Below are 54,452 nucleotides of genomic sequence, written 5' to 3'. Positions count from 1 at the left end.
CATGGTGCTGCAGACCGCCGGCGCCTCGGTGCTGTCGGTGCCATCGAACGAAATCTACACCGCGATGCAGACCGGCGCCTGCGATGCCGGCATCACCTCGTCGACCAGCCTGATCTCGTTCCGCCTGGAGGAAGTGTCGAAGGCCCTGACCTCCGGCGCCAAGGCGTCGTACTGGTTCATGCTCGAGCCGCTGATGATGTCCAAGGCCTCGTTCGACAAGTTGCCGAAGAACCAGCAGGACATCCTCCTCGCGGTCGGCGCGGAGATGGAGGCGTTCGGGCGCAAGGGCGCGCAGGACGACGACATCGAAGTTGCCAAGGTCTACGAAAAGGCGGGCGCGAAGGTTGTGGAGCTCGATGTCCAGACCGTCAACAAATGGCGCGACATTGCCCGTGACACGGCCTGGAAGGACTATGGCGGCAAGTCTGCGAACTGCGCCAAGCTCCTCAAGCTCGCTTCCGACGTCGCGGCCTGATTGATGCACGCGCCCGTTATCGATACCGAGGCCACGACAGCCATCGGCGCCAGCGGTCCGCTGGCGCCGCTCCAGCGTGTTGTCTCGCTGCTCAATCGCATCATCGTGGTTCTGGCCGCGTTCGCACTGGTCGCGGCCTGCCTCATCCTGAGCTACAGCGTGGCGGGCCGTGCACTGTTCAAGGCCGCCAACTACTGGCAGGACGAAGCCGCCGTGTTCTTGCTCGTCGGCGCCACCTTCATGACTGCGGCCTATGTGCAGGAGCATCGCGGCCACGTCAGCATCGAAGCCTTCGTTGGGCTGATGTCGCCGCTCGCCAACAAGATCAGGCTCTGGCTGGTCGACGTCGCGAGCTTTTTGTTTTGTGCCTTCTTCACTTGGAAATCCTGGACCCTGACACATGAGGCCTGGGTCGATGGTCAGGTCTCGAATTCGATGTGGTCGCCGCCGCTGGCGATTCCTTACGGCCTGATGGCCGCCGGGATGACCCTGCTGTGCCTGCAGATGCTGCTGCAGATCGTGGCTCCGATGACCGGAGCGCGTCGATGAGCGTGTTCGGAATTGGGGTTGCCTACGGACTCTCGACCCTGTTTGCGATGTTCGCGGGCATGCCGATCGCGTTCGCGCTCGGCGCCGTGGCCGTCGTGTTCATGGCCATCTACATGCCTGCCGCGTCGCTCGATACGGTCACGCAGAACGTCTACGAGGAAATGGCGTCGATCACGCTGCTATCGATCCCGCTGTTCATCCTCAAGGGCGCGGCGATCGGCCGCTCCCGCGCAGGCCAGGACCTCTACTCGGCGCTGCATGCGTGGCTGCATCGCGTGCCCGGCGGATTGGGCGTCGCCAACGTGTTCGCCTGCGCGCTGTTCGCGGCGATGGCGGGGTCATCCCCCGCGACCTGCTCGGCGATCGGCTCGGCCGGAATTCCCGAGATGCGCAAGCGCGGCTATTCCGGCGGCTTCGCCGCCGGCATCATCGCGGCCGGCGGCACGCTCGGCATTCTGCTGCCGCCCTCGATTACGATGATCCTGTTCGCGATCGCAGCGGAGAAATCGCTGGGACGGCTGTTCCTGGCCGGTATCGGCCCCGGGCTGCTGCTGGTGACCCTGTTCGGCGTCTATTCGGTGGTGCGCTTCCGGCAGGAATATGCGCGCGCGAAAGCCGTCTATGAGAAATCGGGCGCGTGGTCGGACATCCTGACCAAGGACGATTTTACGATGGCGCAGCGCTTCTCCGTGCTGCCACGCGTGATTCCGTTCGTGCTGCTGCTGACCGGCGTCATGGTCGCGCTCTATGGCGGCCTCGCCACGCCATCGGAAACAGCCGGTCTCGGTGGCATCCTCGCGCTCGTGCTGATCGCGATCATCTACCGCGTCTGGAGCCCGGCCGATCTCGCGCCCATCATGAAGGCGACGCTGCGCGAATCGACCATGCTGATGCTGATCATCGGCATGTCGCTGCTGTACTCCTACGTGATGAGCTACCTGCACATCTCGCAGTCGGTTGCGGAGTCCATCGTGGCGATGCACCTGCCGCGCTGGGAACTGTTGTTCGCGATCCTGCTGATGGTGGTCGTGCTCGGCTTCTTCCTGCCGCCGGTATCGATCATCCTGATGACTGCCCCGATCATCCTCCCGCCTCTGCGGGCAGCAAACTTCGACATCATCTGGTTCGGCGTGGTGATGACGATCGTGATGGAGATGGGCCTGATTCACCCGCCGGTGGGTCTGAACATCTTCGTCATCAGGAACGTCGCGCCGGACATCCCGCTGCGCGAGGTGATCTGGGGCACGCTGCCGTTCGTCCTGCTGATGATGGCCGCCGTGCTGCTGCTCTGCTTCGTGCCGCAGATCTCGACGGCGCTGCCGGATCTCGTGATGGGGCCGGATCTCAGCCGCTGACACGCGGCGAATGGCGAATAGGGAGTGGCGAATAGGGAATACGGCGAGTCTGCCTTTCCCTACTCGCTATTCGCCCCTTCAGCCATTTGCTGCTCGCATGTTCTTCGCGTTCAGCGCCGCTGCAACACGGCTCACGGGTGGCCGACCGAGCAGCCGGCTCATGTCGTTGGTGGCGGCCAGCAGTTTCGTCATGTCGACGCCGGTGCCGATGCCCATGCCTTCGAGCATGTAGACGACGTCCTCGGTCGCGACGTTGCCAGTCGCGCCCGGCGCGAACGGGCAGCCGCCGAGGCCGCCGGCCGCGGCATCGATGACGCGGACGCCCTCCTCCATGCCCGCATAGAGATTGGCCAGCGCCTGGCCGTAGGTGTCGTGGAAATGCATCGCCAGATGCGTCACCGGCACGTCGTCGCAGACGGCGCGCAGCATCTGCTTTGCCTTGAGCGGCGTCCCGACACCGATCGTGTCACCCAGCGAGACCTCGTAGCAGCCCAGATCCCACAGCGCCTTGGCCACGCCGGCTACGGCCTGCGGCTTGATCTCGCCCTCATACGGGCAGCCCAGCGCGCAGGAGACGTAGCCGCGCACCCTGATGCCGTCGGTCCTGGCGTGGGCGATCACCGGCTTGAAGCGCTCCAGCGACTCCGCGATCGAACAGTTGATGTTGGCGCGGGAGAAGCTCTCGGAGGCCGCAGTGAACACGGAAATCACCTTGGCGCCGGCGGCGCGCGCGGCCTCATAGCCCTTCACGTTGGGCACCAGCACATGGAATTCGCCGGGTAGCGCAGCCACGCTGCGCATGACCTCGTCCGAGCCCACCATCTGCGGGATCGCCTTGGGCGAGACGAAGGCGCCGACCTCGACCGTGGTCAGGCCCGCCGCGACCAGCGCGCGGATGAAGGCGATGCGATCGGCGACGCTGATCGACATCTTCTCGTTCTGCAGGCCGTCCCGCGGGCCCATTTCGATGATGCGCACGCTCTCGCTCATGCCGACCTCTTCGGTTCGAGGATCAGGCGGACGGTTCGAGGTCCGCCAGTTCGACGCCTTCCTGCACGATGTCGCCGACCTTGCACTTGATCGCCTTGAGCCGGCCTGCGAACGGCGCTCGCAGGGTCTGCTCCATCTTCATGACTTCGAGCGTCAGGATCGCCGCACCCTTCTCCAGGACGGCGCCTTCCTGCGCAAGCAGCGCCACGACGGTCCCCGGCAACGGCGCCACGATCTTGTCCTCGCCGGCCTGCTCCTCGTCGTCACCGCCGAACGGATCGATCCAATGTAGATCGAAACGGCCGTTGCGGGTCCGCAGGTACAGCTCATGGCCCTCGATGACGGCCACCACATGGGATTTGACGCCGTCGCACACAAGGTCGAAGCCGCCGTCATCAGTCGGAAGTGCCGAGAACGAGGTCTCACGGCCCTCGATCGACAGGCGCTGCACGCTGGGACCATAGGCCAGCGTGGCGGTCCGCGGTTCATTCCCAGCGCTTTGGCGGAACGAGAACACGCGCTGCCGCAGCCCCACCGGCATCCAACCGGATGCGCGCCACGGCGAGCCTTGCTCCTTGGCCGCGGTCTGCTCGCCGATGAGAATGGCCGCGACGGCTGCACTGAGCTCGAGGTCGCCGGCCACCGCCCCCGACGGGGTCAGATGTGTCAGATGGCGCTCGATGAAACCGGTGTCGATCGCGTTCGCCACGACGTCGGGATGCGTTAGCAGCGACGACAGGAACGGGATGTTGCTGACGATACCTCGGACGTCGGTGTCCTCAAGGCCGCGGTTGAGCCGCTCGATCGCGACCTCGCGGGTCGGCGCCCAGGCGATCATCTTGGCGAGCATCGCGTCGTAATAGGGCGAGACCACATCGCTCTCGCGATAGCCGGCATCGATGCGCAGGCCGCCGGTTTCAGCGGGAAACCGCCAGGTCTTGATCGTTCCGACTGAGGGCATGAAATTCTTGGCGGGATTCTCCGCGTACACGCGTGCCTCGATGGCATGGCCATGCAAGCGGATCTGGTCCTGCGTCAGCGGCAGCGCGTCGCCGAAGGCGACGCGCAACTGCCATTCGACGAGATCGACGCCGGTGATCAACTCGGTGACGGGATGCTCGACCTGCAGGCGCGTGTTCATCTCTATGAAGAACACGTCGCGGCCGTCGGAGACGAACTCGATGGTGCCCGCCCCGACATAGTTGACCGCGCCGGCCGCGCGACGCGCCGCGGCGCAGACCGTCTCCCGCTGCTCCGGCGTCAGCGTCGGCGACGGCGCCTCCTCGATCACCTTCTGGTGCCGACGCTGCAAGGTGCATTCGCGCTCGAACAGCGACACCAGATTGCCGTGGCTGTCGCCGATGATCTGCACCTCGATGTGGCGCGGGTTCTGGACGAATTTCTCGATCAGCACACGATCGTCGCCGAACGCCGCCTTGGCCTCGCGCTTGGCGCTGGTGACGGCATCAGCGAGATCGCCGGCTGCATTGACCACGCGCATGCCGCGGCCGCCGCCACCGGCGGAGGCCTTGATCAGAACGGGAAAGCCGATCCGCGCGGCTTCATTGGCGAGCGTCGCCTCGTCCTGCGCCTCGCCGTGATAGCCGGGCACCAGCGGCACGCCGGCCTGCTCCATCAGGAATTTGGAGCCGGACTTGGAACCCATCGCGGTGATCATCGCGGCCGTCGGCCCGACGAACACCAGGCCCGCGTCGAGACAGGTCTGCGCGAATTCGGCGCTCTCGGACAGGAAGCCATAGCCGGGATGAACCGCCTCGGCGCCTGTCTGCCTCGCAGCCTCGATCAAGCGCTCGATGTTGAGATAGGAATCGCGGGCGCGTGCGGGGCCGAGCAGCACCGCCTCGTCGGCGAGCGCGACATGCAGCGCGTTTCGATCCGCCTCGGAGTAGACCGCGACGGTCTTCAATCCCATCGCGCGTGCCGTGCGGATGACGCGCACGGCGATCTCGCCGCGGTTGGCGATCAGGAGCTTGCGAAAACGACGATACAATCCGGGACGAGCCATGATCACATCCTGAACAGGCCGAATTTGGTCGGCTCGACCGGGGCATTGGCGGCGGCAGACAATCCGAGCCCGAGCACAAGGCGGGTATCGGCGGGATCGATCACGCCGTCGTCCCACAGCCGCGCCGTCGCGTAGTAGGGATTGCCCTGGGCCTCGTATTGCGCACGGATGGGGCTGCGGAATTTCTCTTCCTCTTCCGCAGGCCAGCTCTCGCCCTTGGCCTCGATGCCGTCGCGGCGGACCTGGCTCAGCACCATCGCGGCCTGCTCGCCGCCCATCACCGAGATGCGCGCGTTCGGCCACATCCAGAGGAAACGCGGCGCATAGGCGCGGCCGCACATGCCGTAATTGCCGGCGCCGTAGGAGCCGCCGATCACCACGGTGAACTTGGGAACCGACGCGGTCGCGACCGCAGTCACCAGCTTGGCGCCGTCGCGGGCGATGCCGCCGGCCTCGTATTTCTTGCCGACCATGAAGCCGGTGATGTTCTGCAGGAACACCAGCGGAATGTTGCGCTGGCAGCACAGTTCGATGAAATGCGCACCCTTCAGCGAGCTCTCGCTGAACAGGATGCCGTTGTTGGCGATGATGCCGACCGGATGGCCCCAGATGTGGGCGAAGCCGCACACCAGCGTCTGGCCGTAGAGCTTCTTGAACTCGTCGAACTCCGAGCCGTCGACCACCCGCGCGATGATGTCGCGCACGTCGAACGGCTTGCGGCCGTCGACCGGCACGACGCCGTAGATCTCTTCCGCCGCATAGCGCGGCTCGCGCACCTCGCGCATGTTCAGCGCGCTGCGCGCGCCCGGCGGCTTCAGCGTGCCGACGATGCGACGCGCGATGCCGATCGCATGGGCGTCGTTCTGTGCGTAGTGATCGGTGACGCCCGACTGGCGTGAATGCACGTCGGCGCCGCCCAGTTCCTCGGCGGTGACCACCTCGCCGGTCGCCGCCTTCACCAGCGGCGGGCCGCCAAGAAAAATCGTGCCCTGATTGCGCACGATGATGCTCTCGTCCGACATCGCCGGCACATAGGCGCCGCCGGCGGTGCACGAGCCCATCACGATCGCGATCTGCGGGATGCCTTGCGCCGACATCTGCGCCTGATTGTAGAAGATGCGGCCGAAATGCCGCTCGTCCGGGAAGATCTCGTCCTGCAGCGGCAGGAACGCGCCCCCGGAATCGACCATGTAGACGCAGGGAAGGTTGTTCTGCCGCGCGATGTCCTGGGCGCGCAGGTGCTTCTTCACCGTCATCGGGTAGTAGGTGCCGCCCTTGATGGTGGCGTCGTTGGCGACGACGACGCATTCGCGGCCGGCAATGCGGCCGATGCCGGTGACGATGCTCGCCGAATGGACGTCGCCGCCATAGAGCCCGTGCGCGGCCAATGGCGACAGCTCCAGGAACGCCGTTCCAGGGTCGAGCAGCAGGTCCACACGCTGACGCGCCAGCATCTTGCCGCGCGACAGGTGCCGCTTGCGCGAGGCCTCGCCGCCGCCCTCGGCGACCTGCCCCAGCTTCGTCCTGAGGTCGGCGACCAGCGCGCGCATGGCGTCGGCATTGCGGGCGAAATCGGAGGACGATGGATCGATCGTGGAGTGAAGCGTCATGACCGGCGTCTTCGTTGCGAGGCTGGAGGGGGAAGCCGTGGGAGCACGCGTCAGAGCGGTCGCGGCCGTTCAGGCCGCTGAGAGCCTGGGTGTACCATCTTTGCCCGCATGCTGTCCTCCCTGCCCGTCGTCGGCGGCCCGGTCTGCGGCCGTCCGTCCTTCTCGAATTAAACGATCATACGTTTTTAAATTCTATTCTCAAGCGGATTGTTGTAGGGTCCGGGGTGAGCAGCATTTGCTTGAGACCACGGAATTTTCAGACTTCACTACGGGGCCCCTCCCGAGGCGGATCCGCCGCGATCGGCACCGGGACGGTCCAGCGAGGACGAGATGGCGCGCACGATCGGGTCACATGGTCCGACGACGATGGAGGCGATCCGCAAGGCCGGCCTGCGGCTGATCTTCCAGCACGGCTATGAGGCCATGAGCCTCCGCCAGCTCGCCGCCGAGGTCGGCATCCAGCCAGGCTCGCTCTACAATCACATCAGCACCAAGCAGGAGCTGCTGGCGGAGCTGATCCAGGACCACATCAACAATCTCCTGCGCGAGCTCGACCAAGCGCTGCGCGACACCCATGGCCCCGTCGAACGCCTGAGGGCGTTCGTCGCCTTCCACGTCAGCTATCACATGACCCGGAAGCGCGAGGTCTTCATCGCCAATTCGGAGCTGCGCAGCCTCGATCCCCGCAACTATGAGGCGGTGGTGGCGCTGCGCGGCGCCTATGAGCGCCGGCTGGCCGACATCCTCGGCGACGGTGTGGCGCAAGGCGTGTTCGACGTCGACGACATCCAGGTCGCGACCTTTGCCATCATCGCGCTCCTGACCGGGCTGTGCAGCTGGTACCGTCCTGGCGGCCGGCTCACCAGGGAGGCGATCATCGCGGCCCACGAGAAGCTCGTGCTCTCGGGCGTCATGCCGCGCATCACCGGGCCTGATCAGGCCGGCGGTGGCCGGCCTGATCACCCGACCGGCTGAACGGGCCGCGCCGATGGCTGGCAGCCCGGAGCTTGACGCGATCGATCGCAGGATCCTGGCGGAGCTCCAGGCCGATGGCCGGATCCGCATCAACGAGCTCGCCGATCGGGTGGGGATCTCGCATCCGAACTGCCTGCGCCGGGTGCGGACGCTGCGCAGCAGCGGCGTGATCAAGTCCATCCGCGCCAGCATCGATGAACGGTCGCTGGGCTATGAGGTGGTCGCGTTCGTGTCGATTCAGCTCGACAGCCAGCACCAGACGGCGCTGGAATCGTTCGAGGCCGCGATCGTGACGTTGCCCTGGGTCCAGCAATGCTGGCGGCTGTCGGGAGATGCGGATTTTCTGCTGAAATGCGTGTCGACCGGGGTCGAAGGCATGAGCCGCCAGCTCCGCCAGTTCGCCGCCCTGCCCGGCGTCCGGGCCATCAGGAGCTTCCCGGTGCTCGGCCTGTCCAAGGACGCTCCACTGCCCATCCCCGGCGGGCCGCCTCAAACAGGGTGAACGGATGACGGCCGGGCCGGCCCCTCAATGCGTCCAGGGCTCGCCGCGGCGGAACGAGAAATTGTCGGCATAGGCGATCTGCCGCTTCACCGGCTCCTTCGGCTCGATCACCTGATAGGGAATGCCCTTGCGCTCGCAATAGGCGATCGCCTCGTCCTTGGTGTCGAAGCGCAAGGTGACCTGCTGCTTCATGTCCGAGGAGGACGTCCAGCCCATCAGCGGCTCGACCGAACGCGGCAGCTCCGGCTCATAATCCAACTGCCAGTCCCGGGTCTTGGCCTTGCCCGATTGCATCGCGTTCTTGGCGGGCTTGAAAATGCGTGCGGTCATGGCTGGAAGAGCCCCTGGAAGCTGCGTCGTCATGCGTTTGGCGGAAACGGCCGGGATGGGGTACAGGCAAGCGTCGGCACGGAACGGTGATTCCCATCCTGGACATGACCGTCTATCGTGCCCCGTATAGTCATTCTGCCGTCCCGTGACAATCTCGGTCGACTGCCACGGCGCCTCTGCTCCCCGAACGCTTTCCATTCAAAACAGTGCGTTGAAGCGGCCATGAAAATCAATGCCACGCTGCCCGAGCGAGGGCGCGACCTTCGGCTCGACCTGTTTCGCGGAATCGCCAACTGGGCGATCTTTCTCGATCACATCCCGGACAACGTGGTGAACTGGATCACCACGCGGAATTACGGCTTCAGCGACGCCGCCGACCTGTTCGTGTTCATCTCCGGCTATACCGCCTCGTTCGTCTATGCGCGCATGATGATCGACCGCGGCTTCATCGTCGGCGCCACCCGGCTGTTCAAGCGGGTGTGGCAGCTCTACGTCGCCCACATCGTGCTGTTCGTGATTTATATTGTGGCCATCAGCTATCTGGCGACGCGGTTCGGCGTCTCCGAGATCATCGACGAGTTCAACGTCGCAGGCCTGGTCGACCACGCCAGCGATACGCTGGCCCAGGGACTGATCCTGAAGTTCAAGCCGGTCAATCTCGACGTGCTGCCGCTCTACATCGTGCTGATGGGCTTCTTCCCGCCGGTGCTGTGGATGATGCTGCGCCAGCCCGACCTGACCATGATCGCCTCGATCGTGCTTTGGCTCGTGGCGCGACAGATGGGCTGGAATTTCGCGGCCTATCCGGCGGGCACCTGGTACTTCAATCCGTATTGCTGGCAGGTGCTGTTCGTGTTCGGCTCCTGGTGCGCGCTCGGCGGTGCCCGCCGCTCGATGGGCATCATCATGGCGCCGGCCACGCTGTATTTCTGCATCGCCTATATGGTGCTCGCGCTGGTCATGACGATGGCCGGCCGCTTCCCCGAGCTCGGATCGATGTTTCCGAACTGGCTCTATTCGGCCTTCAATCCCAACGACAAGACCAATCTCGCGCCGTACCGCTTCCTGCATTTCGTGGTGATCGTCATTTTGGTCATCCGGTTCGTGCCGAAGGAATGGCCGGGCCTGGAGTGGAAGGCGTTCGATCCCCTCATCGTCTGCGGCCAACAGTCGCTGGCGGTGTTCTGCGTCGGCGTGTTCCTGTCCTTCATCGGCCATTTCACCCTGATGCTGAGCTCAGGTTCGCTGCTGGCGCAGATCCTCGTCAGCGCGGCGGGTATCGCGATCATGACCACCGTGGCCTACTACATCTCCTGGTCGAAGCGGCAGGACAAGCCGCTGCCGAAGCCGCCTGCGCCGAAGTAAACCCCGCGCATCAGGGGCGCGGGGGCGGTCCCGCGTCCGTTGACCTGCATCAAGCCGGCCACGATCGGGCTCGCTAAGGTTTGCTTCACAACGAGTGCCGCCTTCCGCGGCGCGCGTTCCATGGCGAACGCGCAAGGCCGCCACGCGGCGATTTGCTGACAAGGACCAGAATATGCCGACCCATTTCCATGCCGTCGTGTGGCTCGATCACAGCGAGGCCAAGGTGTTCCATATCGGACTGACCGGTGCCGACGAGCTGACGCTGCATCCACACCTGCAGACCAAGCACCTGCACCACAAGGCCAACGAGATCGGCAGCGGCCACGCGGCGCCCGACAAGAATTTCCTCGAGGAGGTCGCGCACGCGCTCGATGACGCCGGCGAGATCCTGATCATCGGCCCGGCCGGCGCCAAGACCGAGCTTGCCAAGTACCTGCACGAGAAGCATCCTGCGGTCGGAAAGCGCATCGTCGGCGTCGAAGCTGCCGATCACCCGACCGATCGCCAGATCGTCGCCTATGCCAAACAGCACTTCAAGATGGCTCCGCCCCGCGTGGCGACGGGCACTGCCGGCTAAGTATAGCCTTTCTCCCGTCGCAGGGTCCGTTCGATCATGGACATGCTGACGCCGGACCGATCCAACGCCATTGCTGCCCCGCCGGCCGTCGATCGCGGCCGGCGTCGTTTTCCGTGGCGCGGCCTGCTCTCGATCATCCTGCTGTTCGGCGCGCTGGCTGGGCTTGCCGCATGGTGGCTGCGTGGACCGCTGATCGCGACCGCCCGCATCACCCGCGGCACGGCGGCCGAGATCGTGTATGCGACCGGCGCGGTGGAGCCGGAGACGTGGTCGCGGAGCACGCCCCTGGTCCGCGGCCGCATCGTCGAGCGCTGCCGCTGCGAAGGCAAGCTGGTCAAGGCCGGCGACGTGCTGGCGCGGCTCGACGACAAGGAGGCGCTGGCCACCTTGAACGATCTGCGCGCACAGGAGGAATTCCAGCGCCTCGAATTCGAGCGGCAGACGCAGCTACTGGCACGCGGCGCGGCCACCTCGCAAGCGTACCAGCGCTCCGAAAGCGATCTCGCCCGCATCCGCGCCCAGATCGCGGCCCAGACCCAGCGCCTCGACTACTTCAAGCTGGTGGCGCCGATGGACGGCGTCGTCCTCAAGGAGGACGGCGAGGTCGGCGACATGGTTGATCCCGGCACCATCCTCTACCGCGTCGGCCTGGAGAAGCCGCTCTGGGTCGTCGCCGACGTCAACGAGGAGGACATCCCCCGTGTCCAGGTCGGGCAGAAGGCGCTGCTACGCGCCGATGCGTTTGGCAACCAGGCCCTGCCCGGGACGGTGAAGCAGATCACGCCGGCGGGTGATCCCGTGGCCAAGACGTTCCGCGTGCGGATCGGCTTGCCCGACAACACGCCGCTGCGCGTCGGCATGAGCGTCGAGGCCAACATCGTCAGCCGCGAGACGGGTGACACGCTGCTCGCGCCGGCCAATGCCGTCGTCAACAACAGCCTCATGGTGATCGATGGCGGCCGTGTGCACCGGCGCGCGGTGCGGATCGGCATCCGCGGCTCCGCGGCGGTCGAGATCCTCGACGGCGCCCGCGAGGGCGAGCTGGTCGCGGCGCCGGCGACCGCCGACATCAAGGACGGCGAGCGGATTCGCGTGATCGAGCCCGAGACGTCCGTGCCATGAGCCTCGTCCTGACCATCGCCTGGACCCATGTGCGCCACCGCGCCCGCCAGACGCTGGTCGCGATCGCCGGCGTCATGACCGGCGTGGCGTTTTCGGTGATGATGGCGGCGATGATGGAGGGCTCCCAGGACGACTTCATCCGCACGCTGGTCGACGCGCTGCCGCACATTTCGATCACCGACGAACTGCGCCAGCCGACCCGCCAGCCGGCCGACCAGGTCTATGCGGCGGCCGAATATCATCGATTGACTCCGAATATCCGCCGTCCCGGCATCAAGAACCCGATGGCCACCATCGCCTCGCTGCAGGGCTGGGTGCCGGGCGCGCTGACGGCGTCGGTGCAGTCCAAGGCCGTGCTGCGCTTCGCCGGCCGCAACCTCACGGTCGCGATCATCGGCATCGATCCTCGCACGGAGGGCCAAGTCTCGACGCTGGCGAGCCACATGCGGCAGGGCAACCTCAATTCGCTGTACCGGTCCTCGCATGCGATCCTGCTCGGCGACCGGCTCGCGGCCAAGATCGGCGCGCGGGTGAACTCCAACATCACGCTCGCCTCGGCCCAGGGCGTCAACATGAATGCAACTGTCGTCGGCATCTTCCATTCCGGCTTCCGCGGCACCGACGAGACCACCGGCTACGTGCTGCTGCGCACCGCGCAGATCCTGGAGCGCCAGACCGGGATCATCAACGAGATCCGCGTCCGCACCAACGATCCGATGCTGGCGCGCCTGATCAGCGAGCGCATCGGCGAGCAGACCGGCTACAAGGCGGTCTCCTGGCAGGAGGCGCAGGAGGACCTGCTGGCGGCGATCACGCTGCGCAACGTGCTGATGTACACCATCGTCGGCGCCATCCTGCTGGTCGCGAGCTTCGGCACCTACAACATCATCTCGACCATCACCCACGAGAAGACCCGCGACATCGCCATCCTCAAGTCGCTCGGCTTCCGCGACCGCACGGTCCGAACCATCTTCATCGTCGAGGCGCTGTTCATCGGCCTGACCGGTGCCGCCCTCGGCTGGGCGCTCGGCTACCTGCTTACCCGCGGGCTGGCCTCGCTCGAGTTCAAGACGCCGTTCTCCGACTACAATCATCTGCCCGTGCTGTATTCGCTGAAGCACTATCTGCTGGCCGGCGCGGTCGCGCTGATCTCCAGCGCGGTCGCCGGCTACTTTCCGGCCCGCGCCGCGGCGCGGTTGCATCCGGTCGACATCATCCGGGGGGCGACGTGAGCCCGCCCCTGATCGAGGCGCGGCAAGTGACGAAGGTGCTGCCTGGCGAGGTGCCGGTGACGCTGGTCGCCGACATCGATCTCGTGATCCATCCGCGCGAGCTCATCGCCATCACCGGACCGTCGGGTTCGGGCAAATCCTCCCTGCTCTACCTGCTTGGCCTGCTCGACCTGCCGAGCCAGGGCGACGTGCTGATCGACGGCCGCTCGACGACCGGCATGGGCGAGGATGAGCGCGCCGAGGTGCGGCTGTCGCGGCTCGGCTTCGTCTTCCAGTTTCATTTCCTGCTGCCGGAATTCTCGATCACCGAGAACGTCGCGCTGCCGATGCGCGCGCTGGCACGGCTGTCGCCGCGCGCCATCACCCAGCGTGCCGAGGAGCTGCTGGCGTCGCTTGGGCTGGCCGAGCATCTGCGCAAGACGCCGGACAAATTGTCGGGTGGCCAGCGCCAGCGCGTGGCGGTGGCGCGCGCGCTCGCCAACGATCCGCCGGTGATCCTCGCCGATGAGCCGACCGGCAGCCTCGACACCGCCGCGACCGCGCAGGTGTTCGGCATCCTGCGCGATCTGGTCACGCTGCGCGGCAAGACGGTCGTCGCGGTCACGCACGACCTCAACCTCGCCGCTCAGATGCAACGGCGTGTGCACATCATCGACGGCCGGCTGGCGCACGACGAGTTGGCGCGCTGATCCGCCCGCCGCGACCTCGGCACGGTCGACGCGCGAACCGCCTCCTGCGCCTGATTTGATTTAGCGCAAAGACGCGAGATTTCGATTCAGAGGATGCTGACGACCAGCGGATGTTCCTTCCCCGGATTCACCCGCACACTTCGGATGCTCCCGGGTTTTGCCGCTGCGGGAGCATCCGAATTTTTTTGGCCAGGCGCGCTCGCGGTCGCTCGTGCCGATTGACGGCCGGCGGCCTGGCCGAAATCCTTCTCGCTATCGTGAGCGTCGAGCCGGAGTTCGCACCAGCAATTGGCCTCACCCGGGAAGCCGCGCCGCTGCGGAGATGGTCGGGGCAGCTGGATTCGAACCAACGACCTGCAGTACCCAAAACTGCCGCGCTACCAGGCTGCGCTATACCCCGATGGTCTCGAAGGACGATTGTCCTCGAGGACCCGTCACTACACGGTCGCGGCCTCCGCAGCAAGACTGCGGCCCGTCCGTGAAGATGGAGCCGGCATGAAAAACGGCCCCAGGAAACGCCGTTCCGGGGCCGTCAAATGCGGTGGTCGCAGGAAGCATCCGCTCAGTGCGAGGACAATGCCGGCGAGCCCGTCTCGGGGTGGATCTCGGCCGCCATCATGCCCTTGGAGCCGGGCCCGTAGCGGACCAGCACCCATTGGCCGGGGCGCAGCTCGGTCATACCGTAGCGGCGCAGGGTCTCCATGTGGACGAAGATGTCCGGGCTCCCTTCCCCGCAAGTCACGAAGCCGAAGCCGCGCAGCCGGTTGAACCACTTGACCTGGGCTCGCTCCAGCCCGCTGGTCGGCGTGACCGTCACATGGGTGCGCGGCGGCAGCATCTGCGCCGGATGGATCGCCGTCGACTCGTCCATCGAGACGATGCGGAAGGCCTGGTAGCCCTTGGAGCGCTGCACGCACTCCACCACCAGGCGAGCACCTTCATAGGCGGTCTGGTAGCCGTCGCGCCTGAGCACCGTGACGTGCAGCAGCACGTCCGGCCAGCCATTGTCGGGAACGATGAAACCGTATCCCTTCGAGGCGTCGAACCATTTGATGACACCGCTGATTTCGACGAGGTTCTCGCCAAGACCGGTCATCGCATCGATTGCCGAGTCGCGCGCGACGCCGGTTTGATATTCCGCCCCGAGCCGGGTTGGTGTCGATACACCAACGACCGGCACCCCAAGCTTCTTGGACTCAAATCCGTCCGACCCCATAACCCCGGACCTCACATATGAATTGTGAGCCGCCACCCCTGCAACGGCGCCCTCATACACGTGCTCACCACCTATACCCACGATGAGTCACGCGAATCTCTCGAATCAAAGATAACATTCCCTCGTGCCGCGCATAGATAAAAATCGGTTTCAGTGAGGCATATGAACAGAGATGCCGACAAAAATGCATCAATTTCCGTTCAATTACGGACGAACGATCCGAGTACTTCGCCGATGTCGTGGTGGATAACGAGGTCTGCAACGTCGTCCTGATCGGTCGGTTCCCGGTTGATGATCACGAGTTGCGCGCCAGCCCGCTTTGCCATCAATGGAAAGCCCGCGGCCGGCCACACAACCAGCGACGAGCCGATCGCGACGAACAGATCGCAGTGCTGCGCGAGTTCGCTGGCACGCTGCATTTCATGCTCGGGCATCGACTGACCAAAGGATACCGTCGCGGTCTTCACCGGCTCCGCGCATTCGGGGCAATCCGGCGCGGCACCGTCGGCCTCGAAGCGCTCGCGCACCCAGGTGAGCTCATAGCGCTGCCCGCATCCGATGCATCGCGCGTAGGTGGTGTTGCCGTGCAGCTCGATGACGTGATCCGGGGCGAAACCGGAGTCCTGGTGCAGGTTGTCGATGTTCTGAGTGATGACGGCCGGAATTTTCCCCGCACGGTAGAGCGACGAAAGCGCCAGGTGGCCGCGGCCGGGCCGCGCCGCGGCAAACGTCCCCTGCATCGCGAAGCGCCGCCGCCAAGCCTCATCCCGCGCCTCCTGGCTGGCGACGAATTCGTCGAAATGGATCGGCCGGTTGCGCGTCCATAGACCGCCGGGAGAACGGAAATCCGGAATGCCCGTCTCGGTCGATATTCCAGCACCGGTGAAGGGGACGATCACCCGCGCCGCAGCGATCATGTCTCCCAGGCGGTTCACCCCGTCGTGCAGATCGGATGCAATCATCAGCGGCGGCCCCGAACCATGAAACCTCGCATCATCATCGTCCTCCCTTCATAGCACGGCAAGCTGGCTCCCGCCTCTGAGCGTGGCCGGCCCCGGCTGTGTCGTTGCGTCACTCCGCATCCGCCGGAACCAGTCGTGAACGACGCAACTGCAAGCGAAACGAGTCGGATTGTTCCGTGTCTACCGGAAGACGTAGGCGTTGCTCGCCCACCGTCCCCAGCAAAACGCGCGAGCCGCCCGCAGCCGGGGTCGAGCGTCCGCAATCACGCCCCAATCGGACATCCACATCGCGCCAGCGATTCGCCAGGAAGTTTGTCACGCGTCTCAGGGCGAGGCTCGCCGGATAGCGACCGGAGCAGAGAGGATCCGTGAGGCAGAACGAGACGCAGGACGACCGCCGCGCGAAGGAGCGCGCCGACATCACCGCAAGGATTGCACGGTTCAAGTCGACCCAGGAGAAGTTCGCGCGCGAACGCGAGGAATATGCCCGCTTGGCGTGGAAGAAGGCGCAGCGCGGCGAGGCCGCGGAATAGCAGGGATGAAAAAAGAGCCCGGAGGCTTTCGCCGTCCGGGCTCTCCTTGTCACGACTGGCGCTTACCAGTGATGACGCCAGTGGTGGTAGCGATGATAGTACGGTCCGCCGTAATAGGCATACGGCCCGGGCGCGTAGACGTAACGCGGGCCGTAGTCGTAGTAGTCGTAGCCGTAGCCCGGACCATAGTAATACGGGTGCGAGGCCGCGATCGCGCCGGCAGTCAACGCTCCCGCCGCGAGGCCGAATGCGAGACCCGGGCCGATGCCGCGCGCCTGTGCCGGTGCGGGTGCCGCCAGTGCGGTGATGGCGACGGCGCCCGCGGTCGCCAGAACAGCCAATGTCTTTCTCATGATCGAATGTCCTCCAATTCCCATGCGTCCAAACAACGCAGATGCGGGGGAGTTGGTTGCAGGCCGGCTCACCGCCGCGCGCGTTGGAACCGTGACCGTCGCCACACGTTCACCGCCATGAGGGAAATCCGCGATGGCATCCTGGCTGGAACTTCTGTTCAACATCATCGGCTATGGCGGATTCGTCGTGCTTGCGTCCTGTCATCCCAGGACCGAGGCGGCCGGTGCGGCGCCTGAAATAGCTGCGGACGACGGAGCGGATCTGACCGGCGAGCGCCGCTGAAGCCGAGCTTTGCGGGCGAGCGCCGGGCCTTCATCCACAGCCGATCCAACGCTTATCCACAGCTCCTCGCCTGGGCCCTTCGGATCGCGGATCAACGGCTTGCTGCGCCATATCCACCGGCTTCTCCCCAGCGCGCGCGACGGCGCTCCCGCGCAGGCCGGAGGGCGTACGGGCCGGTCAATGTTCCCGCAAAGACCGTTGAACCTTCCTGCACCTCCCCGAGACACATCAGTACTGGGGATTTCAGGGCCCAGTTTCGAGGGTGGCGCCACGCGACGAAGATATTCCGTCGCGCTGGCGCTGCTGTCGTTTTTCGGGCCCCCGCGGTGCCAACCTTCGCGGTCCGGGGACGTCGGCGCTTCGGCGACCGCAACGCTCAGCCGCGCTGCAACCCCACAGCCCGCAACGAAAAAGGCCTCCTTTTCAGGAGGCCTCTGACGTGATCACGACCGTGACTGACGGTCAGATCAGGCAACCGCGTCCTTGGCGGCCTTGACCGGGCGGGCGCGCACGATCTTGCGGGCCGGCTTGGCCTTGAACATCATCTCTTCGCCGGTGAAGGGGTTGGTGCCCTTGCGCGCCTTCACGGCGGGCTTCTTGACGACGACGAACTTGGCGAAGCCCGGCACCAGGAACACGCCGTTCTTCTTCAGCTCCTTGTGGCCGACGTCGGTGAGCGTCTCCATGACGTTCTTGACGTCGCGCTTGGACAGCTCGGTCGAGGTCGCAATCTTCTCGATCAGTTGCGACTTGGAAAGTTGGGTAGCCATCGTATCTCCTTGTGATTGATACCGGTGAATGACGTGACGACTGCGCGGCTATCAGCGCATTGCTGCGCAGACTGGTCGGGGCTTTCTGGCTGCATTGCACAGCCGGGACTTCAGTCGTCTAGTGGCGTATCACCCCGCGATTTTCGGGATTCTCCTGCATTTCAAGGGGCCCCGAAGCACCCACAGCGGCGCCAAAATTCCAACGGAGCGCGCAGAAGTCAAGCTGCGATGGCGATCGAACGGAGCAAGCGATTCATTTTCCCCTATATTTCCAGGCATTTTCGACGGTGCTGCGTGATTTTGGCCGCACATTGCAGGCGAAACATGCTGAAATCCCTGCATGCGGTCGCATCGCGCCCGTCCATCCATGCCGCGAATCACTGCCAAAACAGCGATTCGCTGGCATACGGAGGGGCTCTCGCAACACCGCGCAGCCCCGTCGAATGCGTCGTCGCGCGCACCGCACATCCGAGCGAGCCGGCGCCGCCGCAGCATCAGGCTCGATACACGGGCGGGCGAATTGCTGCTATGGATCGGCGTCCGCAGGCGGCCGTTGACCATCCGCTTCGAGTTCAGGGAGAGAAGACACGATGCGTTATCTCCACACCATGCTGCGCGTGCGCAATCTCGACGCCGCGCTCAAATTCTATTCCGATGCGCTCGGCCTCAAGGAGGTGCGCCGGATCGACAACGACAAGGGTCGCTTCACACTGGTGTTTCTCTGCGCACCCGAAGATGAATACCTGCTGAAGAGCCTGCCGCCGACGCGTGGCGCCCCGCTGGTCGAGCTCACCTACAATTGGGACGAGGAGAGCTATGGCGAGGACCGCTTCTTCGGCCATCTCGCCTATGAGGTCGACGACATCTACGCCACCTGCGACCGGCTGATGAAGCTCGGCATTACCATCAACCGGCCGCCGCGCGACGGCAACATGGCCTTCATCCGCTCGCCCGATCTGCACTCGATCGAGCTGTTGCAGAAGGGCGAGCCGAAGGCGCCGGCCGAGCCCTGGCTGTCGATGCCGAACACCGGACATTGGTGAGTCATTCGCCTTCATGATCAAGCCGGAACATCGTGGCCACCCTCGCGTTGTCGCTCCGATTGATGGAGAGGATACGAGGAGGCCGAGATGGGTCGAGGACTTCTATTGTGGTTGTTGGGCGTGCCGATTCCGGTGATCATTCTGCTCTGGCTGTTCTTCGGCCACTGATCGCCGCGAACGATGCGTTCGTCGGAAAAGCCCCGCTTCGAGCGGGGCTTTTTGCGTAACATGCGCTAATGATGACGCTCGCCCAGAGAGGAGCCGAACGTGTCCGCCGACGACAGACTGACGATCTGGGGCCGCCCCAATTCGGTGAACGTGCAGAAGGTGCTGTGGTGTCTCGCCGAGCTCGATGTCGCTTATGACCGTATCGACGCGGGCATGCAGTACGGCCGCAACAACGAGGCGGACTATCTCGCAATGAATCCGAACGGCCGCATCCCGACGCTGGTCGATGGCGATTTCGTGCTGTGGGAGAGCAACGCGATCATGCGCTATCTCTGCCTCGCTTATGGCGACGGCACGCCGCTTTATCCAACGACGCCACAGCACCGCGCCGCGGTGGAACGCTGGCTGGACTGGACGCTGTCGACGGTGCAGCCGATCGAGCGTCCGCTGTTCTGGGGCTTGGTGCGAACGCCGCCGGAGCAGCGCGACATGGCCGCCTTGCAGAAGGCGGCCGACGACGCCGCGGCGATGTGGCGCATCCTCGACGCGCATCTGACCACGCGCAGCCACGTCGAGGCCGAGCATTTCACGCTCGCCGACATTGCGCTTGGCGCCTATGCCCGGCGCTGGTTCGGAGTCGAAGGTGTCGTCAAGCCGGAGCTGCCGAGCCTCGCGCGCTGGTACGGACAGATCGCGCAACGCCCGGCCTTCATCCGCCACATCGCGCCGCCGCTGTCGTGAGCACCTCAGCGGCTGGTCGAGGTGCCCATCTCGACGCGCAGGGCGCCGCCGACCTTCACGCAGGTATCGGTTCCCTCGACGCGTACGAAGTTGGCGCCGTAGGACGCGCAGGGATTGCTGATGGCGGCGCCTGAACGGGGTGCGGCCTTATTCGATCCAGCCGCCTTCGGCCCGGGAAGCGATGGCGCAAGAAGCGACGACCCCGGCGAGCCAGCGGCTGCCACGGTCACGGCGGCGAGCACCGCGAGGGCGCCCAGGATGAGAGATCGACACATGCCGCTTGTTAGCGCGTCTGCCGCAGCGAAGCGACACCGGCCGTCTATTTGCCGATGAACTTGACGCCGACCGAGGCGCCGCGGCGCCACACCACCTGGCACTGGCGGCCCGTTCTTGCGTCGCGCGCGAAGGCGAGCCGGATGGTCGCCGGCAGCGCCGCCGCGTCCTGCAGGGTCAGCTTGGCGCCGGCGCTGGAAATGTCCTGAACCAGGCAATGGCGCACGGCGAACCCGCCATCCAGCGTGATCCACGCCGGCTGCTTCATCGATTTGCGGGCTTCCCGCTTCTTGGGCGCGGCCATCATCCTGCTCCTGCTCGCCCGTTGCAGTACGGCAAGGACCCTAATGGACGGTTGACCGGACCCCGACTGCGCGTGCGATTCATCGCTGCAGAACCTCGCGCCGACCGCGTCTCGGCGCAAACCGTCCGTTTCAAGATCGAAGATGGAAGGAATGCCGGCGCGGAGTGGCGCTCCCTAGCGGAATCGAACCGCTCTCTCCACCGTGAAAGGGTGGCGTCCTGACCGATAGACGAAGGGAGCAATACGCACGATGCCAGAGGGCACGAGGCCCCGGTGCCATCGCCGCTTGCACGTTTCGGTAAAACCTTCAGCAAATCAGCAGCTTGAGGCGATGATCTGCGAGGTCGGCTGAACCACCGACGGTGATTCCGTGCCGCGCGCCGAACGTATAGAGGCGTTTCGCCGGCCGGGCAAGCCACCCCGTGGCGGTGTTTCCGGTCTCTTCCCGCGTGCTCAACGGGCCGCAAACAGCGGAGCGATACCGTCCGTGTCGATGTAGACCACGCCGTCCTCGACCTTGACCGGATATTGCGCCAGCGCGCTCTCCGGCGGGTGGAGCGGCGTACCGGTGAAAGCATCCCACGTCCAATTGTGCACGGGGCAACTGAGCACGCGGCCGTCGAAGCCGGCCTCCTCCATCGGCGCCGCCGTGTGCGGGCAGACGCCCTGGAACGCTTTGAGCTCGCCATTGTCGGGCCAGGCAAGGATGACGAGCTGGGCGTCGGCGATGACGAGGCGCATGCCGCCTTCGTCGATGGTGTCGGCCTTGCAGACGCGGGTGAACATTCGCTGGCCTCATGCTCCATTGCGACCATCGCAATCGAAGGACCACGAGCAAAACTCGTTCCGCGGACCGCGCTGTGCCCGCGAGCCCGACAAGACCAAGCCTGACAAGACCATGGCACCCTTCTTGCTGCCTTTCCCGGCATCTCTCGTCGAACGAGCCATCGTGTCGCAAAGGCGACAGACCGCTCGGCGGCGAGTTGCGGCGGAGTGCGACATGACCGACATGACCGAGCTGAGAACACGCAAGGAGCCGCTCAATCTCGCCATCGTGCATGTCGATCCCGACGCCTTCATCGCCAACCTCATGGCTTGGCTCGAGATCACCGCCTTCATCAAGGCGCAGCGCGCCGGCGAGGCCGTGGTGCCTGCCGACGGCAAGACACCCGCATTGTCGGCGGCGCAATTGCAGAACGGCGGCGTCCACGAGGTCGGCAACGACGCGCTGTTCGCCTTCGCGATGACGGCGTCGCTGAAGGGCGACAAGGCCGCGGTCGACAAGGTCGAGACCGCCTTGCTCGACGGCATGGGCAAGGATTTTCCCGGCTCGTTCGCGCTGTGGCACTTCCGCGCCACGATCGATGCGCCGACCACGCTCGACGATTTCGTCGGCCAGGCCGGCAAGAAGATGCTGACAGGCGATCTGCCGCCACCGCCGCTGCGCGCCAAGGAATATTGGAGCGCCGGACTGCGCTTCTTCGAGAAGGCGCGCAAGTCGAACTTCGTCCACGAGATCATGTATCCGCTGGCGAAATGGACGCGGGCGCGCTGGACCGAGACGGCGGAGAAAGGCGTCGCCTTTCTGCATCACATCGAGGACAACGTCCCGGTGCTGCGCGAGGTGCTGGAGGAGCCGCGCAACGACCAGGCCTTCATCGCCAATGTCCTGCTGAAGCTCGCGCCTGCCGTCGATATGGAGTTGAACGAGGAATATCAGGGCTTCCTACGCTCGCTGGCGCGGCGCAACTGACGCAAGGGTGCGGTGTCAATTCCAGCTGACCCGCCCACGCAAAAAGGCCGGCGGGCGTTACGCCGCCGGCCTCTTGTCGCGACTGCCGGCTCCGGCCGTCCGGTTCCGTCGCATTCCTGGGGTATGCGAACAGGGTCGCGCGATCTGGTTAATGATAGGTTAACGCACGTATACCGGAATAACCACGATCATGAACTACAACCATGATCCGGGGTTTGCGTTCCGGCCATGAACCAGCGCGGGGACCATCGAGCGGCGAGATCGGACAAGACCTTCAGCTCAGCTGCAAGGCGCGCTTCGTCTCCCGGCGCAGCGCCTGCTCCTGGCAGCCCGACAGCCGGACGAGTTCCTGGGGATACATGTCATAGCCGTGGCTGCCAAAGGCACTCTGCTGCGCCATCGGGACCTGCGCAGGGGTTCGGGCCGCATCTGCCCCTGCCCCTGCATTCGACGAACCTCGGACCGGATCGAGCCCAGTGTTCAAAGCGGCCATAGCCAGCTCCGCGAAAGAGTGCCTGCCCCCACTGGAACTATAGTCCACCGGTCGCGGGGCGCAATTGGGCAAAACGCCATCAGCCGGCGGTGGCGCGCGCCTGCTCCGCCTCCTGTTCCCAGCGCAGGATGGTCCGCTCGAGATTGTGGAATTTCTCGGCGACGTCGCCGTCGAACAGCGGGTCCTTGCGGTCCGACATGCGGGCGTCGATATCGGCCCAATCCTCCGCCTGAAGGGCGCGCAGCGCCGCGGGAAACAGCAGGGTCTCCTCCTTGCGCAGATGCTCGCGTTGGCTGTCGATGAACTCATGCACGGCGGCGTGGAAGCTCTCGCGCAGGATCTCCTGGTCCGACAGCACCGCGTTCACGGCGTCGGCAAAGCCGCGCAGCCGCTGCGCCTCGGTCTCGTGCTCGTCGTCGACGTCGCCATAGGCTGCGGCCGCGGCAGGGTCGCGTTCGCGCAGCTTGCCGAAGATCATCTCCTCCTTGGGATGATGACAGCGCTGCGGATAGTCCTCGAAATAGGCGATGATGCTCTGCAGGATGTCGTAGTCCGGCCGCCGATTGTGATCGAACAGCTCCAATTCGTGCTCGAGCACCGAGAGAAGCTTCTCGAGATTCTCGTGCTCCTGCAGCAGCGCTTCGATGATCCTTGCCATGGCCGCCCTCGCCTGTGCGCCGGCTGGGCCTTGCCGAACCGGCATTTTCCCTGAACGTAACAGACTACGCCCGCGCGAGCGCGGGCGGCATTGCGGCAGATCAAACTGACAGACCGATGTGACAGGTCAGCGGAAACGGCTCACTCCGCGGCCAGCGCCTGCGGCGCCCGCGCAAGGCCGAGCCGGTCCCAGACGTCGACCAGCGCCTCGGCCAGGGCGTCGATCAGGCCGTCATCATGGTAAGGCGATGGCGTGATGCGCAGCCGCTCCAGGCCGCGCGGCACGGTCGGATAGTTGATCGGCTGGATGTAGATGCCGTGCTCGGACAACAGCAGGTCGGACGCCGTCTTGCACTTCTCGGGATCGCCGACATGCACCGGCACGATGTGGGTGTCGGACGGCATGACCGGCAGGCCCGAGGCGTTCAGCACGGCCTTGAGCCGCGCCGCCCGGTCCTGGTGCCGATCACGCTCCCACTGCGAGGTCTTGAGATGGCGGATCGCGGCGGTCGCGGCGGCGCAAACCGGCGGCGGCAAGGCTGTGGTGAAGATGAAGCCCGGCGCATAGGAGCGGACGGCGTCGATCAGATTGGCATTGGCGGCAATGTAGCCGCCGAGGCAGCCGAAGGCCTTGGCGAGCGTGCCCTCGAGGATGTCGATGCGGGCCATCGCGCCGTCGCGCTCGGCGATGCCGCCGCCGCGCGGGCCGTACATGCCGACCGCATGGACCTCGTCGACGTATGTGAGCGCGCCATAGCGCTCGGCGAGATCGCAGATCCGGTGCAAGGGCGCGACATCCCCATCCATCGAATACAGGCTCTCGCAGACGATCAGCTTGGGACGGTCGGGATCGGCCGCCCGCAGCAGCTCTTCGAGATGGGCGAGGTCGTTGTGCCGCCAGACCTGCTTCTCGCTCCCGGCCTTGCGGACGCCCTCGATCATCGAATTGTGGTTGAGCGCGTCCGACAGCAGCAGGCAGTTCGGCAGCAGTTTCGCGATGGTCGAGATGCCGGTCTCGTTGGAGACGTAGCCCGAGGTGAACACCAGAGCCGCTTCCTTGCCGTGGAGATCGGCAAGCTCGCGCTCGAGCTCGATCAGCGGATGGTTGGTGCCGGCGATGTTGCGGGTGCCGCCGGCGCCGGTGCCCATGCGCGCGGCAACGTCGACCATGGCGCCGATCACCTTCGGATGCTGGCCCATGCCGAGATAGTCATTGGAGCACCAGATCACGACATCCTTCGGCCCCTCCGGCGAATGCCAGATCGCGCGGGGGAAGCGGCCGGCGAGGCGCTCCAGATCGGCGAAGACGCGATAGCGCCGTTCCTGGTGCAACTGGTCGAGGGCACGGTCGAAATAGCTGTCGTAGTTCATCACCTGATCCGTCCTTCCCCTGCTCGCGTCCCGAACCTGCGTTCCGGCGCGCCCTTGGAGGCCTGTTCGGGGTCGGACCAAAGCGCAATCCGTCGCGTCCTTCGTTGATCCAGATCAGGGATCGCGCACGATGCCGGCATCCGGATGCCGCTCGCCGCGGTCCGCGACGCCCCCGGAGGCGTTCAGGCGCGCAGCGGGTTCTCCGCATCGGCAACCTCGAGCCGCAGCGGCGCACCGGTGTCGAGGAAGGCGGACAGAGCTGCCTCGTACGGCGCGGGGTCGAGACCGCGCGCGGAGAGCCATTGCGGCTCGTAATAGGTTTGGCGATAGCGCTCCCCGGAATCGCAGATCAGCGTGACCAGTGAGCCGCTCTGTCCATCCTGCCGCATCTCGGCCGCCAGCCGGCACAGCGCCAGGAAGTTGGTCCCGGTCGAGCCGCCGACCGGCCGGCGCAGCCGCCGCGTCAGGACGTTCATCGCCGCGACCGAGGCGGCATCCGGCACCTTCATCATGCGATCCACGACCCCCGGCACGAAGGATGGCTCGCAGCGCGGACGGCCGACGCCCTCGATCAGCGACGGCCGTTCGCACGTCCGGGCGCTGTCGCCGTTGCAGAAGGCGTCGAAGAAGGCCGAATGCTCGACATCGGCGACGCACAGCCGCGTCGGGTGCCGGCGGTAGCGCAGATAGCGGCCGATCGTCGCCGACGTGCCGCCGGTGCCCGCGCCCATCACGATCCATTCCGGGAGCGGACGGCGCTCGCCCTGCAACTGGTTGAAGATCGACTCGGCGATGTTGTTGTTGCCGCGCCAGTCGGTAGCGCGCTCGGCGAAGGTGAACTGGTCCATGTAATGGCCGCCGAGCCGGCTCGCGAGCGCGGCCGCCTCGGCATAGAGAAACCGGCCGTCATCGATGAGATGGCAATTGCCGCCGTAATGCGTGATCGCGGCGATCTTCTCTTCCGAGGTGGTGCGCGGCATCACCGCGTAGAACGGCACGCCGATCATCTGCGCGAAATAGGCTTCCGATACCGCTGTCGACCCGGAGGAGGCCTCGACCACGGGCGTGCCTTCCCGGATGTGGCCGTTGCAAAGCGCATAGAGAAACAGCGATCGGGCCAGCCGATGCTTGAGGCTCCCGGTCGGGTGGGTCGATTCGTCCTTCAGGTAGATGTCGATGCCGGCGAGCGCGGGCACGATCAGCCGGATCAAGTGCGTGTCGGCGGTCCGGCACTGGTCGGCCTCGATGGCCGCCACGGCGTCGTCGACCCAGCCACGGCGATAGCGTGGACCACAGGCTCTGTCGGAAGCTGACCAAGACGGCGAATTCATCGCGGCAACCGACCATGATCCCTTTGCCGCATCAAGCCCGCCCGGCCGCCCATGCCGAGCAAGCTGGGGGCAAATGGCAGTTCGGCGCCGGCTGCCGCGCCTTGGCACCGCAACGGAGCGAAAGGGCTTCGCGTTTGCGCCAGCGAAAAACGCTCGCATCGCTTGCAACTCATGGAATGCACGCGCGAATTTCGGAAGAATTTTTGAATGACGGCGAGAATGGTCAAATATTTGCACGCTTTTGCGGCCAAGCTGGGCATCATCGAATGGCACGACCGAGTCGAGCCTGCATCACGGGCGACCCAAGCCTGCTCCGAGGGGCACCATGAGAGTTCTTTCGATTGTTCTGGTTGCGTGCGCGATCAGTCAGGCCGCTTTCGCTGAAGGTCTGGAATGCCGGCGTGTGGCCGACCCGACACCACGATTGAGCTGCGTGGAAACGCCGACGACCGCCCAGGCGCCAACCACCTCCCGCACCGACGCCTGGACCCCGGTCGAACCGCGCCAGGAGGCCCCGGTGCGCGGCGGCGATGCGACGGCGCCGAGAGCCTCCCGGCCCCGTTGAGACCAGCCGGGCGGCAGCCGACGGCGGCTGCACTCGGCCCTGCAGCGGTCCCTCCCCCAATCGAGCCCCCGGACGGGGTTCTTTCCCTTGAAGGGCGGCTCATTCTGCCGACATGTAGATCTTGCCGTGCGGCCACGGACCGATGTCAAATCCATTCTCCGCGCGGGTGGTGGAGGGTCGGTTCGGCCCCGCCGCATTGGATGATCGGAGACCATGGCTTACTTGCCATCGCAAATGAACCTTCTCGAAGCCCTCGCGACCGTGATCGGCACCGCCGCGATCGCGCCCGCGCTGCTGATCCTCTGGCTGGTGGTCGCCGCCGGTGACAATTCAGGCCCTCCGCTCAAGATCTGGACCGCCTTCCTGCTCGGGGCAGCCAGCGTGCTCCTGCTCGGCATTATCAGGACGCCGTTCCAGCATGTCGGGCTGACATTGGAGAATCCCTGGATCGCCCAGGCGGTCCGGGCCCTTTTTGGCGTCGCCTTGCCGGAAGAGCTCGCCAAGGTCGCGGTGATCGCCGCGCTGTGGTCGCGGCGCCGGCAGGTCGGCAATGCCATGGACACGGTATTCTACGGTGCCGCCGTCGGGCTCGGCTTCGCGGCTTACGAGAACTTGGCTTATCTCGTCCAGCATGCCGAGATGTGGCGCTCGCTGGCGGTGCTGCGCAGCGTGCTCACCGTGCCGTTTCATGGCGCGCTCGGCATCATTGCCGGTGCCTATCTCGCGATCGCCCGCACCAGTACGGCGCTTGGCGCCAACCGCCACAATCGCGAAGGGGCGCGGCTGTCGAGCTGGGCGCTGGTGCTGGCCGCACCCGTGATGCTGCATGCGGCCTTCGACTATCCATTGCTGTTGCTGCAGCGGGCATCGACCCTCGACACCGCCGCGCGCCTCTGGCTCGGCGGCATCAGCGTGCTGATCGGGTTCTCGTCGATCGCCCTTGCCGCGCGGCTGGTGCGCCGCGTCGCCCATCACCACACGCCGCGCACCGAGGTGGCGCGGGCAAGGCTGAGCCAGCTGCGCAGGATGTGGGCGCTGCTCCTGCTCGGCGGCGCCGCCGGCTTCGTCGGGCTCGGATTCGTGCTGACCTCCATCCGGCATTGGCTGCTCAACCCTGACCGCAATGTCGCCGCGGTTCTGGTTCCCCTCGGTCTCACCGCGATCATCGTCGGGATGGCCCTTCTGATTGTCACAACGACGATCTATGTTTTCGGTCGCAACCGGATTCGGACGACGGCATAATCCCGGCATCGCGGGGCCGGCAGAGCAACCAAATGCGCATTGCGCGCTTGTCCGGGCCGCAGGTCCTCACCATGTGCGTGGGCAGGCGGCCGCGGCGTTAAGCGCGTGAGCTTGCCCGGAGTGACGATCATGACCCTTCCCCAGGATACGATTCCGCCCGAGCTCGAGCGCATGAAGTCGCAGATGGGCGCAGCCGTGCGCGCGCATTGGAAGGCCTTCCTGATCGAGGGCATCCTGCTCGCCGTTCTCGGCCTGCTCGCGATGATCCTCACCCCGCTGGCAAGCCTCGCGGTCACGATCTTCCTCGGCTGGATGTTCCTGATCTCGGGCATCGCGGGACTCGCGCTCACCTTCTGGGCCCGCGGCATGCCCGGCTTCTGGTGGTCGCTGTTGTCGGCAGTGCTCGCCATCGTCGCCGGAGTCATCCTGGTGGCGCAGCCGGTCCAGGGGACGGTGACGCTAACGATCGTGATCGGCGTCTATTTTCTCGCAGAAGGCGTCGCCACCATCATGTATGCGCTGGAGCACCGCCGCGAGCTGTCCGGGCGCTGGTCGTGGCTGGCAATCTCGGGCGTGGTCGACATCGCGATCGCCGGCATCATCATTTCCGGTCTGCCCGGCACGGCGTTGTGGGCGATCGGTCTGCTGGTCGGCATCAACCTGCTGTTCGGCGGGCTGTCGATGATCGGCATGGCGCTCGCCGCGCGCAACGGTTGACGCCGGCTCGATTTTCGGGATGACAAGCGGCCGCGCGGCCGCTATAGGATGGGCATGATCAACGCCGCCACCAGCTTTTATTGGTACTTTAGCTACGACAGCTCGCTGGCGGCGGGAGGATCGCGCTCAATCTGACACATTGCAGCAAGATATCCGAACGAGCCGCCAGACCTGGCGGCTTTTTTATTGCCGGCAGGTGCCCACCCAAGAGACCCAGGAGCCCGCCGTGCTGAGCACCACAGACGATCTTCGTATCAAGGAAATCAAGGAATTGAGCCTGCCGGCGGAGGTGATGGGTGAAATCCCCCGCACCCTCACCGCCACCCGTGTGGTGATGGCCGCGCGCAATGCGATCCATGCCATCCTGACCGGCAGCGACGACCGCCTGCTGGTCATCGTCGGCCCCTGCTCCATCCACGATCCCGACGCGGCGATCGACTATGCCGGCCGCCTCGCCGCCTTGCGCGAGCGCCTCGCCGACCGCCTCGAAATCGTGATGCGGGTCTATTTCGAGAAGCCGCGCACGACCGTCGGCTGGAAAGGCCTGATCAACGATCCCGGCCTCGACAATTCGTTCGACATCAACAAGGGCCTGCGGCTCGCGCGCAGCGTGCTGTCCGCCGTCAACAATCTCGGCCTGCCGGCGGGATGCGAATTCCTCGACATGACGACGCCGCAGTACATCGCCGACCTCGTCGCCTGGGCCGCGATCGGCGCGCGCACCACCGAGAGCCAGATCCACCGCGAGCTGGCCTCCGGCCTGTCGTGCCCGGTCGGCTTCAAGAACGGCACCGACGGCAACATCCGTATCGCCGCTGATGCGGTCAAATCCGCGGCCCACCCGCACCATTTCATGGCGGTGACCAAGGGTGGCCGTTCGGGCATCGCGGCCACGACCGGCAACGAGGACTGCCACATCATCCTGCGCGGCGGCAGCGGCCCCAATTACGACGCCGCCCATGTCGAGCAGGCCGCGGCCGAGCTGATCAAGTCCGGACTGCCGGCGCGGCTGATGATCGACACCAGCCATGCCAATTCGAGCAAGAAGCCGGAGAACCAGCCGCTGGTCGCCGCCGACGTCGGCCGCCAGCTCGCCGCAGGCGAGCAGCGCATCATGGGCGTGATGATCGAGAGCCACCTCATCGCGGGACGCCAGGACGTCAAGCAGGGCGTGGCGCTGACCTACGGCCAGAGCATCACCGACGGCTGTATCGGCTGGGACACGACGGTGGAGGTGCTGGAGCAGCTCGCCGAAGCCGTCGCCGCCCGGCGTGCGGCGCTTCGCAACTCCCCGCGTGAGCGCTCGGCGTAACACTCACGACCGGTCAAGCGGCGCGCGTCGGGCGCGCCGCAGATCGCGCTCAGCAGCCGCGGCAGATGCCCTTGATCTTGCGATCGAGCTCGCGGTCTTCCTTGGTCGTGCCGCTCATCGAATTGTCCTCGGCCTGCTCGGCCTTCGGCAGGTCGCTGGGGCGCACCTGACGATGGCCGACCGGCGCCTGCGGCGGCATGCCGCTCTTCGATCCAGTGCCGGCGGAAGAGCCGCTGCCGCTCTGCGCCAGCGCGATGCCATCGGTGACGGCCATCAGGAGCCCCATCGCGATCGCAAATTTCTTCATGTTGCTCCTCCGTGTCAGCGGAATCGGCAGGACACTTCATCCCGCGGCGGGCGGATAGAGGTGCGCCTCACCGCAATAGTCAATCACACGATAGCGCGTTTGCGCAGCTGCCGCATGATCCTGCTCAACAGTTTCATCCGCAGTGAGGTATTGCGGCCCCACTGGCGCCTTGCCGTAGCCGCCGGGAATGTCGAGCACGTAGTCGGGCTGGCACAGGCCGGACACCCGGCCGCGTAGCGTTCGAATCAGCGCCTGCCCTTGCGCCAGCGTGGTGCGCAGATGCGCCGTGCCCGGCGCGAGGTCGCCATGGTGCAGGTAATACGGCTTGATGCGGGTCTCCACGAAGCCGCGCATCAGCGCCTCCAGGGTCGCCGCGTCATCATTGACGCCGCGCAGCAGCACCGACTGGCTGACCATGGGAATGCCGGCATCGATCAGCCGCGCGCAGGCCGCGCGCACCGGCGGACTCAATTCGCGCGGATGATTGGCATGCAGCGCGATCCAGGTCGTTGCGCCCGGCGCCTTCAGCGCGTCAACCAGCGCCGGCGTGATGCGCTGGGGATCGGCGGCCGGCAGACGGGTGTGGATACGGACGATCCGGACGTGATCGATGCCGGCGAGATCGGCCATGATCTCCTTCAGCCGCCGCGGCGACAGCATCAGCGGATCGCCGCCGGTGAGGATCACCTCCCAGATCTCGTCATGTGCGCGGATGTAGTCGAGCGCCGCGCGATAGGCCTCCTCCGACAGCGCATTGTCCTTGCCGGGCCCGACCATCTCGCGACGGAAGCAGAAGCGGCAATAGACCGCGCAGACATGCACCAGCTTGAGCAGCACGCGATCGGGATAGCGGTGCACGATGCCGGGCACCGGCGCATGCGAATCGTCGCCGATCGGATCGCCGCGCTCGCCAGGCGCGGCCTTCAGCTCGTCCACGCTCGGCACGAACTGGCGCGCGATCGGGTCGTTGGGATCGTCGGCATCGATCAGGTCGGCGAGATGCGTCGTCACCGCCACGGCATAGCGCTGCGCCACGCGTGCCAGCGCCGGCTGGTCCGCCGCGTCAGCCAAGCCCTGCGCGACGAGATCCTCGGCGCTGCGCAACGTGGTCGGACGTTCGATCCTGTTCATCGCTCACCTGCCGGCGGCGTCCACACCACCTGGTCGACCCTGGTGGCGCCTGCCGCCAGCATCACCAGGCGGTCGAAGCCGAGCGCCACGCCGCTGGCCTGCGGCATCGCTCCGACGGCAGCGAGGAAGTCCTCGTCGAGCGGATAGCGCTCGCCATAGCGGCGCTCCTTCTCGGCCATCTCCTGCTCGAAGCGGCGGCGCTGCTCGGCGGCGTCGGTGAGCTCGCCGAAGCCGTTGGCGAGCTCGACGCCGCAGGCGTAGACCTCGAACCGCTCGGCCACGCGGGGGTCGGCCGCCACCCGCGCCAGCGCGGCCTCCGGCGCCGGATATTCATGGAGCACCGTGAGCCGACCCCGCCCGAGATGCGGCTCGACATGCTCGACCAGCACCTTGCTGAACAGGTCCGACCAGGTGTCGTCGTCGCTGATCCGGATCTTGCCGGCGGCGGCCTGGGCCAGCGCCCCACGGTCGCCCGCACCGTCGCGGATGGTCGCGAGCAGGTCGACCCCGGCATGGCGCGCGAACGCGCCGGCAACCGTCAGCAGCTCTGGCTCGGCGAAGGGATCAGCGGTGCGGCCACGGAAGGCGAACCGCCGGATTCCGGTCGCCTGAGCCGCATGGGCGATCACCACGACCGTGTCGGCCATGATCGCGTCGTAGGGCACCTCCGCCCGATACCATTCCAGCATGGTGAATTCCGGCAGATGCAGGTCGCCGCGCTCGCGGTCGCGGAACACGCGGGCGAACTCGAAGATCCGCCGCTCCCCGGCCGCCAGCAGCTTCTTGCAGGCGAATTCCGGCGAGGTTCGAAAATACCGCCGGTGCCGGGTTCCGTCCGGCGCCGTCAGGTCGGTGTGCGGTGCGTGCAGATGGGTCTCGTTGCCCGGCGACACCTGCAGGATGCCGGTCTCGACCTCGGTAAACCCCTGCTCGTCGAACCAGGCCCGCAACGCCCTGGTGATGGCGGTCCGGGCGAGCAGGAACGGCCTGACATCGGCGTGCCGCTGCGGCGACCACCACGGCGAAGGCGCGGGCTCCCGGGACATCAGGAGGTCGCCCGTTCGGGCCGCAAAAGACTGGCAACCCCGGACAAAATCAGTATGTTGCCGCCCGAAACCGCATTCCGCGTCGCGTGGCGCCCCGGCTTTGTCCGGCGCCCCCTTTTCAGTGTCAGGAAAACAGCTTTGAAAGTCATCGCCAGCTCTATTCGCAAGGGTAACGTCATTGAGCAAGATGGAAAGCTCTATGTCGTCGTGACCGCCGAGAACATCCATCCCGGCAAGGGCACTCCGGTCAGCCAGATCGAAATGCGCCGAATCAGCGACGGCGTGAAGATCTCGGAGCGCTTCAAGACCACCGACCAGGTCGAGAAGGCGACGATCGAGGAGCGCAACTTCACGTACCTCTACGAGGATGCGGACGGCTTCCACTTTATGAACCCGGAGACCTACGACCAGGTCCAGGTGCCGAAGGACGTGGTCGGCAACCAGGCCGCCTATCTCCAGGAGAACATGACGGTCAAGCTGTCGATGCACGACGTGGTCCCGGTGGCGATCACGCTGCCGCAGCGCGTCACGCTCGAGGTCGTCGAGACCGAGCCGGTCACCAAGGGCCAGACCGCGTCGTCGTCCTACAAGCCGGCGGTGCTCTCCAACGGCGTTCGCACCGGCGTGCCGGCGCACATCACGGTCGGCACCCGCATCGTCGTCATGACCGAGGACGGCTCCTACTGCGAGCGCGCCAAGGACTGAGGCATCTCGAGGATCTGACGCCGGGGGGCGCGGGGGGATTTGGGGGCACGGGTCATCACACTCATCGCCGCCCTGGCGGCGATCATCACGCTGGCCGCGCCGTCCACGACGCGCGCGGCCGATGACTTTGCTCCGCCCGCCCTCACCATCAACCGCGCCGACTGGCGCGCGGCGCTGGACCAGCTCCGCTCCGAACTCAACGCGGCGCCCGAGGTCGCCGCCGACTTCGCTCTGTCCGCGCACCGGAGCAGCGTTTCGGCCGGCGATGCGCGGCGCAGGCCCGCGCTGGTCCAGCTCAACGGCGTGACCTCGACCATCTTCACGGGGATCGGACGCAGTCCGGTCCCCGTTTTGCTGCCGTTCGACGCCACGTCCTATCTCGCCGCGCGCCGCAGCGCCGCCATCGCGGCGCGCGATCTGCCGCGCTATCAGGCCGACTTCCAGACCGACCTGTTCGATGCCGGCCCGTCCGGCTACGATGCCGTGTTCTCGCTGCCGCCGGAGATGACCTCCGGCCTTCCGCCGCGCGTCTTCGCAAAGCCGGTCGAGATCCAGATCACCGGCTCGCTCCTCACCTACGATGTCGCCGATCCCGCCGGCGGCAAGGGCGAAGGCGTCAAGGCGCTGTCAGCGCAATATCCCGATCTGCGCCGCTTCATCCGCGAGGGCTATGTCCGCTACGCCTTCACGCGTTTCGGCGTGCCCTACGTGGTCTCGATCCAGTGCCTGGACAGCGCGCCGCGGCCGCGCCGGCTCGCCTGCCGCGAGGCCTATCCCATCGCCGAACGCTTTCTCAAGGCGCTGCGCATCGCCGGCGGACAGCCGTCGCGAATCCCGCCGGAGATCGCGCCGCTCGCCGCCGAGCGCCCGCTCACGCTGGATGCCGATTTCACCTATCGGCCTGTCGGCGACATCGTCGCCAACAGCGGCGGACGCGGCCGGAGCGGGCGGCCCGACCGCACCGTCTATTCGCAGATCCGCTATCCGCTGGATGCGCCGGCCTATGTGCATTCGCAGTCGTTCGGCCGCCGGCGCGCGAGCGACAAGTTCGACCAGCCATGGAGCCAGTATCCCTGGCGCGACAATTTCTGCGAGGCGCGCAGCTTCAACGTCGGCCAGTGCGCCAGCGGCTTCGGCCATCAGGGCCAGGATCTCAGGCCGGGCGCCTGCCCGGTGCGCCGCGACGGCGCCGACGGCTGCAACCCGTGGCGGCAGCGCGTGCTCGCCGTGCGCGACGGCGTCGTGATCCGCTCGACCCGGCAGCAGGCGGCGACGGTGCAGGTCAACAGCGGCACCGAGCACATCCGCTTCCGCTACATGCACATGAACCCCACGGCGATGGATGCCGACGGCCTGCTCAACGGCCGCAGCCTTCGCGAGGGCGAGCCGATCGGCGTGGTCTCGAACTATCTCGACCATCCCAACGGCACCACGCGCCATCTGCATTTCGACGTCCAGTTGTTCACGCGCGACGGCTGGATCTGGGTCAATCCCTACGTGACGCTGATCACAGCCTATGAGCGCCTGATCGGCGGCCGCGGCCGCGAGGTCGGGCTGGAGGAGATCGCCGCGTCGCCGCCGTCGACGACCGGCGCACTCGGATCGTCACCGCTCGGACCAGCGGCCGACGCCGCCGCAGGGCGCGACCGGAACTGATCGCCGGCGGGCCCGGAACCGAGACCCACCGCTCCGGGTTGTCTGGTCAGGAGGATCGCAGATGATGACAGCCAACCCGCATCGCAGAGCCGGACCCGCGCTCGTTTCAACCGCGATTGCGCTGCTCTGCGTGGGCGCGCTGACGATGCTGGTGCGCGACCGCTGGCATCCGCCGGAAATCAAGTCCGCCGAGGCGGCACGGCATTCGATGACCGGCCAGGTCGCCCGCGCCGCCGGCGCGCGCGTGATGCCGACCGACCCCAGCCTCGCGGTCGAGCCGAAGCCGGAAGGTCCCCAGCGGGCGCAGCCGGCGAATCCGTTTTGAGCGCAGCCCCCTTGCTGATCGGTTCGAGCTGACTGCAAGCGGCGTGTGTCTCTTGCAACTCCAAGGAGACGGCCAAGGAGCAAGAAGTCATGCCGACCACTTGTCCTCTTCGCGGCGGTGCTCCTCGGCGTTGAGACGATCCGCAATCTCTTGCGCCATCGCCTCGTTCTTCGTCGTTGCGATCGGCTTGCCGTCCTGGCGCTGCACGCGCTCCTTGTCGGCCTCCAGCGGAAAATCCTCCGGCTTGAGCGGTTCGTCCGTCCCGGTCATGCGCGCCTCCTCTGCCTCCCGCGTATAACCCGCCGGGCCGCGCTGCGGTTCCGGACAACTCACGAGACCGCCCGCACGGGCCGCTCCGCCGGCGTCCAGCGGAAGGCGACGCCATAGCGATTCCAGAGATTGATCACGCCGATCGCCGACGTCAGGAACACCAGCTCCGTTTCCGAGAATTCGGCCCGGGCCTGGGCATAGACCTCGTCGCTGACGCCGCCCTGCAGCGTGGTCAGCGCCTCGGTGAACGCCAGCGCCGCGCGCTCGCGGGCCGAGAATTGCGGCGCCTCGCGCCACACCACGACGAGATTGATCTTGTCGGCGGACACGCCGAGCTTCTCGGCCAGCAGCACATGATGCTGCACGCAGAATGCGCAGCCGTTGATCTGCGACGCCCTGATCTTGACGAGTTCGAGCAACTGCTTGTCGAGGCCGGCCTTCGCCGCCTGCTGACTCACCGCAAGGATGGCATCGTAAAGCTCCGGCGCCTGGCTCCGGAACGCGGTGTACTCGCTTCGCGCATGTGACATGGGCCTGTCTCTCGTGTTATCAGATGTATGACAACTTATCAGGGCTCTGATGATATGCGCAAGGCACCGGAATTGACGACCGCGCGAGCGTCGCGAAAGGCCGGCCCCGCGCGCCGGCCCAGGAGTCAAACCGGGACTCGACCCAGGACGGCAGCCCGCCCGCCATCGCCCGGCGAGGGCAAGCGCGGCGAGGACGGCTACCTCGCCTATCTGCTGCGCCAGGCGCAGGCCGCGGCGCGGCTGTCGCTCGACCGCGCGCTCATCCCAACCGGGCTGACCCATCCGCAATTCGTGGTGCTGACGATGCTGAAGGCCTATCCCGGGCTGTCCGGCGCCGACCTCGCCCGCGTTGCGCTGCTGACGCCGCAGACCGTCAACGTGATCATCGGCAATCTCGAACGCGACGGCGCCATCGAGCGCACGCCGCATCCCGTCCACGGTCGGATGCTGCGATGGAGCCTGACGCGCCGCGGGCTGGCGCTGTTGGCCAAGGCGCGCCGGCAGGCCACCATCATCGAGCGCAGGCTGGCCCGCGGCTTGAAACGGAGCGAGCTCGCGACCATCCGCCGCTGGCTGGCGCACGTCGCCGCCGACCTCCACGGCGCCTAGCGGGTTCCCGCCGCTCCCAAGGCTTTGCCGCGCCCCGCCCTGACCGGGTAGACTGGCGCCATGACCCAGCCCGATTCCATGACCCGCCGCGCCCTGCTCCGCTCCGGCTTTGGCGCTACCGCGCTGCTCGTCCCCGCGCTGCCGGCAGCGGCTGCCCCGGCCGAGTTCGACGCCTGGCGCGACGGGTTTCGCGCCCGCGCGCTCGCCAAGGGCATCTCGCCGGCCACCTGGACGCGGGTCATGGCGCGGCTCGAGCCCGACATGACCGTGTTCAAGGAGATGCGCAACCAGCCGGAGTTCAAGGAGCAGCTCTGGCAGTACATCAACCGTCGCGTCTCCGACTGGCGCGTCATCAACGGCAAGATCGCGCTGCAGAAGAACGAGGCGCTGTTCGCCCGCATCGAGAAGGACTTTGGCGTCGAGCGCGGCACGCTTCTCGCGCTGTGGGGCGTCGAGTCCGCGTTCGGCGATCCCCTGGTGCAGCAGAACCACATGCGCCCGGTGTTTCCGGCGCTCGCCGCGCTCGCCTGGAACGAGCCGCGGCGCAAGGCCTATTGGGAGACCGAGCTCACCAATGCGCTGAAGATCGTCGATCGCGGCTGGAGCACGCCGGAGGAGATGCGCGGCTCCTGGGCCGGCGCCATGGGCCACACGCAATGGATGCCCGAGGTCTGGCTCAATGTCGGCTTCGACTATGACGGCGACGGCAAGATCAACCCGTTCGGCCGGCCCGACGACGCGCTCGGCTCGACCGCGCGCTATCTCGTCAACCGCGGCAAATATCACCGCGGCGAGCACTGGGGCTACGAGGTGCGCGCGCCTGGCAACATGTCGGGCAGTCGCAGCTATGCGGCGTGGCAGGCGGCCGGCGTCACCCGCGCCGACGGCCAGCCGTTCCCGCAGCCCAATGCGTCAGCGCAGCTCTGGATCCCGGTCGCAGGCGGCCCCGCCTTCCTGCTCGGCCCGAACTTCTACTCGGTGAAGTCCTACAATCCGGCCATGAGCTACGCGCTCGCGATCTGCCATCTCGGCGACCGCATCCTGGGGGCACCGCCGTTCCTGCAGCCCTTCCCCGGCTCCGAGCGCGCGCTGACCTTGGCCGAGGTGCAGGAGATGCAGAAGCGCCTGACCGCAGCCGGCTTCGACACCGGCGGCACCGACGGCCGCGTCGGCAACGACACCATGAAAGCGATCCGCGACTTCCAGGCCAAGGCCGGCCTCCAGCCGGCCGACGGCTATGGCGGGCTCAAGGTGCTGGCGAAGCTGCGGCAAGGCGGCTGACGGCCGTCCGCGCGGGTCGGATCGCGCATACGTGCTTACCGCTCGCCGCACGAATTCATCGGGATCAGGAACCTATCGACCGGAGTGAGCAATGACGATGATCGTGGCCGAGCGCACCTACCGGAATGTGGCGACAGGCAACGATGTCGCCGCGCGGGTGTTCGCGCCCGAACGGGTCGACGACTTCGAGTGACGCTGCAGGATTGCCATCGAGGGGCTGGAGAGCCCCGTCGACAAGTGGATCAGCGGTGTCGACTCGTTTCAGTCGCTGTGTCTGGGGCTGAAACTCCTCTGCAGGCTGCTTACGGAGGACGAGGGGAGCCTCGCCTTCCTCAATGGAGACCCCGGTGACGTCGATGTCCCGCTGATCGCAGACTGCTGCTTTCCGCAAACCCGGACCGAGGCTTTGCGCTTCATCACCGAGCGCGACCGCGAGCTGCTCGACGCCCTGCCTGGTCCGATCCCGTCGGTGCCGCCGGAAAATGTACCCGAGACGAAATTGACCGAGGTCGTCGCCGAGCGTGTGCTGCGCGATGTGACGACGGACACCGCCGTCGTCGCCAGACTGTCCGCGCCCAGACGGGCCGGACCGAGATCCTGGTACTGTGACATTGAAATTCGCGGCTTGGGCAACCCGTTCGAAATGGCCATCTCCGGCGTGGATTCGTTCCAGGCCTTGTATCTGGGCCTTTACCGGACCTGCGTTCATCTGGAAAAGCACGAGCATCACCTGGCCGATGCCGTGGACGGCGCACCGGCGGGAGACGCCAATCTTCCCTTCATCTCGTTCTGTCCGCCCGAAGCGAAGCAAGAGGTCCATCGCTACATGCACGACAAGCCCACGACGGAGGCCCGGCCGTAGCGACGGCGCGGAGTACGACGACCACTGGTCGTTGTTCGCGATGACGGAGGGCTGAGGGCCTCCTCGATTGCGGCCACGGTCACACCTTGGCCGCCCACACGCCGGCTAGACTTCGGTGCCCTAGCTCTGGGCGGCGAATACGAATTGCGGGGATTGTTTGTAGGTTCCCTGAACTACACCATGGGAACTCAAACTTCATAGGACAGTCGTATTGTCCAACTGGACACAATTTACCCATTCTTTTGATCTGATTTCGAGCATCTGACGGCATGTTTATCAGTATGCGTGTGTACATCAACTAACAACGGAGCGACGCCATGCGTGTCGCGTTGATCCTCATCGTCATGGCAACCATGACGTCTCCATCGCAAGCGTCTCCTTCGTGTATGAACAAGAGCGAGGCGCGTCATCACTTCGGTTCGGTGCATATTTACTGGCATGGCTCAAACCACTGTTGGGACGCCACACCAATGACGAGGCGCCGCCACATAGCGAGAGTTGAACGCCAAACTGCCGAGCGCAAGCTGCAGAAGGAGCAGCCGCCGCATTGGCGCGACGCGCGATCGGAAATGTCGGCCGCCGCCCGGCCGTTTGAGCCGAGCACTGAATCAGACGACCCGCCCGAGACGACGATGACCAGATCCAACTGGTCAGCGCGGTGGATCGATGTCGCGCAAGTTGGCCCAGTGTCTCTACCCCAGAGCCTCCCCGCCTCCATACCCGCAGCGTCAAATTCCAAACATCAGGCCGAATCCGGCGCGGAGTCTTATGGCGTCGCCCTGATCGTTGTAGGCTCAATGTTGCTGCTTATCGTTGTCGTCGGATTCATGTTCCGACCTGGCGATACGCGCATAGGAGTGATGTTCGCGGCCGTGCACCGCCGAATGTACTCTTGAGTTCGTGGCCGCTCGCAAGTTCTCTCCGACCACGACACGCTGCCACCGACTGGATCACGATTTGGCCGTCGCCTCGCGGTGGCCGGACCTCGACGCCCGCGCCTTGGGCTGCGACGCGCTCGCCGCCTTCACGCGGATGCGCACCGAGCCGCCGCCCTTGGACTGTTCCTCGATCTCGAAGCCGCCCGTCTTGCGCACGAGGTCGCTGAGCTTGCGGCAGCCATAGGTGCGTGGATCGAAGTCGGAGACCAGGTTGGAGAGCTGCTTGCCGACCTCGCCGAGCGCGACCCAGCCGTCCTCGCTCTCCATCTGCGTGATGACCTTCTTGATCATCGGCGTCGCCGCGCTGATCGGCAGCAGCGACTTCGGCGCCGCAGCGCTGTCCGCGTCCTTGCTGCTCGCCGCGTCGCCGCGCAAATTCTCCGTGTAGATGAACCTGCGGCAGGCCTGCCGAAAGCTCTCCGGCGTCTTCTGCTCGCCGAAGCCGAACACGTCGATGCCCTGCTCGCGGATGCGCGCCGCCAGCCGGGTGAAGTCGCTGTCGGACGACACCAGGCAGAAGCCGTCGAAGCGTCCGCTATGCAACAGGTCCATCGCATCGATCACCAGTGTGATGTCGGAGGCGTTCTTGCCGGTCGTGTAGGCGAACTGCTGCTGCGGCACGATCGCGTGGCGCGCCAGCGTATCGGCCCACGGCCTCGAGCGCGGGCTGGAGAAGTCGCCATAGATCCGGCGCACGCTCGCCTCGCCGATCTTGGCGATCTCCTCGAACAGCCCGTCGACGATCTTGGCGGAGGCATTGTCGGCGTCGATCAGGACGGCCAGACGCGGCGAGCGGGGTTCGGACGGCATCAGATGGTCCTTGAGTAGGCCTTGGTCTCATTCCTTATACGCGGGCCGACGTCCATTCGAATGATTTTCTTGAGGCGAATGACGGGACTCGCGATGCGCGACAGGGCGCGGCCACGCGAGGCGCGGCGTGCAGAGGCCACAGAGATATGCGCTGCTGCGCCCCCCACCATTCGTATACGAACAAATTCCGGGTTCCCGGCCCGTTCTGACGATCGTTTTCACCTTCTCTTAATTGGCGTCGCACAACGATGCTCGCGATCCAACAATGGGATCTGCGGCAAATGATCAAGGAAGGCACCTATTCGGCCTGGTTCAGGACCCCCAAGGGCCAGGGAACCGGGATCGTCGAGCTGGTGGGGGGCAAGGTGTGCGGCGGCGACACCGTGCTGAGCTATGCCGGAAGCTACGAGGCCCATGGCGATCATTTCACCGCCATCATCAAGACGAAGCGCCATGCCCCGGGACAGCCGTCGTTGTTCGGCCCCGACGAGCTGACGCTCAGCCTCGAAGGATGCTGCAGAGGCACGCCCGTCACGTGCACCGGTTATGCCGCGGAAGCACCCGACGTGCCGTTCGAGGCGTTGCTGCTGTTCTCGGCGTCCGACGATGCCCCATCTCCGCCCGCGCCCCGGCCGACGGCAAAATTCAGTCCCGATCATCTGCCGAAGCCGTCCTGGCGCTAGCATCCGACGCGATTGACGTCATCCTTTCCCCTGGGAACCGAACGCCTACGCGGTCGCCAGCGGCAGCTTGCGTTCGGCCACGATCCGCACCGGCGGAAACACGACGCAATCAATCGCATCGAACACGACCTCAAAGCGGCCGACGAACGAGCGCGCAAACGCCATCGCATCGTCGCGCCGGTCATTCGAGATCCGCGTGCCCAGCGTGCAGTGAGGCACCCACGCGCCGGGACGATAGTGCGGCCGGCAAAGCAGCGGATCGACCGCTGCCGAGATCGATGCATGCCATCGCAACAGCGTCGCGTTCATCTCAGGCTCGGCCCACAGCACGCAACGAGGGTGCAAGAACCAGCGGACCCGATTGAAAGCGATCCGCAGCGCCGTGTCGCCTTGAACGGCCACGCGCATTACGCGCGAAGCCGTCTCGACGTCGATCTCAGGCGCGTCATAGATCGCGAAGGTGAAGTGCGGCCGGTAGCGCAGCTCGCGCATCGACGGCGCGTCCTCGAAAGCTGCGACCTGCTTCCACAGGTGCTCGATCTCGCATGAAGAGGCGTCGTCGGATCGGAGGTTGATCGCCAGGGCCATCGACGTCCTGCTCAGGGAACCGACGCGCTGATCTTGCCGACGAGATCGAGGAAGCGCTGCGTTCGGACGCCTGTCCGATTCACGGCCAGATCGACCAGCTCGACGACCACCAGGTGCTTCGAGGGAACGACCACGATCTGCTGTCCGCCGTAGCCGGAGGCAAAATAGCCGCTGATGCCGGATCGGACGCTGCTGAAGGTCCACCAGAGATAGCCGTAACCCCGTCCGGGCTGCTCGGTGTCCGAGAGACGGCTGGTCGATTCCGTCACCCATGTCGGCGGGATCAGTTGAGCCCCATTCCAGCGTCCGCCGTTCAGGAACAGCAGGCCAAACCTCGCCAGGTCTCGCGCGCTCATCCGAAACACATAGGCCGGATGCGACGAGGAGGCTTCCTTCACGTACACGCCGTCTGCGGCGGAGAAATCCTCCATCCCGATCGGCCGGCCGATCCGTCTGTCGAAGCTTGCGAACACGTCGTCGACGGACTGCCGATAGATCGTGCCGAGCGCGTTGAAATCCCAGTTGTTGTAGTACCAGAAACTGCCCGGCGGATGGCTCTCGCGCGCCGGCCGCCTCTGCTTCATCTGCCCCGTCTCATAGGACGCGAGATGATAGACCCCGGAGCGCGCCATCAGTAGCTGACGCACCGTCGCGGTCTGCTCGGCCGGCGAAAGCCCCGGCGGAACGTCGTCGATCTCGAGCGCGGCAAGCGTGCTGTCGAGGTTGATCCGGCCGGCTTCGACGGCGATGCCATACAACGCGCTGAGCAGACTCTTGCGCACGGACCGGACATTGACCTTCGCACCGAGATCGCCGAACGAGGCAACAATGTCGTCGTCCCTCACGACCATGATCGCTGTCGGCTTCTGTTCGACCGCAAACTCCTGCACCTCGCGTGCGATCGGTGCAGACCAGGGCGTCTCGTCCGGGCTTGCCGTCCGCCAATGCAGTCCCGGCTCGGCCTGAGCCCAGGACCAACCCATCGCAAGGATTGCCAGCACGGCAAGCGGACGTCGCATTGGCACGTTCATTCCCGTCTCGACAAAACCGATGTCGAGAATGCTAGAGCAAGACCGACGGACGGTACAGAGGTCACCGGCCATCGATGTCTCTGTCTGCATGGCCGCGGATCTCCACCGCTCGATGACGCAACATGCCCCGTTGCAATTTTTTTATTTTCACCCGCAGCATCAGCCAGATGGCCGCCGCAGCCAGCCCCGCCCTCAAACTTTCCGCTTGCTTTTGTTCCGAAAATCGGAAATAACATCCGCATCCCGTCCTCATGAGAGGGACGTTTCGCGATCGTCATGAACGTGGAGGGCGGGATGCGGTGGCCGCGATCGTGTTGCAGCGTGCTCGATGTACGCGGACGAACGGCAGGTTGCGGACGTGAAATCGCGTGGTCCTGGCGCCCCGATGCTGGCGCCAAGCTCTTGGGAGATGATGATCCCGGGGGCGACGGTGGCTAACAAGCCGGACACCGGGGAGATCGCGTATAAGCGTTAAGACCTCCGCGCAGGGAATGCCGGTTGAAACGGCTTTGCCTGTGGTGACTGCCGCCTGCTTTTTGTTTGCAGGCGGGCCATGGGTGAGGCCTTCACCCGGCATTCCCTGCGCCCTCTTTCATCGGGAGGGTCCTTGACGATGCATCACTCGGGCGCGATGGCGCGGCGGGATGTGAAATCATGCGCGCATTATGGGAAGCGCGACGGCCGTCATACTCCGATGTCGTCCCGGCCTCCGCGCCGGGACCCATACCTACCGGGAGCAGTTCGAGGCACGATCGAGGTGGGCATCTCGTTCTCACAACAACGGCTGCGGCATATGGGTCAGGATCGGCGCTTCGACGACGCACGCAGCTTGTCCGGGACGACTCGTCGATGTTGCTCTACCTGATCATCGCCGGCCCATGGTCCGGCACGGCGACATCGAGCACGCGCAGCTGCACGCGCTCGACACCCTGGTAGCGGTCGACGGTGAGGGTGCCGGCGACGTGCAGGATCTGGCCGCGATGCTGAACCAGGGCGTTGCCGAGCTTCTGGCCCACGCTGCGGAATGCGATCGCATTCACGGCGGCGCCGTCGCCGGATTTGAAGCGCAGCTTGAGATGCGCCTGCCCGACCTCGTCGGCGTAAACCAGCTGATGCGACGGCAGCGCCACGATGGGCTCGGGATTGCCGCTGCCGAAGGGACCGGCGCGATTGAGCGTCGCGACCAGCTCGGGTGTCGCGGCGCGCGCGCTGATGGCGCCGTCGATCAGGATCTCGTTGACGTGACGTGCGTCGGCGACGTCGGCGGCGAGCGCGCTTTCGAGAAAGGCGCGAAACTCGGCCAACCGCTCCTTGCGCAAGGTGACGCCGGCGGCCATCGCGTGCCCGCCGCCCTTCATCAGGATGCCCTGCTCCACGGCGTGGCGGACGGCCTTGCCAAGATCGACGCCCGGAATCGAGCGGCCCGACCCGGTGCCGATGCCGCCCGGCTCGAGCGCGATCGCAAACGCCGGCCGGGCAAACTTTTCCTTGAGCCTGGATGCGACCAGCCCGACCACGCCGGGATGCCAGCCTTCGGATGCGGTCACGATGACGGCGCCCTTGTCCTCCAGCCCGAGCGAGGCCAGCGCCTCCGCTTCGGCCTGCGCTTCGGCCTGCTGCTCGATGATCCGGCGCTCGCTGTTGAGCCGATCGAGCTCGGCGGCGATGCGCGCGGCTTCGGAGATATCGCTTTCCAGGAGCAGGCGCACGCCGAGATCGGCGCGGCCGATGCGCCCGCCGGCATTGATGCGCGGTCCCAGCATGAAGCCGAGATGCCAGGCTTCGGGCGGACCGTTGAGCCGGGCGACATCCATCAGCGCGGTGTGCCCGACATGGTCGCGCCGGCGCATCGCGATCAGGCCCTTGGCGACGAAGGCGCGGTTGAGCGCGATCAGCGGCGCGACGTCGGCGACGGTGCCGAGCGCGACGTGATGCAGCATGCTGAGCAGATCCGGCTCCGGGCGCGTGCTGCTCCAGAAGCCGCGGCCGCGCAGCTCGCGATTGACCGCAACCAGCGTGACCAGCGTCAGCCCGACCGCGGCGAGATAGCCGAGGCCGGAAAGATCATCCGGCCGGTTCGGATTGACCAGCGCCTCGACCTCCGGCAGCTCCTCGCCGCATTGATGGTGATCGATCACCACCACGGACATGCCGAGCCGCCGCGCCTCCGCCAGCGGCTCGAGGCTGGTGGTGCCGCAGTCGACCGTCACGAGCAGCGTCGCGCCCTTGCCGGCGAGCGCCCGGATGGCGTCGACGTTCGGGCCGTAGCCTTCGAAGATGCGGTCGGGAATGTGGATCAGCGGATCGAGCCCGCAATGGCGCAGATGCCAGGCGAGCAGCGCCGCCGAGGTCGCGCCGTCGACATCGTAGTCGCCGAAGATCGCGACCTTCTCGCCCTTGACCACGGCGTCGGCAATGCGCTGCGCCGCCGCCTCCATCTGCGTCACCGTGAACGGATCCGGCATCAGCTTGCGGATGGTCGGATCGAGGAAGTCGTTGACCGCGTCGATCTCGACGTCACGCCCGGCGAGCACGCGCGCTAGCATCTCGGGCAACTGATAGCGCTGCACCATCGCAAGCGCGCGCGCCGCGCCGCGCGCATCCAGCCGGTCGCGCCACAATTTGTTGGTCAGCGACAGCCGCACGCCCAGGAACGCCTGCGGGGCGCTCAGGGGCAGTGCAAGGGCGGATGGTGCCATGATGCGCGGGGCCTCGCTTGCAGCGCAGCGATTCGAAATGGACGCAGTCGAATCTACAGCAACTGGCCTGCCTCAGCAGGTTCCATCCATGAAACCCACCAGAATCGTCCCAGAACTTGGCGGAACTCACAGGAAATCAGGGAAATGCCGCCATATACGGCTGGTTGCCTAAAATTAGAGCTGCGTTCGATGGAGTGCATTAAACAGCCATTAGGCGAACTCCGTAACATTTCAATCAATTATTACGTCCGATTTGTCCGCCCTCTTCGTGCCGACCAGGAGGCGCGGCAACATGGAGTTCATTGCCGATGCTGACCGCGCCCGAGTTGAAGACGCAGCCCTCCGCCGCTCCGGCACAAACGACTCCCAAGGATAACGAGACCGACGTCTCGGCGCTGATCGCGCGGCTCACCGGCGAGGTCAATCAGATCGCCTGCGAGAAGACCAAATCGATCCAGCAGATCACCAACCAGATGAAGATGCTGGCGCTGAACGCGCTGATCGAGAGCTCGCGGGTGGGCGCGCAAGGCGCAGGCTTCGCCGTGGTGGCCCAGGAGGTGCGCGCCGTCGGCCAACTCGTCGAGACCATCGCGCGCGAGCTGGAGGGCCAGCTCACGACGCGCACCGGCAATCTGAAGAGCTCGATCGAGCGCATGACCGAACGCGCCCGCGGCGAGCGCATGGTCGATCTGGCGCTGAACGCGATCGAACTGATCGACCGCAATCTGTATGAGCGGACCTGCGACGTCCGCTGGTGGGCGACCGACTCCGCCGTGGTCGATTGCGCCGCCGCGCCCGATGCCGCCCGCGTCACGCACGTCTCCGAACGGCTCGCGGTGATTCTCTCCGCCTACACCGTCTATCTCGATCTGTGGCTGTGCGATCCGAGCGGCAAGGTGATCGCCAACGGCCGCGCCGACCGCTTCAACGTCGTCGGCCAGAGCGTCGCCGACACCAAATGGTTTCGCGAGGCGCGGGGCTTGCGCTCGGGCGACGACTACGTCGCCGGCGACGTCGAGTGCCAGCCGCTGCTCGGCAACGCCCAGGTCGCGACCTATTGCGCCTCGGTGCGCGAGGACGGCAAGGCGCATGGCAAGCCGCTTGGCGTGCTCGCGATCCATTTCGATTGGGAAGCGCAGGCGCGCGCCATCGTTCAGGGCGTGCGCGTCAGCGAGAGCGACAAGGCCCGCGTGCTCCTGGTGGATTCCAATCTGCGCGTGATCGCATCCTCGGACGGTCAGGGCATTCTCAGCGAGCGCGTTTCACTGAAGCTCGATGGCAAGCGCAGTGGCTTCTATCAGGACATCTCCGGGCGCATGGTCGCGTTCCACGCCACGCCCGGTTACGAGACCTACAAGGGGCTCGGCTGGTACGGCGTGATCGTGTCGGGCGCGTGAGGCAGGACGATCAGCAGCCGAGCCGGTCGGCGATGCCGTTGAAATCATCGGCGACGATGTCCCAGGCGCCGGTGGCGTCGAAGTCGCGGCTCTGCAGCGGGCCGTATTCGGTGGGGCGGGCGACGAAGGCGGTCTTCAGTCCGTAGCGTTGCGCCGCCTCGAGATCATTGTTGTGCGCGGCGACCATCATCACCTCGCCGGGCGCAAGACCGAGCAGACGCGCGGCGCCGAGATAGGTCTCGGGGTCGGGCTTGTAGTGCTGGAACAGCTCGGCGGAGAGAACGAGGTCCCACGGCAGACCCGCGAACTTCGCCATGTTGGTGAGCAGCGCGACATTGCCGTTGGAGAGCGGCGCGATGATGTATTTGGATTTCAGCCGGGTCAGCCCGGCGACACTGTCGGCCCACGGATGCAGCCGGTGCCAGCCGCGGGTGAGATGATCGAGATCGGCCTCGGTCAAGCCGGTGATGCCGAGCTGGGCGACGAGCGTCTCCAGCGAGCGCCGGTGCAGCACGTCGAGGATGACGTAGCCGCGCTCCGGATGCCTGCGGACCTCGTCCATCGAGCCGACATAGAGCCCGCGCCAGCCATCGACCAGCGCGGTCCAGTCGCCCTGGATGCCGCGGGTCTTCGACCACGCGGTGAAGTCGTTGATCAGGCTGGTGCGCCAGTCGACGACGGTGCCGAACACATCGAACACCAGCGCCTTGACCATGGACAGGTCGGACATGCTGAGTCGCTCTCCAATTTCGTCATTCCGGATGCGCGCACAGCGCGCAGACCCGGAATCTCGCGCCACGATCTCGAGATTCCGGGGTCACGCTCCGCGTGCCCCGGAACGACTGTGCTGGATCAGTCGAGGTGGAACTTCGCCAACTGGCGATGCTCCGCGCGGATGTAGCGCACCGTGCCGGTGACCGAGCGCATCACGACGGTCTCGGTCTCGATCACGCCGTCCTTGCGGAACTTGACGCCGGAGAGCAGCGAGCCGGTGGTGACGCCGGTGGCCGCGAACAGACAGTCGCCGCGGGCCATGTCCTCGATGCCGTAGATCATCTTGGGATCGCCGACGCCCATCTTGTGGGCGCGCTCGCGCTTCTCCTCGGTGTCGAGGATCAGGCGGCACTGCATCTGGCCGCCAATGCAGCGCAGCGCCACCGCGGCCAGCACGCCTTCCGGCGCGCCGCCGGTGCCGAGATACATGTCGACGCCGGTGTTGTCGGGATCGGCGCAGTGGATCACGCCGGCGACGTCGCCGTCAGTGATCAGGCGCACCGCGGCGCCGGTCGAGCGGACGCCCTGAATGATGTCAGCGTGGCGCGGACGGTCGAGCACCAGCACCGTGATCGCGCCGGGCTCGACGCCCTTGGCCTTGGCGAGCCGTCGCACGTTGTCGGCCGGCGTCGCGTCGATGTCGACGACGCCCTTGGCGTAGCCGGGGCCGACCGCGATCTTCTGCATGTAGACGTCGGGGGCATGCAGCAGCGTGCCGCCATCGGCCATCGCCATGGTCGCGATCGCGCCCGGCATGTTCTTGGCGCACAGGGTCGTCCCCTCGAGCGGGTCGACCGCGATGTCGACCTTGGGCCCGGCATTGAGGCCGACCTTCTCGCCGATATAGAGCATGGGCGCCTCGTCACGCTCGCCCTCGCCGATCACGACCGTGCCCTCGATCGGCAGCTTGTTGAGCTCGCGGCGCATCGCATCCACGGCCGCCTGGTCGGCCGGCTTTTCCTGGCCGTGGCCGCGCAACCGCGCCGCCGACACCGCCGCCCGTTCGGTCACGCGCACCAGCTCCAGCGTCAGGATGCGCTCGAGCAGCAATTGTTGCGGGACAGAAATCTGCGTCGACATCGATCAACTCCTCAAGACGTCAAGGCGGACATCCGCCATCAAAATCTACCGCTCGCACGCCGCCCCCCTGGGCGGCATCCGGGTCAGGCGGTCGGCACGAACGGCCGCTCCCCGCCTGTCTATTCTCCCGGTTTGAGCATGAACCTATACCAAACGCCACGCGTTTGTTTGAGCAGGGACAAGTGGTTCCCTGGGCATCATGCGCTAGTTCTTCTCGATCCGGATCACCTGCGGCTTGCCGCTGATGACCTTGTCGCGCTGCACCGCCTGGAGCGCACGATGCACGGCGTCCTCGTGTGTCGCATAGGTGATCAGGATGACCGGCACCGGCGCAGACTTGCCGGCCGTCTTCGCCGGCTCGCTGCCATTGGGATGGCGCTGCACGATCGATTCGATCGAGATCTTCTGCTCGGCGAGCCGGGTGGCGATGGTCGCGGCCGTGCCGGCGTGGTCACGCGCCATCAGGCGGATGTAATAGCCACCCTCGTGCCGCTCCATGGGCGCCTTCTCGGTCGCCTGCAGCCTGTCGACCGGACGCCCGAACGGCGCGGCGCGGATGCCGCGCGCGACGTCGGCAATGTCGGCGACGACGGCGGACGCCGTCGCGGCGCCCCCTGCTCCCGGACCGACCAGCGTGATCGGCGGGATACCGTCGCCGTCGATCGTGACCGCGTTGGTGACGCCCATCACCTGGGCGATCGAGGAGGATTTCGGCACCATCGTCGGGTGCACCCGCTGCTCGATGCCCTTGGCGGTGCGCACGGCAACGCCAAGCAGCTTGACGCGGTAGCCGAGCTCCGCCGCCGCGCGCAGGTCCTCCGGCGCGATCGAGGAGATGCCTTCGACATAGACCGAGTTCTGCGCCACCTGGGTGCCGAAGGCGAGGCTCGCCAGGATCGCGAGCTTCTGCGCGGTGTCGTGGCCATGGATGTCGAACGACGGATCGGCCTCGGCATAGCCGAGACGCTGGGCGTCCTTCAGACATTCGTCGAACGACAGCCCCTCCTGCTCCATCCGAGTCAGGATGTAGTTGCAGGTGCCGTTGAGGATGCCATAGACGCGGCTGATGCCGGTGCCGGTGAGCCCTTCGCGCAGGGTCTTGACCACCGGAATGGCCGCGCCGACGGCGGCTTCGAAGTTCAGCGCACCGCCATGCTTCTCGGCCGCCTTGGCGAGCTTCAGGCCATGCTTGGCGATCAGCGCCTTGTTGGCCGTCACCACCGACTTGCCGGCCTTGAGAGCGGTGTCGATCGCCGACAGCGCGGGATCGCCGGCACCGCCCATCAGCTCGACTAGGCAGTCGATTTCGGGATCGCTCGCCAGCGCGATCGGATCCTTGGCCCATTTGATCCCGGACAGATCGATGCCGCGCTTCTTGGCCTTCGACCGCGCCGTCACGGCGACGACCTTCACCGGGCGCCCCGTGCGTTCGGTGAGCACGCGTCCCTCACGCTCGATGAGACGAACGACCTCGACACCCACGGTGCCGAGGCCCGCGATGCCCACTCTCAGGGGTGCGACCATGGAATCAAAGAACCTGTCGAAAGGAAAGTACGGGAGGGCTCAGCGCCGGTTGGCGATGGGAACGACGTTGTGCAACGTTTCGATCCCGCTTTCAAGGAAGCGGCGGACGCCGCGCGCGGCCTGCCGGATGCGCTGCTCGTTCTCGACCATCGCGATGCGGACATAGCCTTCGCCATGTTCGCCGAAGCCGACGCCCGGCGACACCGCGACGCCGGACTTCTCGACCATGAGCGTCGCGAACTGCATGCTGCCGAGGCTCTTGAACTTCTCCGGCAAAGGCGCCCAGGCGAACATCGACGCCTCCGGCGACGGGATCTCCCAGCCGGCCCGGCCGAACGCCTCGACCAGTGTGTCGCGGCGCTTGCGGTAGACGTCGCGCATCTCGCGAATGCAGTCGTCGGGACCGTTCAGAGCAGCCGTGGCCGCGACCTGCACCGGCGTGAACGCGCCGTAGTCGAGATAGGATTTCACGCGCGCGAGCGCCGCGATGATGCGCTCGTTGCCGACGGCAAAGCCCATGCGCCAACCGGCCATCGAATAGGTCTTCGACATCGAGGTGAACTCGACCGCGACATCCATCGCGCCAGGCACCTGCAGCACCGACGGCGGCGGGTTCTTGTCGTCGAAATACACCTCGGCATAAGCGAGGTCCGACAGGATCAGGATCTCGTGCTTCTTCGCGAATGCGACGAGGTCGCGATAGAAGTCGAGGCTCGCGACATAGGCGGTCGGGTTGCTCGGATAGCAGACGATCAGCGCAAGCGGCTTCGGGATGGAATGAATGATCGCGCGCTCGGCCGCCTCGAAGAACTGCGGCGTCGGCTCGGAAGGCACCGACCGGATCACGCCGCCCGCCATCAGGAAGCCGAAGGCGTGGATCGGATAGCTCGGATTCGGGCAGAGAATGACGTCGCCCGGCGCGGTGATCGCCTGCGCGACGTTGGCAAAGCCTTCCTTGGAGCCGAGCGTCGCCACGATCTGGGTGTCGGGATTGAGCTTCACCCCGAAACGGCGATCGTAATAGGCTGCTTGCGCCCGGCGCAGTCCGACGATGCCGCGCGAGGCCGAATAGCGGTCGGTCCGCGGCTTGCCCAGGGTCTCCCTGAGCTTCTCCAGCACGTGCGGCGGCGCCGGCAGATCCGGATTGCCCATGCCGAGATCGATGATGTCGGCCCCGGCGTTCCGCGCGGCCGCCTTGGCCCGGTTGACCTGCTCGAACACGTAAGGCGGCAGACGGCGGATGCGATAGAAATCTTCCATGGGTCTCTCGGCTCCGGCAACCGGGGGCGGATTCGCCAGCAGAGCTGGCGCTGCGGCGGCGCACGCCATGCCTTGAAACCGGTGCTGGATCAGGAGCTTAGCACGGGCTCGCGGCTTGGCTGGCAACGACACGCGGAGGTGTTGATTCCGGTTGTTTTATCATGGCCGCCGCGCCGCGCCAGACAATTACGCCGCTCCGGGCGGCCGATCGCCCAGCCCTTGTCCCTGGCCGATCATTTGGGCCTGGTGCTGGTGCCCGCCGAGGCTTGGCGGTCGCGCGCCGCGAGCAGCTCCTTTTCGATCTTGTCGCGCTCCTGCGGCGAGATGATCGGCGCATCGCGGTCGCGCGGCACGTCGTTGACGGGCAGATACCCGCCCGGCTCCTTGGGCCGGGCGATCGCATCCGCGTCGAGCGAAGGCATGTCCGCTATTGGACTGGAGCACCCGGCAAGCGCGAGCGCGCCGAACACAACGAGCCCCGCAACAGGGGCGCGCCGTCCCGAACTCCAGCCTCGCCCCTGCGTCCCCACGCGCACGTCCCTCAGCCCCCAACTTCCAGTCGACGGTCCCCGGCCCGACCGCAACGCGGCGCATTTTGCCGCAGCACAACCAATTGTCACTCGAAACGTGACCGGCTTGAACAGGAATTTCATCCAGCTACGTGATCATGATGTCGGAAGCGAGAGATTTTTTCGCAACGCAACAATCAGAAATCGAATTTGCCGCAAACTCGCGGATTATTGATCTCGCTCGGTGACGAAACGGTCCCGACGCGATAGTGTGATCCAGCCATGACCGACGTTCAGAACAGCAGCAATCCAGAAAAAACATTCGATGCGGAAGCGTTCGCGATGAACATCGCGAAAGCCATGGAAAGCAGCGGCAAGGCGCTCTCGGCCTACCTGAAGCCGCGCGAGACGGGCGAAGTTCAGGACCGGCCACCAACCGAATTGACCGAAGTCGTCAAATCCTTCACCGCCGTCGCCGACTACTGGCTGTCGGACAAGGATCGCGCCAGCGACATCCAGACCAAGATCGCCAAGGGCTATCTCGATTTGTGGGGCTCGGCCGCGCGCCGTCTCGCCGGCGAAGACGTACCCCCGGCCATTTCGCCCTCCCCGCGCGACAAGCGCTTCGCCGATCCGGAATGGAAGTCGAACCAGTTCTTCGATTTCGTGATGCAGGCCTATCTTCTGACGACGCAGTGGGCGCAGGACCTCGTCCACAATGCCGAGGGCCTCGATCCGCACACGCGCAAGAAGGCCGAGTTCTACGTCAACCAGATCACCAATGCGCTGGCGCCCTCGAATTTCGTCCTGACCAATCCGGAGGTGCTGCGGCAGACGCTAGCGTCGAGCGGCGGCAATCTTGTGCGTGGCATGCAGATGCTCGCGGAGGACATCGAGGCCGGCAAGGGCTCGCTGAAGATCCGCCAGTCCGACCCGGCCAATCTCGAGGTCGGCGTCAACATGGCGACGACGCCGGGCAAGGTGATATTCCAGAACGAGATGATGCAGCTGATCCAGTACGCGCCGTCGACGGAGAACGTGCTGCGCACGCCGCTGCTGATCGTGCCGCCCTGGATCAACAAGTTCTACATCCTCGATCTGCGCCCCGAGAAATCCTTCATCAAATGGTGCGTCGATCAGGGCCTCACGGTGTTCGTGATCTCCTGGGTCAATCCCGACAAGAAGCTCGGGACCAAGACCTGGGAAGACTACATGAAGGAAGGTCCGCTCACCGCGATGGATGTCATCGAGAAGGTGACCGGCGAGATGAAGGTGCACACGCTCGGCTATTGCGTCGGCGGCACCATGCTCGCGACCACGCTGGCCTGGCTCGCCGACAAGCGCCGCCAGCGCGTGACCTCGGCGACCTTCCTCGCCGCCCAAGTCGACTTCACCCATGCCGGCGATCTGCTGGTGTTCGTCGACGAGACGCAGATCTCGGCGCTCGAGCGCGACATGCAGGCCTCGGGCGTGCTCGAGGGCAGCAAGATGGCGATGGCCTTCAACATGCTGCGCTCGAACGACCTGATCTGGTCCTATGTCGTCAACAACTACCTGAAGGGCCAGCCGCCGCAGGCATTCGACCTGCTGCACTGGAACTCGGACGCCACGCGGATGTCGGCGGCGAACCATTCCTACTACCTGCGCAACTGCTATCTGGAGAACCGGCTGACGCAGGGCACGATGGTGCTGGACAACACGCTGCTGGATCTCTCCAAGGTGAAGGTGCCGGTCTACAACCTCGCCACCCGCGAGGACCACATCGCGCCCGCCGACTCCGTGCTGTACGGATCGCAATTTTTCGGCGGTCCGGTGAAGTACGTGCTTTCGGGCTCGGGCCACATCGCCGGCGTCGTCAATCCGCCCTCCTCTGGCAAGTATCAGTATTGGACCAATGACCAGATCCACGACATCTCGCTGAAGGACTGGATGAAGGGCGCGCAGGAGCACAAGGGCTCGTGGTGGCCGGACTGGCGCGAATGGCTGAGCCAGCTCGATCCGGAAGAGGTTCCCGCGCGCGGCGTCGGCAGCGAGGTCTATCCACCGCTCGAAGATGCGCCGGGCTCCTATGTCCGCGTCCGCGCATAGCGTGATCCGCCGCGATTGACTATAAACGCTCCGTCCCGCCGGGACGGGACGGGAATCAGTTGAGGGGATCTCGATGACGCGCGAACTGTTCTGGCTGACGCTCACGGTCATTCTGACCGGCCTGCTGTGGGTTCCCTACATCCTGAACCGCTGCCAGGTCCGCGGCCTGACGGGCGCGATGGCCAACCCCTCCCGCAACGACAAGCCGCACGCGCCATGGGCGACCCGGCTGATGTTCGCGCACGACAACGCGGTCGAGAACCTCGTGATCTTCGCGCCGCTGGTGCTGATCCTCAACGCGATCGACTATTCGACCAAATGGACCGTGCTCGCCTGCGCCGTCTATTTCTGGTCGCGCGTCGCCCACGTCATCGTCTACGCGATCGGCCTGCCCGTATTTCGCACCGTTGCGTTCGTCGTCGGCTTCATCGCCCAGGCCGTCCTGGCGCTCGCGATCTTCGGCTG

58 protein-coding genes and 2 tRNA genes (2 of these 60 only partly in view) are annotated in these 54,452 nt (G+C 65.9%); 29 read left to right on the top strand and 31 right to left on the bottom strand.

What is annotated here, in order from left to right; translation table 11 throughout:
- The 3 genes in view from dctP to QW863_RS02205 are tightly spaced (at most 3 nt apart) and all read left to right on the top strand, a layout consistent with a single transcriptional unit that may run on beyond the window.
- Positions 1-475 carry the end of a TRAP transporter substrate-binding protein DctP gene (gene dctP / locus QW863_RS02215; RefSeq protein ID WP_315712055.1) on the top strand. Its footprint begins 548 nt before the window's first position, so the window shows 475 of its 1,023 coding nt (coding positions 549-1,023); its start codon lies off the left edge, out of view; it ends in the stop codon at positions 473-475.
- Positions 476-478: 3 nt separating this feature from the next.
- Positions 479-1,024: a TRAP transporter small permease gene (locus QW863_RS02210; protein ID WP_315712056.1), complete on the top strand. Its 546-nt coding sequence runs from the start codon at positions 479-481 to the stop codon at positions 1,022-1,024.
- Positions 1,021-2,379: a TRAP transporter large permease gene (locus tag QW863_RS02205; RefSeq protein ID WP_315712058.1), complete on the top strand. Its 1,359-nt coding sequence runs from the start codon at positions 1,021-1,023 to the stop codon at positions 2,377-2,379. The genes QW863_RS02210 and QW863_RS02205 overlap by 4 nt, the downstream gene beginning before the upstream one ends.
- 78 nt (positions 2,380-2,457) lie before the next feature.
- Here QW863_RS02205 and QW863_RS02200 read toward each other — a convergent pair whose 3' ends face one another.
- From QW863_RS02200 to QW863_RS02190, 3 genes are read right to left on the bottom strand one after another with little or no spacing between them, the layout of a single operon-like run.
- On the bottom strand, positions 2,458-3,369 hold the full coding sequence (locus QW863_RS02200; protein WP_315712059.1) for a hydroxymethylglutaryl-CoA lyase: 912 nt from the start codon (positions 3,367-3,369) through the stop codon (positions 2,458-2,460).
- A gap of 22 nt (positions 3,370-3,391) precedes the next feature.
- Positions 3,392-5,395 (bottom strand): acetyl/propionyl/methylcrotonyl-CoA carboxylase subunit alpha, encoded by a 2,004-nt coding sequence (locus tag QW863_RS02195; RefSeq protein ID WP_315712060.1) that lies wholly within the window; start codon positions 5,393-5,395, stop codon positions 3,392-3,394.
- Positions 5,396-5,397: 2 nt separating this feature from the next.
- Entirely contained in the window at positions 5,398-7,005 is a 1,608-nt protein-coding gene (locus tag QW863_RS02190; protein ID WP_315712061.1) for a carboxyl transferase domain-containing protein, read from the bottom strand.
- A gap of 330 nt (positions 7,006-7,335) precedes the next feature.
- Here QW863_RS02190 and QW863_RS02185 point away from each other — a divergent pair, with 330 nt between their 5' ends.
- Positions 7,336-7,980 (top strand): TetR/AcrR family transcriptional regulator, encoded by a 645-nt coding sequence (locus tag QW863_RS02185; protein WP_315712062.1) that lies wholly within the window; start codon positions 7,336-7,338, stop codon positions 7,978-7,980.
- Positions 7,981-7,993: 13 nt separating this feature from the next.
- On the top strand, positions 7,994-8,482 hold the full coding sequence (locus QW863_RS02180) for an Lrp/AsnC family transcriptional regulator (protein WP_315712629.1): 489 nt from the start codon (positions 7,994-7,996) through the stop codon (positions 8,480-8,482).
- A 24-nt stretch (positions 8,483-8,506) separates the two neighbouring features.
- On the opposite strand, the gene QW863_RS02175 is transcribed toward QW863_RS02180, so the two are convergent.
- Positions 8,507-8,812 (bottom strand): ETC complex I subunit, encoded by a 306-nt coding sequence (locus QW863_RS02175; RefSeq protein WP_315712064.1) that lies wholly within the window; start codon positions 8,810-8,812, stop codon positions 8,507-8,509.
- Positions 8,813-9,034: 222 nt separating this feature from the next.
- On the opposite strand from QW863_RS02175, the gene QW863_RS02170 reads away from it, so the two are divergent.
- The 5 genes from QW863_RS02170 to QW863_RS02150 all read left to right on the top strand — a co-directional run bounded on the left by QW863_RS02170 (position 9,035) and on the right by QW863_RS02150 (position 13,797).
- Positions 9,035-10,177, top strand: coding sequence for an OpgC domain-containing protein (locus QW863_RS02170; RefSeq protein ID WP_315712065.1), 1,143 nt, complete (start codon positions 9,035-9,037; stop codon positions 10,175-10,177).
- A 172-nt stretch (positions 10,178-10,349) separates the two neighbouring features.
- The gene (locus QW863_RS02165; RefSeq protein ID WP_315712066.1) at positions 10,350-10,754 is read left to right on the top strand and encodes a translational machinery protein; all 405 of its coding nucleotides are present in this window, start codon (positions 10,350-10,352) and stop codon (positions 10,752-10,754) included.
- A gap of 42 nt (positions 10,755-10,796) precedes the next feature.
- Positions 10,797-11,876, top strand: coding sequence for an efflux RND transporter periplasmic adaptor subunit (locus QW863_RS02160; protein WP_315712067.1), 1,080 nt, complete (start codon positions 10,797-10,799; stop codon positions 11,874-11,876).
- Positions 11,873-13,108 (top strand): ABC transporter permease, encoded by a 1,236-nt coding sequence (locus tag QW863_RS02155; RefSeq protein WP_315712068.1) that lies wholly within the window; start codon positions 11,873-11,875, stop codon positions 13,106-13,108. Before QW863_RS02160 ends, QW863_RS02155 begins: the two co-directional genes overlap by 4 nt.
- Positions 13,105-13,797 carry an ABC transporter ATP-binding protein gene (locus QW863_RS02150; protein ID WP_315712070.1) on the top strand — a complete coding sequence of 231 codons (693 nt, stop codon included), beginning with the start codon at positions 13,105-13,107 and terminating at the stop codon, positions 13,795-13,797. The genes QW863_RS02155 and QW863_RS02150 overlap by 4 nt, the downstream gene beginning before the upstream one ends.
- A gap of 323 nt (positions 13,798-14,120) precedes the next feature.
- Here the strand turns inward: QW863_RS02150 and QW863_RS02145 are convergent.
- The 3 genes from QW863_RS02145 to QW863_RS02135 form a co-directional block, all read right to left on the bottom strand.
- Positions 14,121-14,197: transfer RNA gene (locus QW863_RS02145), tRNA-Pro, on the bottom strand.
- 162 nt (positions 14,198-14,359) lie between these two features.
- On the bottom strand, positions 14,360-15,013 hold the full coding sequence (locus tag QW863_RS02140; protein ID WP_315712071.1) for a cold-shock protein: 654 nt from the start codon (positions 15,011-15,013) through the stop codon (positions 14,360-14,362).
- A gap of 200 nt (positions 15,014-15,213) precedes the next feature.
- On the bottom strand, positions 15,214-15,975 hold the full coding sequence (locus QW863_RS02135; protein WP_315712072.1) for an SIR2 family NAD-dependent protein deacylase: 762 nt from the start codon (positions 15,973-15,975) through the stop codon (positions 15,214-15,216).
- A gap of 368 nt (positions 15,976-16,343) precedes the next feature.
- On the opposite strand from QW863_RS02135, the gene QW863_RS02130 reads away from it, so the two are divergent.
- A complete protein-coding gene (locus QW863_RS02130; protein ID WP_315712073.1) occupies positions 16,344-16,508 on the top strand; it encodes a hypothetical protein in 165 nt (54 codons plus the stop codon).
- A 62-nt stretch (positions 16,509-16,570) separates the two neighbouring features.
- Here the strand turns inward: QW863_RS02130 and QW863_RS02125 are convergent, their stop codons facing one another.
- Positions 16,571-16,861 carry a hypothetical protein gene (locus QW863_RS02125; RefSeq protein ID WP_315712074.1) on the bottom strand — a complete coding sequence of 97 codons (291 nt, stop codon included), beginning with the start codon at positions 16,859-16,861 and terminating at the stop codon, positions 16,571-16,573.
- 133 nt (positions 16,862-16,994) lie between these two features.
- On the opposite strand from QW863_RS02125, the gene QW863_RS02120 reads away from it, so the two are divergent.
- A complete protein-coding gene (locus QW863_RS02120; RefSeq protein WP_315712075.1) occupies positions 16,995-17,144 on the top strand; it encodes a hypothetical protein in 150 nt (49 codons plus the stop codon).
- A 467-nt stretch (positions 17,145-17,611) separates the two neighbouring features.
- Here QW863_RS02120 and QW863_RS02115 read toward each other — a convergent pair whose 3' ends face one another.
- Positions 17,612-17,914 (bottom strand): HU family DNA-binding protein, encoded by a 303-nt coding sequence (locus QW863_RS02115; RefSeq protein WP_172109121.1) that lies wholly within the window; start codon positions 17,912-17,914, stop codon positions 17,612-17,614.
- A 590-nt stretch (positions 17,915-18,504) separates the two neighbouring features.
- Between QW863_RS02115 and QW863_RS02110 the strand changes: the two genes are divergently transcribed.
- On the top strand, positions 18,505-18,957 hold the full coding sequence (locus QW863_RS02110; RefSeq protein WP_315712076.1) for a VOC family protein: 453 nt from the start codon (positions 18,505-18,507) through the stop codon (positions 18,955-18,957).
- Between the two features lie 267 nt (positions 18,958-19,224).
- A complete protein-coding gene (locus QW863_RS02105) occupies positions 19,225-19,866 on the top strand; it encodes a glutathione S-transferase family protein (protein ID WP_315712077.1) in 642 nt (213 codons plus the stop codon).
- A gap of 5 nt (positions 19,867-19,871) precedes the next feature.
- On the opposite strand, the gene QW863_RS02100 is transcribed toward QW863_RS02105, so the two are convergent.
- From QW863_RS02100 to QW863_RS02085, 4 genes are all read right to left on the bottom strand, one after another.
- Positions 19,872-20,141: a porin gene (locus tag QW863_RS02100; protein WP_315712078.1), complete on the bottom strand. Its 270-nt coding sequence runs from the start codon at positions 20,139-20,141 to the stop codon at positions 19,872-19,874.
- A gap of 44 nt (positions 20,142-20,185) precedes the next feature.
- On the bottom strand, positions 20,186-20,443 hold the full coding sequence (locus tag QW863_RS02095; RefSeq protein ID WP_315712079.1) for a PilZ domain-containing protein: 258 nt from the start codon (positions 20,441-20,443) through the stop codon (positions 20,186-20,188).
- 165 nt (positions 20,444-20,608) lie between these two features.
- Positions 20,609-20,683 (bottom strand) — tRNA-Glu (locus QW863_RS02090).
- A gap of 213 nt (positions 20,684-20,896) precedes the next feature.
- Positions 20,897-21,229 carry a Rieske 2Fe-2S domain-containing protein gene (locus tag QW863_RS02085; protein ID WP_315712080.1) on the bottom strand — a complete coding sequence of 111 codons (333 nt, stop codon included), beginning with the start codon at positions 21,227-21,229 and terminating at the stop codon, positions 20,897-20,899.
- Positions 21,230-21,443: 214 nt separating this feature from the next.
- On the opposite strand from QW863_RS02085, the gene QW863_RS02080 reads away from it, so the two are divergent.
- Entirely contained in the window at positions 21,444-22,196 is a 753-nt protein-coding gene (locus QW863_RS02080; protein ID WP_315712081.1) for a hypothetical protein, read from the top strand.
- Positions 22,197-22,470: 274 nt separating this feature from the next.
- Here QW863_RS02080 and QW863_RS02075 read toward each other — a convergent pair whose 3' ends face one another.
- From QW863_RS02075 to QW863_RS02060, 4 genes are all read right to left on the bottom strand, one after another.
- Positions 22,471-22,596, bottom strand: a complete 126-nt coding sequence (locus QW863_RS02075) for a hypothetical protein (RefSeq protein ID WP_315712083.1) — start codon at positions 22,594-22,596, stop codon at positions 22,471-22,473.
- 172 nt (positions 22,597-22,768) lie between these two features.
- Positions 22,769-23,347, bottom strand: a complete 579-nt coding sequence (locus tag QW863_RS02070) for a hemerythrin domain-containing protein (protein ID WP_315712084.1) — start codon at positions 23,345-23,347, stop codon at positions 22,769-22,771.
- A gap of 140 nt (positions 23,348-23,487) precedes the next feature.
- On the bottom strand, positions 23,488-24,717 hold the full coding sequence (hemA, locus tag QW863_RS02065; protein WP_315712085.1) for a 5-aminolevulinate synthase: 1,230 nt from the start codon (positions 24,715-24,717) through the stop codon (positions 23,488-23,490).
- A 182-nt stretch (positions 24,718-24,899) separates the two neighbouring features.
- Positions 24,900-26,048, bottom strand: coding sequence for a PLP-dependent cysteine synthase family protein (locus QW863_RS02060; protein WP_315712086.1), 1,149 nt, complete (start codon positions 26,046-26,048; stop codon positions 24,900-24,902).
- A gap of 778 nt (positions 26,049-26,826) precedes the next feature.
- Here QW863_RS02060 and QW863_RS02055 point away from each other — a divergent pair.
- The 3 genes from QW863_RS02055 to QW863_RS02045 all read left to right on the top strand — a co-directional run bounded on the left by QW863_RS02055 (position 26,827) and on the right by QW863_RS02045 (position 29,884).
- Positions 26,827-27,855: a PrsW family intramembrane metalloprotease gene (locus QW863_RS02055; protein WP_315712088.1), complete on the top strand. Its 1,029-nt coding sequence runs from the start codon at positions 26,827-26,829 to the stop codon at positions 27,853-27,855.
- Between the two features lie 129 nt (positions 27,856-27,984).
- On the top strand, positions 27,985-28,572 hold the full coding sequence (locus tag QW863_RS02050; RefSeq protein ID WP_315712090.1) for an HdeD family acid-resistance protein: 588 nt from the start codon (positions 27,985-27,987) through the stop codon (positions 28,570-28,572).
- Between the two features lie 226 nt (positions 28,573-28,798).
- Positions 28,799-29,884 carry a 3-deoxy-7-phosphoheptulonate synthase gene (locus QW863_RS02045; RefSeq protein ID WP_315712091.1) on the top strand — a complete coding sequence of 362 codons (1,086 nt, stop codon included), beginning with the start codon at positions 28,799-28,801 and terminating at the stop codon, positions 29,882-29,884.
- A 49-nt stretch (positions 29,885-29,933) separates the two neighbouring features.
- Here the strand turns inward: QW863_RS02045 and QW863_RS02040 are convergent, their stop codons facing one another.
- From QW863_RS02040 to epmA, 3 genes are read right to left on the bottom strand one after another with little or no spacing between them, the layout of a single operon-like run.
- Entirely contained in the window at positions 29,934-30,191 is a 258-nt protein-coding gene (locus QW863_RS02040; protein WP_315712092.1) for a hypothetical protein, read from the bottom strand.
- Positions 30,192-30,227: 36 nt separating this feature from the next.
- A complete protein-coding gene (locus QW863_RS02035; protein WP_315712094.1) occupies positions 30,228-31,322 on the bottom strand; it encodes a lysine-2,3-aminomutase-like protein in 1,095 nt (364 codons plus the stop codon).
- Positions 31,319-32,368 (bottom strand): EF-P lysine aminoacylase EpmA, encoded by a 1,050-nt coding sequence (epmA, locus tag QW863_RS02030; RefSeq protein WP_315712096.1) that lies wholly within the window; start codon positions 32,366-32,368, stop codon positions 31,319-31,321. The genes QW863_RS02035 and epmA overlap by 4 nt, the downstream gene beginning before the upstream one ends.
- 138 nt (positions 32,369-32,506) lie before the next feature.
- On the opposite strand from epmA, the gene efp reads away from it, so the two are divergent.
- From efp to QW863_RS02015, 3 genes are all read left to right on the top strand, one after another.
- A complete protein-coding gene (gene efp / locus QW863_RS02025; protein ID WP_315712097.1) occupies positions 32,507-33,073 on the top strand; it encodes an elongation factor P in 567 nt (188 codons plus the stop codon).
- Positions 33,074-33,112: 39 nt separating this feature from the next.
- Positions 33,113-34,729 carry a M23 family peptidase gene (locus QW863_RS02020; protein WP_315712099.1) on the top strand — a complete coding sequence of 539 codons (1,617 nt, stop codon included), beginning with the start codon at positions 33,113-33,115 and terminating at the stop codon, positions 34,727-34,729.
- 61 nt (positions 34,730-34,790) lie between these two features.
- Positions 34,791-35,054, top strand: a complete 264-nt coding sequence (locus tag QW863_RS02015) for a hypothetical protein (protein ID WP_315712100.1) — start codon at positions 34,791-34,793, stop codon at positions 35,052-35,054.
- 87 nt (positions 35,055-35,141) lie between these two features.
- On the opposite strand, the gene QW863_RS02010 is transcribed toward QW863_RS02015, so the two are convergent.
- Both QW863_RS02010 and QW863_RS02005 read right to left on the bottom strand, forming a co-directional pair.
- Positions 35,142-35,324 carry a hypothetical protein gene (locus QW863_RS02010; RefSeq protein ID WP_315712101.1) on the bottom strand — a complete coding sequence of 61 codons (183 nt, stop codon included), beginning with the start codon at positions 35,322-35,324 and terminating at the stop codon, positions 35,142-35,144.
- A gap of 59 nt (positions 35,325-35,383) precedes the next feature.
- A complete protein-coding gene (locus QW863_RS02005; protein WP_315712103.1) occupies positions 35,384-35,854 on the bottom strand; it encodes a carboxymuconolactone decarboxylase family protein in 471 nt (156 codons plus the stop codon).
- 54 nt (positions 35,855-35,908) lie between these two features.
- On the opposite strand from QW863_RS02005, the gene QW863_RS02000 reads away from it, so the two are divergent.
- The 4 genes from QW863_RS02000 to QW863_RS01985 all read left to right on the top strand — a co-directional run bounded on the left by QW863_RS02000 (position 35,909) and on the right by QW863_RS01985 (position 39,502).
- A complete protein-coding gene (locus tag QW863_RS02000; RefSeq protein ID WP_315712104.1) occupies positions 35,909-36,463 on the top strand; it encodes a MarR family winged helix-turn-helix transcriptional regulator in 555 nt (184 codons plus the stop codon).
- Between the two features lie 60 nt (positions 36,464-36,523).
- Positions 36,524-37,744 carry a lytic murein transglycosylase gene (locus QW863_RS01995; protein WP_315712105.1) on the top strand — a complete coding sequence of 407 codons (1,221 nt, stop codon included), beginning with the start codon at positions 36,524-36,526 and terminating at the stop codon, positions 37,742-37,744.
- Between the two features lie 406 nt (positions 37,745-38,150).
- Positions 38,151-38,606, top strand: coding sequence for a DUF6968 family protein (locus tag QW863_RS01990; RefSeq protein WP_315712106.1), 456 nt, complete (start codon positions 38,151-38,153; stop codon positions 38,604-38,606).
- A 317-nt stretch (positions 38,607-38,923) separates the two neighbouring features.
- The gene (locus QW863_RS01985) at positions 38,924-39,502 is read left to right on the top strand and encodes a hypothetical protein (RefSeq protein ID WP_315712108.1); all 579 of its coding nucleotides are present in this window, start codon (positions 38,924-38,926) and stop codon (positions 39,500-39,502) included.
- A 54-nt stretch (positions 39,503-39,556) separates the two neighbouring features.
- Here the strand turns inward: QW863_RS01985 and QW863_RS01980 are convergent, their stop codons facing one another.
- Positions 39,557-40,354, bottom strand: coding sequence for an NYN domain-containing protein (locus QW863_RS01980; RefSeq protein WP_315712109.1), 798 nt, complete (start codon positions 40,352-40,354; stop codon positions 39,557-39,559).
- Positions 40,355-40,635: 281 nt separating this feature from the next.
- Here QW863_RS01980 and QW863_RS01975 point away from each other — a divergent pair, with 281 nt between their 5' ends.
- Entirely contained in the window at positions 40,636-41,037 is a 402-nt protein-coding gene (locus QW863_RS01975; RefSeq protein ID WP_315712110.1) for a hypothetical protein, read from the top strand.
- A 45-nt stretch (positions 41,038-41,082) separates the two neighbouring features.
- Here the strand turns inward: QW863_RS01975 and QW863_RS01970 are convergent, their stop codons facing one another.
- The 3 genes from QW863_RS01970 to recJ all read right to left on the bottom strand — a co-directional run bounded on the left by QW863_RS01970 (position 41,083) and on the right by recJ (position 45,355).
- Entirely contained in the window at positions 41,083-41,625 is a 543-nt protein-coding gene (locus QW863_RS01970) for a 2'-5' RNA ligase family protein (protein ID WP_315712111.1), read from the bottom strand.
- An 11-nt stretch (positions 41,626-41,636) separates the two neighbouring features.
- Positions 41,637-42,644, bottom strand: a complete 1,008-nt coding sequence (locus QW863_RS01965) for a serine hydrolase (RefSeq protein ID WP_315712112.1) — start codon at positions 42,642-42,644, stop codon at positions 41,637-41,639.
- An 869-nt stretch (positions 42,645-43,513) separates the two neighbouring features.
- Positions 43,514-45,355: a single-stranded-DNA-specific exonuclease RecJ gene (gene recJ / locus QW863_RS01960; RefSeq protein ID WP_315712114.1), complete on the bottom strand. Its 1,842-nt coding sequence runs from the start codon at positions 45,353-45,355 to the stop codon at positions 43,514-43,516.
- A 308-nt stretch (positions 45,356-45,663) separates the two neighbouring features.
- On the opposite strand from recJ, the gene QW863_RS01955 reads away from it, so the two are divergent.
- Positions 45,664-46,752 (top strand): methyl-accepting chemotaxis protein, encoded by a 1,089-nt coding sequence (locus QW863_RS01955; protein WP_315712115.1) that lies wholly within the window; start codon positions 45,664-45,666, stop codon positions 46,750-46,752.
- Between the two features lie 10 nt (positions 46,753-46,762).
- Here QW863_RS01955 and QW863_RS01950 read toward each other — a convergent pair whose 3' ends face one another.
- The 5 genes from QW863_RS01950 to QW863_RS01930 all read right to left on the bottom strand — a co-directional run bounded on the left by QW863_RS01950 (position 46,763) and on the right by QW863_RS01930 (position 51,812).
- Entirely contained in the window at positions 46,763-47,482 is a 720-nt protein-coding gene (locus QW863_RS01950; protein WP_315712116.1) for a haloacid dehalogenase type II, read from the bottom strand.
- A gap of 122 nt (positions 47,483-47,604) precedes the next feature.
- Complete coding sequence (glpX, locus tag QW863_RS01945) at positions 47,605-48,606, bottom strand: class II fructose-bisphosphatase (RefSeq protein ID WP_315712118.1); 1,002 nt, start codon at positions 48,604-48,606, stop codon at positions 47,605-47,607.
- Between the two features lie 204 nt (positions 48,607-48,810).
- Entirely contained in the window at positions 48,811-50,130 is a 1,320-nt protein-coding gene (locus tag QW863_RS01940) for a homoserine dehydrogenase (RefSeq protein ID WP_315712119.1), read from the bottom strand.
- A gap of 39 nt (positions 50,131-50,169) precedes the next feature.
- A complete protein-coding gene (locus tag QW863_RS01935) occupies positions 50,170-51,390 on the bottom strand; it encodes an LL-diaminopimelate aminotransferase (RefSeq protein WP_315712121.1) in 1,221 nt (406 codons plus the stop codon).
- Between the two features lie 233 nt (positions 51,391-51,623).
- Entirely contained in the window at positions 51,624-51,812 is a 189-nt protein-coding gene (locus QW863_RS01930) for a hypothetical protein (RefSeq protein WP_315712122.1), read from the bottom strand.
- A 369-nt stretch (positions 51,813-52,181) separates the two neighbouring features.
- Here QW863_RS01930 and QW863_RS01925 point away from each other — a divergent pair, with 369 nt between their 5' ends.
- A complete protein-coding gene (locus QW863_RS01925; protein ID WP_315712123.1) occupies positions 52,182-53,987 on the top strand; it encodes a class I poly(R)-hydroxyalkanoic acid synthase in 1,806 nt (601 codons plus the stop codon).
- A gap of 73 nt (positions 53,988-54,060) precedes the next feature.
- Positions 54,061-54,452, top strand: partial view of an MAPEG family protein gene (locus tag QW863_RS01920; RefSeq protein ID WP_315712124.1) — the 5' portion only. Its footprint extends 7 nt past the window's final position; only the first 392 of its 399 coding nucleotides appear in the window; its start codon is at positions 54,061-54,063; the stop codon falls past the right edge of the window.

This window comes from Bradyrhizobium sp. SZCCHNR1017 (assembly GCF_032381375.1).
Classification (GTDB): Bacteria; Pseudomonadota; Alphaproteobacteria; order Rhizobiales; family Xanthobacteraceae; genus Bradyrhizobium.
Note: the sequence above shows the minus strand (reverse complement) of the source record. Positions and strands in the feature narration are given on the sequence as shown.

Excerpts from the sequence above, each read along its gene's own strand:
- QW863_RS02175 (WP_315712064.1), bottom strand. The coding sequence starts at position 8,812 with ATGACCGCACGCATTTTCAAGCCCGCCAAGAACGCGATGCAATCGGGC.
- QW863_RS01935 (WP_315712121.1), bottom strand. The coding sequence starts at position 51,390 with ATGGAAGATTTCTATCGCATCCGCCGTCTGCCGCCTTACGTGTTCGAG.
- QW863_RS01980 (WP_315712109.1), bottom strand. The coding sequence starts at position 40,354 with ATGCCGTCCGAACCCCGCTCGCCGCGTCTGGCCGTCCTGATCGACGCC.
- QW863_RS02205 (WP_315712058.1), top strand. The coding sequence starts at position 1,021 with ATGAGCGTGTTCGGAATTGGGGTTGCCTACGGACTCTCGACCCTGTTT.
- QW863_RS02195 (WP_315712060.1), bottom strand. The coding sequence starts at position 5,395 with ATGGCTCGTCCCGGATTGTATCGTCGTTTTCGCAAGCTCCTGATCGCC.
- QW863_RS02170 (WP_315712065.1), top strand. The coding sequence starts at position 9,035 with ATGAAAATCAATGCCACGCTGCCCGAGCGAGGGCGCGACCTTCGGCTC.
- QW863_RS01955 (WP_315712115.1), top strand. The coding sequence starts at position 45,664 with ATGCTGACCGCGCCCGAGTTGAAGACGCAGCCCTCCGCCGCTCCGGCA.
- QW863_RS02080 (WP_315712081.1), top strand. The coding sequence starts at position 21,444 with ATGACCGACATGACCGAGCTGAGAACACGCAAGGAGCCGCTCAATCTC.
- QW863_RS02060 (WP_315712086.1), bottom strand. The coding sequence starts at position 26,048 with ATGAATTCGCCGTCTTGGTCAGCTTCCGACAGAGCCTGTGGTCCACGC.
- QW863_RS01970 (WP_315712111.1), bottom strand. The coding sequence starts at position 41,625 with ATGGCCCTGGCGATCAACCTCCGATCCGACGACGCCTCTTCATGCGAG.
- QW863_RS01940 (WP_315712119.1), bottom strand. The coding sequence starts at position 50,130 with ATGGTCGCACCCCTGAGAGTGGGCATCGCGGGCCTCGGCACCGTGGGT.
- QW863_RS02050 (WP_315712090.1), top strand. The coding sequence starts at position 27,985 with ATGACCCTTCCCCAGGATACGATTCCGCCCGAGCTCGAGCGCATGAAG.
- QW863_RS02015 (WP_315712100.1), top strand. The coding sequence starts at position 34,791 with ATGATGACAGCCAACCCGCATCGCAGAGCCGGACCCGCGCTCGTTTCA.
- QW863_RS02210 (WP_315712056.1), top strand. The coding sequence starts at position 479 with ATGCACGCGCCCGTTATCGATACCGAGGCCACGACAGCCATCGGCGCC.
- QW863_RS02135 (WP_315712072.1), bottom strand. The coding sequence starts at position 15,975 with ATGATTGCATCCGATCTGCACGACGGGGTGAACCGCCTGGGAGACATG.
- QW863_RS02185 (WP_315712062.1), top strand. The coding sequence starts at position 7,336 with ATGGCGCGCACGATCGGGTCACATGGTCCGACGACGATGGAGGCGATC.
- QW863_RS02005 (WP_315712103.1), bottom strand. The coding sequence starts at position 35,854 with ATGTCACATGCGCGAAGCGAGTACACCGCGTTCCGGAGCCAGGCGCCG.
- recJ (WP_315712114.1), bottom strand. The coding sequence starts at position 45,355 with ATGGCACCATCCGCCCTTGCACTGCCCCTGAGCGCCCCGCAGGCGTTC.
- QW863_RS02100 (WP_315712078.1), bottom strand. The coding sequence starts at position 20,141 with ATGTGTCGATCTCTCATCCTGGGCGCCCTCGCGGTGCTCGCCGCCGTG.
- QW863_RS01975 (WP_315712110.1), top strand. The coding sequence starts at position 40,636 with ATGATCAAGGAAGGCACCTATTCGGCCTGGTTCAGGACCCCCAAGGGC.
- QW863_RS02010 (WP_315712101.1), bottom strand. The coding sequence starts at position 35,324 with ATGACCGGGACGGACGAACCGCTCAAGCCGGAGGATTTTCCGCTGGAG.
- QW863_RS02035 (WP_315712094.1), bottom strand. The coding sequence starts at position 31,322 with ATGAACAGGATCGAACGTCCGACCACGTTGCGCAGCGCCGAGGATCTC.
- QW863_RS02070 (WP_315712084.1), bottom strand. The coding sequence starts at position 23,347 with ATGGCAAGGATCATCGAAGCGCTGCTGCAGGAGCACGAGAATCTCGAG.
- QW863_RS01985 (WP_315712108.1), top strand. The coding sequence starts at position 38,924 with ATGCGTGTCGCGTTGATCCTCATCGTCATGGCAACCATGACGTCTCCA.
- QW863_RS02000 (WP_315712104.1), top strand. The coding sequence starts at position 35,909 with ATGCGCAAGGCACCGGAATTGACGACCGCGCGAGCGTCGCGAAAGGCC.
- QW863_RS02040 (WP_315712092.1), bottom strand. The coding sequence starts at position 30,191 with ATGAAGAAATTTGCGATCGCGATGGGGCTCCTGATGGCCGTCACCGAT.
- QW863_RS02125 (WP_315712074.1), bottom strand. The coding sequence starts at position 16,861 with ATGAGAAAGACATTGGCTGTTCTGGCGACCGCGGGCGCCGTCGCCATC.
- QW863_RS02095 (WP_315712079.1), bottom strand. The coding sequence starts at position 20,443 with ATGGCCGCGCCCAAGAAGCGGGAAGCCCGCAAATCGATGAAGCAGCCG.
- QW863_RS02115 (WP_172109121.1), bottom strand. The coding sequence starts at position 17,914 with ATGGCTACCCAACTTTCCAAGTCGCAACTGATCGAGAAGATTGCGACC.
- hemA (WP_315712085.1), bottom strand. The coding sequence starts at position 24,717 with ATGAACTACGACAGCTATTTCGACCGTGCCCTCGACCAGTTGCACCAG.
- QW863_RS01965 (WP_315712112.1), bottom strand. The coding sequence starts at position 42,644 with ATGCGACGTCCGCTTGCCGTGCTGGCAATCCTTGCGATGGGTTGGTCC.
- QW863_RS02085 (WP_315712080.1), bottom strand. The coding sequence starts at position 21,229 with ATGTTCACCCGCGTCTGCAAGGCCGACACCATCGACGAAGGCGGCATG.
- QW863_RS02160 (WP_315712067.1), top strand. The coding sequence starts at position 10,797 with ATGCTGACGCCGGACCGATCCAACGCCATTGCTGCCCCGCCGGCCGTC.
- QW863_RS02075 (WP_315712083.1), bottom strand. The coding sequence starts at position 22,596 with ATGGCGCAGCAGAGTGCCTTTGGCAGCCACGGCTATGACATGTATCCC.
- QW863_RS02165 (WP_315712066.1), top strand. The coding sequence starts at position 10,350 with ATGCCGACCCATTTCCATGCCGTCGTGTGGCTCGATCACAGCGAGGCC.
- QW863_RS02155 (WP_315712068.1), top strand. The coding sequence starts at position 11,873 with ATGAGCCTCGTCCTGACCATCGCCTGGACCCATGTGCGCCACCGCGCC.
- QW863_RS02190 (WP_315712061.1), bottom strand. The coding sequence starts at position 7,005 with ATGACGCTTCACTCCACGATCGATCCATCGTCCTCCGATTTCGCCCGC.
- QW863_RS02140 (WP_315712071.1), bottom strand. The coding sequence starts at position 15,013 with ATGGGGTCGGACGGATTTGAGTCCAAGAAGCTTGGGGTGCCGGTCGTT.
- epmA (WP_315712096.1), bottom strand. The coding sequence starts at position 32,368 with ATGTCCCGGGAGCCCGCGCCTTCGCCGTGGTGGTCGCCGCAGCGGCAC.
- QW863_RS02110 (WP_315712076.1), top strand. The coding sequence starts at position 18,505 with ATGCGTTATCTCCACACCATGCTGCGCGTGCGCAATCTCGACGCCGCG.
- QW863_RS02120 (WP_315712075.1), top strand. The coding sequence starts at position 16,995 with ATGGCATCCTGGCTGGAACTTCTGTTCAACATCATCGGCTATGGCGGA.
- QW863_RS01930 (WP_315712122.1), bottom strand. The coding sequence starts at position 51,812 with ATGCCTTCGCTCGACGCGGATGCGATCGCCCGGCCCAAGGAGCCGGGC.
- QW863_RS02180 (WP_315712629.1), top strand. The coding sequence starts at position 7,994 with ATGGCTGGCAGCCCGGAGCTTGACGCGATCGATCGCAGGATCCTGGCG.
- QW863_RS02200 (WP_315712059.1), bottom strand. The coding sequence starts at position 3,369 with ATGAGCGAGAGCGTGCGCATCATCGAAATGGGCCCGCGGGACGGCCTG.
- QW863_RS01950 (WP_315712116.1), bottom strand. The coding sequence starts at position 47,482 with ATGTCCGACCTGTCCATGGTCAAGGCGCTGGTGTTCGATGTGTTCGGC.
- QW863_RS01925 (WP_315712123.1), top strand. The coding sequence starts at position 52,182 with ATGACCGACGTTCAGAACAGCAGCAATCCAGAAAAAACATTCGATGCG.
- QW863_RS01995 (WP_315712105.1), top strand. The coding sequence starts at position 36,524 with ATGACCCAGCCCGATTCCATGACCCGCCGCGCCCTGCTCCGCTCCGGC.
- glpX (WP_315712118.1), bottom strand. The coding sequence starts at position 48,606 with ATGTCGACGCAGATTTCTGTCCCGCAACAATTGCTGCTCGAGCGCATC.
- QW863_RS02055 (WP_315712088.1), top strand. The coding sequence starts at position 26,827 with ATGGCTTACTTGCCATCGCAAATGAACCTTCTCGAAGCCCTCGCGACC.